Consider the following 56,037-nt stretch of genomic DNA (forward strand, 5'->3'; position numbering starts at 1 on the left):
ACACCGACCGCGCCGCTAGTTGCCGATCGGCAGCCAATTGCCGAACGGTGCGGCGGCGACGGGGTCCTGCTGCCTGGTGACCAGCATGCGCCCGTCCTGACCCAGGGCCAGCAACACGGTGCGACCGGTCGAGTCCGTCGCGGCCAGCGGGGTGTACGGAACGTAGCGACCGTCGTCGTTCCAGCGCAGCGGCAGCGCGTCCCGGTCCGGCGCGGCCACCGCGCTGCTCACCCCGCCGCCGTTGTTGCGCACGACCAGGGCCACCTTGCCGTCGGCGCGCGGTGTCACCGCGACCGTCCCGGTGCCGCCCGGCACACCGAGGTCGCGCGGCTCGGCCGCCCACCCGCCCTCGGGCGCGGTCTGGCGCAGCGCGATCACCGCCCCGTCGGGCGACCTGCGGACGTAGACGCCGATCCGGCCGTCGGCCTCGATCACCGCGGTCGGGGCGGAGGAGACCGCCGGCCCCCGGAACCTCGGGTCGGCCACGAGCGCCGTGTTGGGCTTGGGCTGGGCCCAGCGCGCCATGCCGGCCCTGGTCGACGCGAAGACCTCGATCCGGCCGGCGCGGGTGGTCACGGTGGCCAGGCCGTCCTGGAGGTCGGCGCCGCCCAGGTTGGCCCACGGGCCCCAGGTGCCGTTGGCCAGTTCGGTGCTGCTGCTCAAACCGCGGCCGCCGTTGCGTACGAACACCGACATGCGGCCGTCCTGGTTCACCGCCACGGCGGGCACCCCGACGTTGCGGGCGAGCTGCGGGTCGGCCGCGTCCGGGTTGCCGATCACCGACCACGGGCCGAACTTGCCGCCCGGCTCGGTCTGCGTCGCGGTCACGATCTCGCGCTTCTGGGTCGGCGCGGTGGGGCCGAAGGTGGTCCGCAGACCCACCAGCCGCAGCTTGCCGTCGGGTGTCTTGGCCACGCTCAGCGTGGGCGCCAGCCAGCCGCCGCCGACATAGGCCGGGCTGCCCCAGGTGCCGCTGCCCGCCTTCTTCTCGGTCCACTGGCTGACCTGCCCGTCCAGCACCGCGAACGCGGTCAGCCGGCCGTCCGGCAGGGTGCCCGCCCAGGTCGGCGTGACCGGGTAGCGCGCGTAGGTGGTCTGCGGCCACAGCGACTTCTCGGCGGTCGTGCCCACGTTCCGGTCCCCACACCCGAATTCGAGCGAACAGCGGTCGGGGTTGCCGCCGCCGTAGATGTCCAGGATCGACTTCTTGCGCTTGAACTCGTCGGCGGCCAGGTTGCTCGGCCAGAAGGCGTTGCCGTAGCCGCGGAAGCTGGTGACCACGATGCGGCGCGAGTTGCCCGGGCCCTGATAGTCGGCCAGGGACGCCTGGGCGAAGAGCGCCGCGGCGGTGTGGTCCGGGTGGTCCACGTAACCCTTGCCGGGTTCGGGCGAGTAGACGTGCGGCTCGGGATCCGGGTCCAGGGTGCGGACACTGGTCGGCGCGAACTGGGCGTACAGGTCGGTGAGCGTGCCGACCAGGGCGTCCTTCGTATAGGCGTAGGTGTTCTTGACCGGGCCGCCGGCCGGGATCAAGGTGGGCATGCTCGGGATCGAGCCCTCCCACAGTTGCCGCAGACCGACCTGCTTCTCCTTCGCGACATGCCCGCCGCCGTCGAGCATGTTCAGGAACACCAGGCGCACGCGCGGCTTGGCCACGAGCGTGTCCACCTCGGCGAGGCCGACCCGGGTCTTCAGGGTCGAGCGCTCCCACTTGGCGTTGCGGTTGCCGGCCGCCATCTCCGCGTACGCCTGGCGCAGGCCGTTCTGCCGGGCCGTCGCGTACTGCGAGCGGTCCAACGACTTCTGCTTCGAACCCGACGGCGCCCGCCAGCCGTCGGCCTCGCCGGCGGTCAGATAGATGGTCGTGGACGCGCTGCCGTGGTCTATCGACTTCTCGATCTCCGGGTTGATGAAGTACAGGTCGTCATCGGGATGGGCCACCACCTGCACGTACGCACCCGGGAAGTCCGGCGAGTAGACCTCGGGGAAGGGCGCGGCCGCAGCGTCCTTCGACGGGGTCGACGATCCGGGCGAACGGACCAGGAACACGATGCCGATCAGGACGGCCAGGGCTATCGGGACCAACGTCCATCCGCGGCTCAGACGACGTGGGAGAGACACGTACCGGCGCCTTCCAGTGGAGGTAGAGACCGCAGGCGGATCGGCGTGCGGAGCAGGTATGGAGATCGAGGCATGGTTATATGACCAGATTCGAAATCTGCGTTCGTGGTTCCACAGGGTCCGAAGGTCCAACGCCTGGCGGCGATGGCTAGTCTGGCACGAGCCGAGCCGTGGCCCGCTTCGCCGCAGCCGGCGCAGCGGCCCCCGTCGAATCGGCCGGGCCCCCGGACCGCCCGTATCCTGGGCCCGCTCTCGATCATCGTAGTTCGCCTCGGAAGGGTCGCTGGTGCGCCGTCTCGGTCTATCCCCGTCGGGAACCCACGTCCCAACCGCCACGTTGATTCGGGCCGGGGCTCTGACGGGGGCGGCGGTCGCCGGGATCCTGTTGTCGGTCGGCGCGTTCCTGGGACTCTTCGTGCGGCCCAGCTCGGACGACTGGTGCGTCCTGTGGAAGGCCCGGGACATGGGCACCTGGGGCCTGATGGACGACTTCTGGAACACCCAGAACGGCCGCGTCTCCAACGCCTTCGTCTCCGGCCTGGTCTACGGCGACGGTCTCGCCGGCGTCAAGGTGCTGCCACTGCTGCTGTTGGTGTTCCTGGCAGCGGGTCTGTTCCTGCTCTACCGCACCCTGTGGGCGCGGCTCGGCTGGGAGGCGCCCGCGTCGGTGTACCTGCTGCTCGCGCTGATCACCACGTGCGCGGTCTTCCTGTCCATGCCGATCCCGTACCAGGCCCTGCTGTGGGCGCCGGCCACCATCTCGCACACCCTGCCGTTCGTGATCGGTGTCTGGAGCCTGTTCTGGTGCCTGACCGCCACGACGCCCAAGCGCCGGCAGGTGGCCGTGATCGGGATCGGGGTCGTCGGTCTGTTCATCGGCATGCTCAGTGAGCCGTTCACCGTCGTCTCGCTGGCCATGTGTGGTGTGGCCGCGCTGGTGGCACTGCCCGCCGCGATCCGCCGCAAGGAACGCTTCGCACTGCTGTGGAACGTGTCCGCCCTGGTCGGTCTCGTGGTCGGGCTGGGTCTGCTCTACACCTCCCCCGGGGCCAAGCTGCGCCGGGCCGCGACCGGCACGGGGGAGTCGGCGCTCGACCCGAAGGTGCTCAAGTCCGGGTATCACGAGTGGCTCAAGGTGCTGGACACGATCACCTCGACGTGGACGTATCTGGCCGTGGTCGCGATCGGCGTCCTGCTGGGCCTGGTGACGCGACGGCTGGTCGCGGACGGGCCCCTGCTGCCGGGGCCGACCTGGCTCAAGGCCGTGGTCCTGGTGCTGCCGGCGCCGATGTTCCTGGTGATCAGCTTCGGCGTCACCCTGTCGCTGCGCCTGGGCTACGGCCCCGGCGGGTGGTCCTACAGCCGTACGTGGCTCAACTTCCTCGGCCCCACCCTGGTCGTGCTCGGCCTGTGGGGCGTGTGCCTGGGCGTGGCGCTGCGGGCGTTGGCGGCCCGACGGGGCAACGCCGGACGCGCCGGCCTGGCGGTGATCGCCCTGGCGGCGGCGGTCTTCAGCGCCGTGTCCCTGGTCGAGTGGGTCGGGGTCATGCGGGACCTGACCAGGACCACGGTCACCCGGGCACAACAGTGGGACGCCGAGGACGCGCGCACTCGGGCCCAGGTGCGGGGCGGGGCGACGGTGGTGACCTACGATCCGCATCGGATCGGTGGCCTGGCCGAAGCCTTCATGGTGCCTCGGGCCAAGGACTGGGCCGCGGGATGCGTGGCCCGCTACTACCGGGTGGACGAGGTCGTGCGGCCCCGGAAGTGACTCCGGGACCGCACGAGCGGGCGTCGATCCGTCAGCGGTCGATCTCGTCGAAGAGGTCTTCCCAGCGGTCCAGCACCGCTTCCAGGGCATAGGGCCGCACGTGTTCGCGTGCGGCCTTGCCGTAGGTGCAGCGCAGTTCGGGATCCGCGATCAGCCGTTCGAGCGCCCTGGCCAGCGCCGGCATGTCCCCGGACGGGACGAGCACGCCGGTCACACCGTCGTCGACGAGTTCGCGGACACCGGCCGAGAGGTCGAAGCTGACCACCGGCACCCCGCACGCGGCGGCCTCGGCCAGCGCCATCGGGCGCCCCTCCTTCTCGCTGCTGAGGGCGACGATGTCGACCTCGCGCAGCGCCCGGCTCATGTCCGAGACCCGGCCGCGGAAGATCACCCGATCGGCGATGCCCAGCTCGACGGCGGTTTCCCGCAGGTAGTCCTCCTGCGGCCCGTCGCCCATCAGATGCAGTTCCCAGTCCTGGTGCGCATCACGGGTGGCCTCGGCGAAGGCCCACAGCAGCCGTTCCAGGCGCTTGATGCCCTCCAGCCGGCCGACCGCGGCCACCCGCCGGGTCCCCGCCGGTGCCACCGCGTCCGGGTAGAACGACAGCGGGTTCGGCATCACGCCCGCGTTGGGCAGCCGTAGCCGGGTGAACTCGTCGGCGTCGCCCTGGCTGAGGAACAGTGCCTTGCTCATCAGCGGGTAGTGCCGCAGGATCAGGTCCTTGTTCTCCGAGGTGCGGGCCTGGAGGAAGGACTCGTGGTACTGGCCGATGCCCTTGAGCTGCGGCCAGTGCAGCGGCAGGACCCAGTCCGCGGCCCACGGCGAGCCGAAGACGACGAAGCCCTCGGGCACGGCGTCGAAGCGTGCCTGGAGCTTGGCCCGGGCCTCGGTGCGCGCCGCCTTGTTGCGCCGGGCGCTCAGGTTCCGGGTCGGGCTGAGCCGCTCGGTCAGCGACTTGGCGTGCCAGGCCGCCGCCGGAGTGTCCGGATAGAGCGTGGTGTGCTCGTAGGTGGGCTCGTCGTGATAGCGGAAGGGCTCCGGGGCGGTACGGATGCCGACCACCTCGACGCGATGTCCGCGTCCGCCCAGACCCTGCGCCAGGGTGTGGATGACCCGCTGGGACCCTCCGAGCGAGTCGACGTCGATACCCACGAAGAAGACGTGGCGTGTCCGGGTGGTCCTCACTGCTGTTCCTCACCGAAGAAGGCGTCCACGACGGTCCGACTGGCATGACCGGTCTCATAAGAACAGAACATCGTGTGGAATTTCTCGTAACGCTCCGCGTATTCCTCGACCACAGGGTCGAGATCACGCAATACGTCGACCAGCTCCGACGTCTCGCGGAGCATCGGGCCCGGAGCGATCTCCTCCAGGTCGTAGTACGTGCCCCGCTCGCCGTGCTTGTAGTTCTCGTAGTCGTCGACGAAGAGCAGGATCGGGCGGCGCAGGTTGGCGTAGTCGAACATCAGCGACGAGTAGTCGGTGAGGAGCGCGTCCGAGGCCAGCAGCAGGTCGTTGACATCCGGGAAATTGGAACCGTTGCGCACCACGTGCGCCAGTTCCGCCGGGACGGTGAATCGGTCGTAGTAGTGCGCGCGCACCACGATGATCCAGTCGTCGTCCAGGTTGTCGACCAGTTCGCGCAGGTCGACGCGGATGGAGGAGCCGGTGTTGCGTCCGCCGTCGCGGAAGGTGGGCGCGTACAGCAGCACCCGCGCGCCGTCCGGGACGCCGAGCCGGTTTCGGGCCTCCTGGGCCCGCTCCAACTGCTCCGGTTCCTCCCAGCGCACCAGCACGTCGTTCCGGGGGTATCCGGTGCGCAGCAGGTCGCCGGTGTACTTGTTGGCCGGCACGAAGGTGCGCTCGAACTCCTCGCTGGGCGAGACCAACAGGTCCCAGCGATCCACCATCGCCTGGTGCTTGGACTGCGCGTCGTCCGCCGCGTTGCGCAGCGAGGGGACGTCGAAGCCCATCGTCTTCATGGTCTGGCCGTGCCAGGTCTGCAGGTAGTGCGTCTCGGGCCGCTTGGCGTAGATCGACGGGAGATTGTGGCTGTCGACCCAGAACTGCGCGCGCGCCATCGTGTGCACGTACTGCCAGCTTCCGCGCCGCACGAGCTTGACGCCCTCGGGGAAGGTCGAGGTGTCGCCCGCGTACGACCACACCACGTCGACCGGGCGCCCCTGGCGCACCAGCTCCTCGTGGATGTAGCGCGGGTTGTCCAAGTAGCCCTTGCCCTCGACCGATTCGAAGAGCACGAGCCCCTTGCGCACGGGCAGCCGCGTCAGCGCCCGGTAGATCGTGGCCTTGTTCTCGTGGCTGTTGAGCTTCTTGCGCGCGGCCTTGACCTTGCGCTTGATCCGACGCTGGATCGGACCCAGCCGCTTGACCTCCTTGAAGGCCCCCGTCCGGTCCCAGGTGATCTGGAAGCGCCCCGCGCCGGCCGGCTCGCACTCGATCCGGACCGAATGCCGCTCGATCCGGCGGTAGGTGATCCGGCGGGCGAGCGGCGTGAACCCGAGCTGCCCGAGCAGGATGTTCGTGTTCGTCAGGTCGCCCTGGCGAAGGGTGACGGTGGGGTGGCGCCGGCCCACGAAACCGTTGATGCCCAGCGGCACATCGGCCAGTTCGAGGGTGACCTCGCCGGCGAACTCGCCGGGACCGTCCGGGAGCAACCGGAACGGAGTGCGCATGATGCGCCCGGTGGTCCCGAGATTCACCCGGGCTTCCACCGGTTCATCGCCCAGGAGCAGGCCCGGGTCGTAGGTGCGCAGGCGCAGGACGAGAGCCGTGCCCTCGGTGCGGAACGATTCGACCTCGTGCCGGAGAATCGCGGTCTCGAAGACCTGGTTCTCGTAGTGGCGTTCCGTCACGTCCAGGTTTTCCCGGGCCTCGGCCGTCTCCGGCACGACGCGACCCCAGTACGCGCGGTCGTCCGCCCGGGTCACATAGCGGGGGGCGACCTTGGGGCGACCCAGGATGCGGGCCTGCTCGACGGTCTCCTCCAGGCGCCCGGCCCGCAGCAGGTACAGGCAGATCCGCTCGTCGGGCGGCAGCAGCGCGTACGCCTCGTCGTTGAGCGTGGCCAGGTAGGGCACCGTGGCCTCGGCGAACCCGGCCACCCACTCCTTGGGCCGATGCGGGAGATCGCCCAGGTAGAGCCGGAAATCGTGGCGCAGGAACTTGTGGTCCTTGGCGGTCTTCAGCGCCCGGCTCTGCCCGGCCTGCACGAAGAACTCGTCCACCAGCCGGGCCACCGTCATCCGGTCGACGACGTTCTGCATCTTGTGTCGACTGCTGGAGATCGAGAGCTTCTCGTTCGCCGCGGCCAGGTACCAGCGATAGACGACCCAGGGGACCACGACGAAGCTCTTGGCGAGGGAGAACGCCTGCGCGGAGAAGAGCTGGTCCTCGTAGTGGATTCCCACCGGGAATCGAAGGCCGTGCTCTTCGATGAATTCCCGGCGATACATCTTGTTCGTGGAGAGGTGGTCGAAGAGCATCTCGGGCTTTTCCTGGAGCCCGTGCACCACCTCTTCCTCGAGGAAGAGATCGGGATACCAGAGGGCGGTCCGCCCGGTCGCCTCGAAGTAACGTTCGACATCGCCGGTCGCGAAATCCGCGCCGCTCTTCTCCAGGGTGAGCAGCAGGCTCTTGCACGCGTGCGGAGGCAGTTCGTCGTCGCTGTCCAAAAACATCACGTACGGCGCGCGGGAAACCTCGATGCCCCGGTTGCGCGGCGCGCTGCAGCCACCACTGTTGTGCTCCAGGCGGACGTAGCGCACGCGCGGGTCGGCCGCCTCGAGCTCCCGGGCCACATCCGGTGTCGTGTCCGTGGAGCAGTCGTCCGCAATGATCACCTCCAGGCTGTTCAACGTCTGCGCGAGCACGGAACGCACTGCGCGGGGCAGCCGTTCTGCGTCGTTGTAAACGATGACGACCACGCTCACGTCTGGCGTGGAGGGTGATGACATTGCGGCTGCCTCCGGGTTGTGCGAAAGACTCGAGCTGTGCCTTGAGGGCGCTTCGTCGACCGACCGGTGCGGTGGTCGATCGTGACGAAGTGGGGGGAAGTACCTGAAAAATGTACGCACGAGTTGCCTGGATCCTAGCCAACGGGCGGATCACCGGGCGAATGTCGCCCACCGGCGGGTAGCGCTGCGCCTCGTGGTGGAGACGCGTCGAACTCGCATTCCGGTTCCATCGGCGCGGCCGCTTTTCCCGGGCCCGGCGCCGGGCCCGGCGGGCGAGCCTGCCAGGATGGAGCGGGGCGGATCGGACGGTATCGAGGCTCCCCGTGATCGGCTAGCCTGTCTCGTTGTTTCGACCGGGGCTGCGCCCCGTCGACCTCTTTGACATCAAAGTTGCTCCGGCGACCGCTCGTAAGGAGTGATGGCGCCTGTCCACGGCACTGGTCATCACGGCGTCAACATCGTTGCCCTCCCCGGCCGGAATCGATCCGGCCGCGCTGCTCGCCGAACTCGCCGCGCTGACCCGGGCGGTGCCCGACGTGCAGGTCGTGCCCGCGGCCGGGCTCGACCCGCGGATCGCGGCCGACACCGACCGCATCGCGCTGGTCGATCAGCGCTTCGTCGGGCATCGGCACGCACTGCGACTGGCGATCGCGGACACCCGCTTCCCGGCCACGCACGTGCCCGGCGTGCTCGTCGTCGAGGGCGACGCGCGGGCCGAGGCCGGCCGCGTCCTCGCCGAACTCGGCCGACTGCCCGCCGACATCAGCGTGCCGGACGCGATCGCCGAACGCATGATCGCGGACGGCCGCGTGTCGGTACGGGTCGTGCCGCTGGGCGACCTGGTCGCCGCCGTCCCGCACGGGCCCGTCGAACGCGAGCAGGCCCTGGCCGCGGTGGCGGCCGTGGACGAGGAACGCATCCGGCTGAACTCGGCGGTCAAGGCCCGCGACGGCTTCTTCACCACCTTCGCGGTGAGCACCTGGTCGCGCTACCTCGCGCGTTGGTGCGCCGGCCGGGGGCTGACGCCCAACCAGGTCACCGTCGCCTCGCTGTTCGTCGCGCTGGCCGCCGCGGCCGGTGCCGCCACCGGCACCCGCGCCGGCTACATCGGTGCCGCGCTCGGCTTGTACCTGTCCTTCGTGTTGGACTGCACCGACGGCCAACTCGCCCGCTACGCGGTGAGTTACTCGCGGATCGGCTCCTGGCTGGACGCCACCTTCGACCGGGCCAAGGAGTACGCGGTCTACGCGGGCCTGGCCATGGGCGCGGCCCGGCACGACGACGACGTGTGGACTCTCGCGCTGGTCGCCATGGTCGTGATGACCACCCGACACATCGTCGACTTCGCCTTCAACGAGACCCGGCGCGGCATCGGCGGCGGGGACGACGACAGCGCCGACGGCGGCGCCGGCGCCAAGCTCTCCGGCAAGTTGAACTCGGTCGGCTGGACCGTGTGGGCCCGGCGGATGATCATCCTGCCGATCGGCGAGCGCTGGGCGCTGATCGCCGTGCTCACCGCGACCACCACGCCGCGGATCACCTTCGTCGTGCTGATCGTCGGCTGCGTGCTGGCCGCCTGCTACACCTCGCTGGGCCGGATCCTGCGCTCGCTGCCGCGCCGCGCCGCGTTCGTCCCGCAGGTGGGCGAACACCTCGCCGCGCTCGCCGACAGCGGCCCGCTCGCCGAGGCGGTGGCCCGACTGCGACTGCGCGTGCCCGCCCCCGCCGCCGCGCTGCTGGGCACCGCGGCACTGCTCGCCGTCCTGCTCGCGGGCGGTGCGGGCGAGTGGTGGGGCCTGGCCGGTGCCGGGGTGTACGCCCTGTGCGCCGGGGTGGCGATCGGCCGACCGCTGGTGCGTCGGCTCGACTGGGTGGTGCCGCCGGTGTTCCGCGCCGCGGAGTACGCCGCGATCACCATCCTCGCCGCCAAGGTGGCGCCCACCGCGGTGGGCGCGGCATTCGGCCTGGTCGCGGCCACGGCCTACCATCACTACGACACGGTGTACCGCCTGCGTGGCGGCTACGGGGCCCCGCCCCGGGCACTGGTGTGGCTGGTCCTGGGTCACGAGGGGCGTGTGCTCCTGGTGACCGTGCTGGCCGCGCTGGGCTCGGGGACCCTGCGCACCGGCCTGATCGTGACGGCCGTCGTGCTCGCGGCGATCGTGCTCACCGAGAGCGTCACGTTCTGGGTGCGCGGTGCGCGCCCGGACATCGAGGACGCCACTCCGGTGGGACCGGCTCCCACGGCCCCGACGCCGTCGTACCGCCCCCTGGAGGCCGCCGCCGCGGCTGCCTCCGATCGAACTGGAGACCTCTCATGATCGGCCTCGTTCTCGCCGCCGGCGCCGGCCGCCGGCTGCGCCCGCATACCGACACGCTGCCCAAGGCCCTGGTGCCGGTGGGCGCGCCCGGTGCGCCGGACAGCGAACGGTCGATCCTGGAGGTCACGCTGTCGCACTACGCCACGGTCGGACTGACCGAGGCCGCGATCGTGGTCGGCTACTGCGGCGACGCGATCCGCGACCGGCAGAGCGTGCTGGAGAGCCGATACGGCCTGAAGCTGCACATGGTCGACAACGACAAGGCCGAGGAGTGGAACAACGCCTACTCCCTGTGGTGCGCGCGGGACTACCTCGCGGACGGTGTGCTGCTGGCCAACGGCGACACGCTGCACCCGGTCTCGGTGCAGGAGACGATGCTCGCCGCGCGCGACACCTCCGGGTCCGGCGCCAAGGGCATCATCCTGGCCCTGGACACCGCCAAGCCGCTCGCCGACGAGGAAATGAAGGTCACCCTCGGCGAGGACGGCCGGATGCGCCGGATCACCAAGCTGATGGACCCGGCCGAAGCGGCCGGCGAGTACATCGGCGTCACGCTGATCGAGGGCCACGCGGCGCCCGCGCTGATCGAGTCGCTCCAGGCGACCTTCGAGCGCGACCCGCAGCTCTACTACGAGGACGGCTACCAGGAGCTGGTGAACCGGGGCGGCCGGGTCGACGTGCAGCCGATCAGCGCGCCGGACACCCGGGTGCCGTGGACCGAGATCGACACCACCGAGGACCTCACGGTCGCGCGGGAGATCGCGTGCCGGTACTGACCCGACTGGTTCCCACCCCGCTCACCGTCGACATCCGCGCGGGCGCGGTCGACGACCTGGCGGCCATCCTGGCCGACCGCCGGGTCTCGACCTCCGGCCGGATAGCGGTGGTGGTCAGCGAGGGCTCCGGCACGCGACTGCGCGAACGCTTCGCGCCGCAACTGCCGGGCGCCGAGTGGTACAGCGTCGCCGGCGGCACCCTGACCGCCGCCGTCGACCTGGCCGACCGGATGCGCGGCGGGGCCTACGACGCGGTGGTCGGCCTCGGCGGCGGCCGGGTCCTGGACGCGACCAAGTACGCCGCCGCGCGCGTGGGCCTGCCCATGGTCGCGGTCGCCACCAACCTCGCCCACGACGGCATCGCGTCGCCGGTGAGCATCCTGGACAACGACGCCGGCCGCGGCTCCTACGGCGTGCCCACCCCGATCGCGCTGGTGGTGGACCTGGACCTGGTCCGCGCCGCACCGCAGCGCTTCGTGCGCTCGGGCATCGGCGAGTCGTTGTCCAACCTGTGCGCGGTCGCCGACTGGGAGCTCTCCCAGCGCGAGACCGGCGAGCCGGTGGACGGCCTGGCGGTCGCGCTGGCCCGCACCTCCGGCGACTCGATACTGCACCGCCCGGGCGGGATCGAGGACGACGACTTTCTCGTGGCCCTGGCCGAGGGCCTCGTACTCTCCGGCATCGCGATGTCCGTGGCCGGCACCACGCGTCCCTGCAGTGGGGCCTGCCACGAGATCTCGCACGCGATCGACCTGCTCTACGGCGAGCGCGACGGTCACGACGGGCTGCACGGCGAACAGGTCGGCCTGGGTGCCGCGTTCGCCACGTACCTGCGCGGCGACGTCGAGCTGACCAAGCTCTTGACGAGCACTCTCGATCGGCACAAGCTGCCGGTCGTGCCGGAGCATCTCGGCTTGACCATCGACGAATTCGTGGCGGCGGTGAGTCACGCGCCCCAGACCCGTCCGGGACGCTTCACCATCCTCGAACATCTCGACCTCGACAATGACGCCATCCGGGATTCGGTGACCGAATATGTCCACACCTACGGCGGCTGAGCTTCGCTCGGTCGTACACCCCGAGGGCCTGCTGGACCGGCGCAGTGGCGAACACTGGGCCGGGCGCATCTACATGCGGCAGATCTCCCTCCAGGTCACCCGACGCATCGTCGGGACCCGGGTGACGCCCAACGGGCTCACCTACATGATGATCCTCGCGGGCATCGCCGCGGGCGCCGCGCTGATCCTGCCCGGGATCGCCGGCCCGCTCGCGGCGCTGATCCTGGTGCAGCTCTACCTCCTGCTCGACTGCGTCGACGGCGAGGTGGCCCGCTGGCGCCGGCAGACCTCGGTCACCGGTGTCTACCTCGACCGGGTCGGCCACTACCTCTCCGAGGCGGCGCTGCTCTCCGGCGCCGGCCTGCACGCCGCCGGCGTCCTGGACGGCGGTGGCTTCAACGGCTACGCGACGCTGGGCGTGGTCGCCGCGCTGGGCGCGATCCTGATCAAGTCGGAGACCGACCTGGTCGACGGCGCCCGGGCCAAGAGCGGCCTGCCGCCCGTGCAGGACGCGGCCGCCGTGCCGCGTTCCTCGGGGGCCGCCTCGGCCCGCAAGCTGGTCGCCTCGCTCAAGTTCCACCGCCTGGTCGGCGCCGTCGAGGCGTCGATCTTCCTGCTTCTGGCGGGTCTGCTCGACCTGGTGCTCGACGACGGCGGCCTGCTGTACAGCAGGATCGCGGTCGGCGCGCTCGCCGCCATCGCGCTCCTGCAGACCGTGCTGCACCTGATCAGCGTGCTCATGTCGAGCAGGCTCCGGTGACCGCCGCGGCTGCCCAGGGGCAGCGCACCGGCGACGGCACCGCGGCGGATCGCATCACGCTCGGCGCGGTCGTGCTGACCATGGGCGACCGCCCGGTCGAGCTGGACCGGCTGCTGCGCTCGGTCGCCGACCAGGTCGGCGACCCGATGGCGGTGGTCGTGGTGGCCAACGGCGGCCCGCTGCCGGAGCTGCCCGAGGGCACGGTGGGCATCCCGCTGCCGAAGAACGTCGGCATCCCCGCCGGCCGCAACGTGGGCACCGCGGGGCTGCCGGCCGGCACCGACGTGGTGCTCTTCCTCGACGACGACGGCCGCCTCGGCGGCACCGACGCCGGTCGGTTGTTGCGCGAGGCGTTCGCGGCGAACCCGCGCCTGGGCATCGTCAGCTTCCGGATCGTGGACCCGGAGAGCGGCGAGACCCAGCGCCGGCACGTGCCCCGGATCCGGGTCGGCGATCCGCTGCGCTCGGGGCCGGTGACCACCTTCCTCGGCGGCGCCAGCGCGGTGCGCGCGGCCGTGCTGGAGGAGGTCGGCGGACTGCCCGACGACTTCTTCTACGCACACGAGGAGACCGACCTCGCGTGGCGCGCGCTCGACGCCGACTGGGAGATCGAGTACCGCGCGGACATCGTGCTGGAGCACCCCAAGACCAGCCCGGCGCGGCACGCGGCGTTCTTCCGGATGAACGCGCGCAACCGGGTCTACCTGGCCCGCCGCAACCTGCCGTGGCCGATCGTGCCCGCCTACCTGGGCACCTGGGTCGTGCTCACCGCCGCCCGCCGGCCGTCCAAGGAGAACGCCCAGGCCTGGCTGGCCGGCTTCCGCGAGGGCTGGAAGACCCCGAGCGGCCCGCGCAAGCCGATGGCCTGGCGGACCGTCTGGCGAATGACCAGGCTCGGCCGTCCGCCCGTCATCTGACAGGCTGGAATTCTCGTACCGTTTCGATTTCGATCCGACGCAGACGAAAGTGTCAACGTGGCCAACAGCGCGCAGGCCGACACCCTGAGCCCACAGGGGACATCGGCGCCCCCCGGTTCGTCCGAACCTCTGGCGGATCTCGCCGCCCGCTACAAGCTGACGGTCAGCGGCGCCCGACCGGGGCTGTTCTCGTACACGAAGCAGCTCTGGGCCCGGCGCCACTTCGTGGTCGCCTTCGCCAACGCCAAGACCCGGGCGACCTACAGCACCGCCAAGCTCGGCCAGGTGTGGCAGGTGCTCACCCCGCTGCTGAACGCGGCCGTGTACTACCTGATCTTCGGCTACCTGGTGAAGACCAAGGGCGGCATCGAAAACTACGTCGCCTTCCTGGTGACCGGCGTCTTCGTGTTCACGTTCACGCAGAGCGCGGTCCTCGCCGGCAGCCGGGCGATCAGCGACCAACTCAACCTGATCCGCGCGCTGCACTTCCCGCGTGCGTGCCTGCCGATCTCGTTCACCATCGTGCAGCTCCAGCAGCTCTTGTTCTCCATGGTCGTGCTGTGCGCGATCGTGCTGGGCACCGGTGAGCCGCTCAGCCTGAAGTGGCTGCTGATAGTGCCCGCGTTGCTGCTGCAGTTCGTCTTCAACGTCGGCCTGAGCCTGGTGCTGGCCCGCATCGGCGCCGTGATGGTGGACATCAAGCAGTTGCTGCCGTTCATCCTGCGCACCTGGCTGTACGTCAGCGGCGTCTTCTACAGCCTGGACAACTACACCAAGGACGCACCGTCCTGGGTGGCCCGGGTGCTGGAGGCCAACCCCGGCGCGGTCTACATCGAGCTGGTGCGTGACGCGCTGATCGACAGCCACACCGACATCCCCCTGCACACCTGGGGCTACGCGGTCGGCTGGGCGATCCTGATGGGCTTCGGCGGTTACGTGTACTTCTGGAAGGCGGAAGAGAGGTACGGCCGTGGCTGAGCAGCCGGCAATCATGAGTTGGAGCGAGGTCACCGAACAGTCCGAGGTCGAGGTGCCCGAACAGAGCCAACCGCAGGAACCGAAGCAGGCCCCCAAGCCGGCGGAGATCCCGCCCACCGTCGTGGTCGACGACGTGCACCTGATCTACCGGGTGCACGGGGCCTCCTCGGGCAAGGGCAGCGCGACCTCCGCGCTGTCCCGGCTGGCGCTGCGCAAGAAGGCCACCGGCGTCACCGAGGTGCACGCGGTGCGCGGCGTCAGCTTCGTCGCGTACAAGGGCCAGGCGATCGGCCTGATCGGCCGCAACGGCTCCGGCAAGAGCACGCTGCTCAAGTGCATCGCCGGCCTGCTGCCGCCGACCACGGGCAAGATCTACAGCGACGGCCAGCCGTCGTTGCTCGGCGTCAACGCGGCGATGATGAACGACCTCACCGGTGAGCGGAACATCATCCTGGGTTGCCTGGCGATGGGCATGACCCAGCAGGAGGCCGAGGCCAACTACGACGAGATCGCCACGTTCTCCGGCCTCAACGCCTACAACGGCAAGGACTTCACCAAGCTGCCGATGCGCACCTACTCGTCCGGCATGGCGGCCCGCCTGCGGTTCTCCATCGCCGCCGCGCGGACGCACGACGTGCTGATGATCGACGAGGCGCTGGCCACCGGCGACCGCGAGTTCCAGCTCAAGAGCGAGGCCCGGATCCGCGAGCTGCGCAAGGAGGCCGGCACGGTCTTCCTGGTCAGCCACAGCATGAAGTCGATCCGGGACACCTGCGACCGGGTGATCTGGCTCGACCAGGGCGTGATCAAGATGGACGGGCCGATGGAGCAGGTCGTCAACGCCTACGAGGGCAAGTAGCGACATCGCGCCACCCGCACGTCCGCACCACCAGTACGACCAGCACCACCCGCACCACAATGCACCACGCGAAGGGGTTCACCGGTGTCCTTGCAGGTCCTGGCGGAGAGTACCGACGACAACCTCGACATCGAGATCCTGCGGGACGTCAACGGACTCACCGAACACACCTCATGGGCACACGGGGGCATGGAGTTCATGGGCGAGTACGGCATGTTCGCCGTACTCGCCGTACTCGCCCTGCTCGCGTGGTGGCGGGCCCGCTCCCGCCCCGACCACACCGCGGCCATGGCCGGCCTCGTCTGGGCCCCGCTCGCGGCCCTGGTGGCGGAGCTGGCGAACGCGCCGCTGCGCGAGTGGGTGAACCGGCCGCGTCCGTTCCTGAGCCACGACGGGCTGCACGTGCTCGTCGCAGGCAAGACCGACCCGTCCTTCGCCTCCGACCACGCGCTGACCACGATGGCGTTGGCGGTCGGGATCCTGGTGGTGGACCGCCGGATCGGGATCCTGGCGGTGCTCGCCTCGGTGTTCACCGGTTTCTCCCGGCTGTACGTGGGCGTGCACTATCCGACCGACGTGCTCGCCGGGTTCGCGCTCGGCGCGCTGGTCGCGCTGGTCGGGTCGATGTTCATGGGTCGGGTCCTGGAACCGGTGGTGCGGCTGGTCGAACGCGGGCCGCTGCGTCCGCTGGTGGCGGCCGAGCCGCGCCCGGCCGGATGACGGCGACGCGGCCGAGGGGGCGGACACGATGGGCACGGACACCGAGGACGGCCGCGACGCCGGACGCCTGGGCGAGCGACTGAGCCTGCGCGAACAGGTCGCGCGCGCGATCCGGGCCGCCCTGCTGGCGGGCCGGATGCAGCCCGGAGTGGTCTACTCCGCGCCCGCCCTGGCCACCCGATTCGGGGTGTCCGCGACGCCGGTTCGCGAGGCGCTGCTCGATCTGGCCAAGGACGGCCTGGTCGAGCCGGTACGCAACAAGGGATTTCGGGTTCGCGGCCTGTCCGCCGCCGACCTGGACGACATCCACGACCTGCGCGAGCTCTTGGAGATACCGATCGTCGGGCGGCTCGCCGAGGACGGTTGCGTCGCCGCGCTGCCCGCCCTGCGGGCGTTGGTCGACGAACTCGCCGACGCGGTCGCCCGGGTCGACGCGCCGGCCTACGTGGAGGCCGAGGATCGTTTCCACGCCCACCTGCTCGGCCTGGCGGGCAACGCGCGCCTGGTCCGGATGGCCGCCGAACTACGGGCCCAGGCACGGTTGTACGGCCCACGTCCGTTGGCCGATCCGGCCGACCGGAACCTGATCGCCGCCGAGCATCACCGGTTGCTCGACCTGATCGAGGCCGGCGATCGGGCCGGCGCCGAGGCGTCGACCCGGCGGCACCTGGCCCGCTCGCGCCGCCCGGCCCCCGACCTGCCGCCCGCGGCGGCACCGGCCGACCCGCCGTCCCCCGAACGGCCGTAACCCGGGCTCGCCTCGCTCGTTGTCCCGTCGAGCCGCCGCCGCGTGGCCGGCCGTCACGCGAGGATTCCGAGCATCCGGGAGAACCCCACATGTTGGTCCGCACCGCGCTCACGGGTGCCTGCTGCGCCCTCCTCCTGGCCGGGGCCACCGGTTGTCAGGGTGACGACGTGCAACCTCAGGGAGCGCAGGCCAAGGGCAGTGCCGGGCCCGCGAACGGCCCGTCCGAGGCGGTCCTGGCGGTCCGCAAGGCGGCCGATGTCACGACCGGCGCGAAGAGTTCGCGCACCCGCACCACGATGACGATGCAAAACGCCGACCGGGTGGTCAAACTCACCGGGCAGGGCATGTTCGACTACGTCCGGCACATCGGTTCGCTCACGGTCGACGCGCCCAAGGACTCCGGCATCGTCGGACCGCTCCAGGAGATCCTCACCCCGGACGCGCTCTACATGAAGAACGGGTCGCCGGGTGTGCCCAAGGACAAGTGGGTGCGGTTGGCGATCGACGGGCTGGCCGACGGCAACCTGGTCAGCGGCGGTGCCACCGACCCCGGGACGTCCTTCGAGATACTGCGCGGGGTCAACGACGACGTGGTGCTCGTGGGCAGCGAGAAGCTCGGCGCGGACACGGTACGGCACTATCGGGGCACGCTGGACATCCGCAAGGCGCACGACCTGACCGCGCCGGAGGTGCGCGGCCCGCTGGCCGCCGCGCTCAAGACCTTCGACGGCGCGCCGATCCCGTTCGACGCCTACCTCGACGACGCCGGCCGACTGCGCAGGGTCGAGGAGTCGTTCGCCTTCGTGATGGGCCCGGACCAGGCCAAGACGGCGACCGCGAAGGTGCTCTCGGCGGCGGAACTGTACGACTTCGGCGTCGTGGTCGACGTCAAGCCGCCCGAGGCCAAGGATCTCTACGTCGCGCCGAACCCGTCCGGCACCCCGGCGGGGCGCGGCTGAGTCACTCCCGCGGCGTCGTTCCGGGCGGTCCCCAAATGACCCAGGCGTGCCATGTCGGCGCCGCGGAGCCGCCCCTACGCTGGATGGGCCGAGGCCCGTCCGGGGTGCGCACGAGGAGGTGATGTGGGTGTCACGGTTCTCCGATCGCCGTGTACACGACCACGTCGTCCTCGACGAGATCGAGCTCTACAGCGACCTGATGATCGCGGCGTCGGCCAGCGAGGGCCCGCTCACGCAGGCCCAGATCGACGCCGTGCTCGGACTCGTCGGCGGCTGGGGGACAGGGGCCCACACCCGGGCCGGCCCCCGTCGCCGCGGCCTCAGGAGCGCACCAGGCGTGCGATCGCCTGGGACGCCTCCTTGACCTTTTCCTCCGCTTCCGGGCCACCCTTTTCCACCGCGTTGGCGACACAGTGCCCGAGATGTTCCTCCAGCAGGCTGAGTGCGAACGATTGCAGCGCCTTGGTCGCCGCCGAGACCTGCGTAAGGATGTCGATGCAGTATTCGTCCTCGGAGACCATCCGCTGCAGCCCGCGGATCTGCCCCTCGACCCGGCGCAGCCGCTTCAGGTGCTCGTCCTTGCGCCCGCTGTAGCCGTGTCCGTGCCCCGACGCCTCGTGCGTCGCGGTTGCCGTCGCGTCCGGAGTCTGCGAGTCCTGTTCCACCGTCGTCTCCCGTATCTCTGCGGCCGTTCCCCACGTGTCCATGGCTCGATCGGGCGACCGTCCATTACCCGAATTTACCCCCGGGGGGTATATCCGGCAAGCATTCCGATCATGCGCCGGCGGCGTCGGTCACCCCGATCCGCTCCTTCGCGGACAACCGCCGGCCATCCGCCGGATCCGTCCATGTGATGTGGGCGACATGGATCGAGCGTAGGCCGCACTGTCACCCGAATGCCGCCCTGGCCCATACTCTGGCCGTGTGACGGGCGTCCTAGGCGGCGGAACGGGTGCTTCCGCATGCCCGTTCGTCGCTGTGAGCGCGCGTCTCATTACCGCCGGGTACGGTCGCGGTCCGCGTCGACTCCCCGGTTTGCATGCCGGACCGCCGGAGCGCCTAGCATCGACGCCGACCACTTTCATTATCCCGGAGACCTCCAGTGCGATTGCGTCTGACCCCCAGGGAGACGAGCTTCTACGACATGTTCGCCGCAGCGGCGAGCAACCTGGTCACCGCATCCAAGCTCCTGACGGAGTTGCTCGGCGCAGAGGTCTCCGCTCGTCCGGAGATCGCCGAACGGATGCGCGCGGCCGAGCATGCGGGTGACGACACCACGCATGCGATCATGCGCCAGCTCAACGCCTCGTTCATCACCCCGTTCGACCGCGAGGACATCTACGCCCTCGCGTCGCAACTGGACGATGTCATGGACTACATGGAAGAGGCCGTCGACCTGGTCGTGCTGTATCAGCTCGACGAACTCCCGCCGCAGGTCGCGGACCAGATCGAGGTGCTGGTCCGGGCCTCGGAACTGACCGCCGAGGCGATGCCCCGGCTGCGCACGATGAAGGACCTGACCGAGTACTGGATCGAGATCAACCGACTCGAGAACCAGGCCGACCAGATCCACCGCAAGCTCTTGGCCCACCTGTTCAGTGGTGCCTACGACGCGCTGACCGTGCTCAAGCTCAAGGGCATCGTCGACGTGCTCGAAGAGGCCGCCGACGGGTTCGAGCACGTGGCGAACACGGTCGAGACGATCGCCGTCAAGGAGTCCTGACCCAGTGGAACTCACTGGTCTGATCATCGTCATCGGCGTCGCGCTCTTCTTCACCTACACCAACGGCTTCCACGACTCGGCCAACGCGATCGCGACCTCGGTGTCCACCCGGGCGCTGACCCCGCGGGCGGCGCTGGCCATGGCCGCGGTGATGAACCTCGCGGGCGCCTTCCTCGGCGAAGGTGTCGCGAAGACCGTCAGCGAAGGGCTGATCTCCACCCCCGAAGGCCATCAAGGTCTGGTCATCCTGTTCGCGGCGCTGGTCGGCGCGATCTTCTGGAATCTGCTGACCTGGTACTTCGGACTGCCCTCGTCCTCGTCGCACGCGCTGTTCGGTGGCCTCGTCGGCGCCGCGCTCGCGGGTTCCAGCACCGTCTACTGGGACGGTGTGATCGAAAAAGTCGTCATCCCGATGTTCCTGTCGCCGGTGGTCGGCCTGGTCGCCGGCTACCTGGTGATGGTCGGGATCATCTGGCTGTTCCGTAAGTCCAACCCGCACAAGGCCAAGCGCGGATTCCGCCTGGCGCAGACCGTCTCGGCGGCCGGCATGGCGCTCGGGCACGGCATCCAGGACGCCCAGAAGACCATGGGCATCGTGGTGATGGCGCTGGTGATCAGCGGTCATCACGAGGGCGACGGCATTCCGGTGTGGGTCAAGCTCGCGTGCGCGACGGCCCTGTCGTTGGGCACGTATGCGGGTGGGTGGCGGATCATGCGCACGCTCGGCCGCAAGATCATCGAGTTGGACCCGCCGCAGGGCTTCGCGGCCGAGACCACGGCCGCCTCGATCCTGTACACCACGGCCTACGTCTTCAAGGCGCCGATCTCGACCACGCACATCATCACCTCGGCGATCATGGGCGTGGGCGCGACCAAGCGGGTCAAGGCGGTGCGCTGGGGTGTCGCCAAGAACATCCTGATCGGTTGGTTCACCACGATGCCGGCCGCCGGTCTGGTCGCGGCGGGCACCTACGGGATCACCCATCTGATCGTGGGCTGATCCGCGGACCGCACCCCGCGTACGTAATGCAGGACGTACGGGGCACCCGGTCCGTAACCGACATATCGCACGAGAGGGCCCACACCTGTCCCGGTGTGGGCCCTCTCGTATGTCCATCCCGACCGTCCGTCGACGCTTCGACCGTCAGCCGAACCGGCCGGCGATGTAGTCCGCCGTCGATTCCTCGGTGGGCGCCGAGAAGATCGTCTCGGTGTCGCCGATCTCCACCAGCCGACCGGGCTGGCCCGGACCGGCGAGGTTGAAGAACGCGGTCTTGTCCGAGACGCGCGCGGCCTGCTGCATGTTGTGGGTCACGATGACGATCGTGTACCGCTCCTTGAGCAGCGCGATCAGGTCCTCGATCGCGAGCGTGGAGATCGGGTCGAGCGCCGAGCACGGCTCGTCCATCAGCAGCACCTGCGGCTCGACCGCGATCGCCCGCGCGATGCACAGTCGTTGCTGCTGGCCGCCGGACAGGCCCGCGCCGGGCTTGTTCAGCCGGTCCTTGACCTCGGTCCACAGGTTCGCGCCGCGCAGCGAGCGCTCGACGATCGCGTCCAGGTCGCCCTTGCGCTTGATCCCGGCGAGCTTGAGCCCGGCCGCGACGTTGTCGTAGATCGACATGGTCGGGAACGGGTTGGGCCGCTGGAAGACCATGCCGACCGTGCGGCGGACCGCGACCGGGTCGATCTCGTTGCCGTACAGGTCCTGCCCGTCCAGCGAGACCGAGCCGTCCACCGAGGCGCCCGGGATCAGCTCGTGCATGCGGTTCAGCGTGCGGATGAAGGTGGACTTGCCACAGCCGGAAGGACCGATGAAGGCCGTGACCGAACGCGGCTCCATGGTCATCGAGATGTCCTCGACGGCCTTGTGCGAGCCGTAGTAGGCGTTGAGTCCCGAAACTTCGATGCGCTTGGTCATTCCTGCCTCTGGATCGGTGCGGATGTCGGTGCCGCGGTCGGCCGTTCGGGTCGTCGTCGTGGCCTTCATCAGCCCGCCTTCGGTGCCTTCCAGCGGGCGATCAGCCGCGCCGCCAGGTTGAGGATCATGACGATGACGATCAGCGTGAGCGCCGCGGCCCAGGCCCGCTCCTCGGCGAACTGATTGCCCGCGTGGTTCTGGTCGAACACGTACAGCGGCAACGCCGACTGCCAGCCGGAGAACGGGTCGGTGTTGATCGACTGGGTGAGTCCGACGAGCAGCAGCAGCGGGGCGGTCTCGCCGATCACGCGGGCGATGGAGAGCATCACGCCGGTGACGATGCCGCCGAACGCGGTGGGCAGCACCACCTTGAGCACGGTACGCCACTTCGGGATGCCCAGCGCCAGGCTGGCCTCGCGCAGCTCGTTCGGGACCAGCTTGAGCATCTCCTCGGCGGAGCGCACCACCGTGGGCAACATCAGGATCATCAGCGCGAGCGACCCGGCGAAGCCGGAGGCCTCGAAGCCGAGCATCATGATCCAGAAGGCGTAGATGAACAGACCCGCGACGATCGACGGCAGGCCCGTCATCACGTCGACGAAGAAGGTCACCGTCTTGGCCAGGCGACCGCGGCCGTACTCGACCAGGTAGATCGCGGTGAGCAGACCGATCGGGACCGCGATCAGGGCGGCTAGGCCGACCTGCTCCAGGGTGCCGATGATCGCGTGGTAGACGCCGCCGGTGTCGTCCCGGGCGCCCACGCCGCGCATCGAGTGGGAGAGGAAGTACGGGGTGAGCTTGTCCGCGCCGCGCTGGATCGTGTAGCCGAGCAGCGAGATCAGCGGCAGCACGGCGAGCACGAACGTGGTGGTGATCAGGCTGGTGGCGAACCGGTCCCGGGCCCGGCGGCTGTCCTCGAAACGCCACGAGACGGCGGACAGCGTCAGGATGAAGACCAGCCCGCCGAGGAAGACCGCGAGGGCCCAGTTGTCCAGGGTCAGCTTGAACACGATCGTCAGCAGCACACCGCCGCCGGCGATCGCCCACGGCACCTGACGCGGCAGGGTGCGTCGGGTCAGCGACGCCGCCCGCGGATCCGGCAGACCCGCGCGCCCGGTCTCGACCGCGTCCGTACCGATGCCCGGGCGCTTGTCGCCCGTGTCCAGGACGGTCATGAGTTCGCTCCAGAGAACGCCTTGCGCCGGTTGATGACGACGCGCGCGGCGCCGTTGACGAGCAGCGTCATGATGAACAGGACCAGGCCCGAGGCGATCAGCGCGCCGCGGCCGATCTCGCCGGACTCGCCGAACTGGTTCGCGATGTTCGCCGCGATCGTGTTGTTGCCCGGGTCCAGGATGTGGATCGAGACGTCGAAGCTGGGCGAGAGCACCATCGCGACCGCGATGGTCTCGCCGACCGCGCGGCCCAGGCCGAGCATCGACGCGCTGATCATGCCGGGCTTGCCGTAGGGCAGCACCGCCATCCGGATCATTTCCCAGCGGGTCGCGCCGAGCGCGAGCGCGGCCTCCTCGTGGGCGCGGGGCACCTGGAGGAAGACCTCACGGGTGACCGCCGCGATGATCGGCAGGATCATGATGGCCAGCACGATGCCGACGGTGAACAACGTGCGGGCGGTGACGCCCGCCTGCTCCTTGTCGAACAGCGGGATCCAACCGAGGTAGTCGGACAACCACGAGTGCAGGCCGAGCAGTTTGGGGGCCAGGAAGATGTAGCCCCACAGGCCGTAGACCACGCTGGGCACCGCGGCCAGCAGGTCGACGATGTAGCCGAGTGTCTGGGCGATCCGCCGGGGGGCGTAGTGCGTGATGAACAGCGCCACCCCCACCGCGACCGGCACCGCGATGAGCATCGCGATGGTGGCGCTGACAACCGTGCCGAACACCAGGGTGACGACACCGAAGGCGGGCTTCGCCGCGTTCGGGTCCCAACCCTGGTCGGTCAGGAAGCTGCCCTGGTTCTTCGACAGTGCGTCCGTCGCCTTGACCACGAGGAAGATCGCGATCGCGGCCATGATGGCAAGCAGGCTGATGCCGGCGCCGCGGGCGGCACCGGAGAAGATCCGGTCGCCTGGTCGGACCTTGGTGCGCTTGGCCGCGGGGGCCTTGCGTTCGGGGTCCGCCGGTGCGGTGGGAGTGGTCGTGGACATCTCTCTCCGTACGAGTCGGTCGCTCAGCGGGCTCGGACTAGGACAGACCGGCCACGGCGGCGCGGACCTTGTCCGCGACCGTCGTCGGGAGCGGCGCGTAGCCGATGCCCGCGAGGACCTTCTGGCCTTCGGCGCTGGAGGTGTAGTTGAGGAAGGACTTCAGCAGCGGGAGCTTGTCCGCGGCGGTGCCCTTCTCGCAGACGATCTCGTAGGTGACCAGGATGATCGGGTAGGCACCCTCGGCCTTGGTCGCGTAGTCGACCGACAGCTTCAGGTCGTTGCCGGTGCCGACGATCTTGGCGGCCTCGACGGCCTTGCCCGCGGCCTCGGGGGTGAGCTTGACCGGTGCCGCCGCGCCCGTGTTGATCTGCGCGATGCCCAGGCCGGAGTTCTCCGCGTAGGACTGCTCCATGTAGCTGATGCCGCCCTGCGTCGACTTCACGATGGAGGCGACACCCTCGCTGCCCTTGGCACCCTGACCGCCCGGGGCCTTCCAGTCCTGGGCCGCGTCGAAGGTCCAGTCGGCACCGGCCGCGGCCTTGAGGTACTTGGTGAAGTTCTCGGTGGTGCCCGAGGCCTCGGAGCGGTGCACGGTCTGGATCGCGGTGCCGGGGAGCTGCGCGTTCGGGTTCAGCGCCTTGATCTCGGCGGCGTCCCACTTGGTGATCTTGCCGGCGAAGATGCCCGCGATCGTCTTCGCGTCCAGGACCAGGTCCTTGACGCCGGAGACGTTGTACGCGATCGCGATCGGACCGGTCACCATCGGCAGGTTGATCGCCTGGCCGGGGGCGCACGCGGCGCCGGCCTTGGCGACCTCTTCCGGCTTGAGCGCCGAGTCGGAGCCGGCGAAGGTGACCTGCTTGTCGAAGAACGACTGACGGCCGGTGCCCGAGCCCGAGGACGCGTAGTCGATCGAGGCACCGGAGCACTTGGCCTGGTACGCCTTGATCCACTCGTCCATCGCGTTCTTCTGGGCGCTGGAGCCGGCGGCGGCGAGCTTGCCGGTACCGCAGTCACCCTTGGGCGCCTCGGCGCCGGGGGCGGACGCGGCCTTCGTCGACGACTTCTTGTCGTCACCCGAGCTGTTGTCGTCGGAGCCACACGCGGCCAGCGTGAGCGCGCCGGCGAGTGCCAGGCCGGTGAAGCCGATACCGCGACGGACACTGCGGGGCCGAATGGTCACGGCGCTCCCTTTCGATCGAACTCAACTCGTGGTGCGACGACCCGAACGGTCGCCGTCATGGACGAAGTTAGGCCGTGAGAATGAAGCGATCCGCCGCGCAAAGTGAACCGAGGGTGAACTCGAACGGTCGAGTCAGATAAGCCGACCGCTGGATGAATTGTCCGTTCATGTGGCCATTTACTACCCGTGAACTGGGGCTTTGTCGGGACAGCCGAATCTTGTTCACGCGATGTTCAGACGGGTGCAGTGTGACGTTGGGTAAACCGTGATCACGGCTTGACCAAGTGCTCAGCTTCCCGTCGGGTAGGGAGCGTAACGGCCCATGGCCACGACTCGACCCGCCCACGCGTGCAATACCGCGAACTCCCCGGGCAACAACGGCTCGGCGGCCAGCCGGGTGCCGGCCACCCCGGGGGCGACGCCGGGCAGGTCCGGAACGGGTGCGCAGAGCAGCGTCGGCCGCCCGCCGCGCAGCGCTCGGGCGACCGAGTACGCACCCGCCCGCACCCGCGCCCCCACCGCCGCCACATAGGGCGCGACCGTCGCGGCGGCGGCCGGCTCCGCGCAGCCGTACACCTCCACCGGCCCGAACGCGGCCAGCATCGGCACCAATTGCCGGGCGAACGCGGGGCCCGCGCGCAACACCAGGACCGGCACCGTCGCGGGCGGCGGCCCGGTGCGAAACGCGTCGGTCAGCGACGCGGTGTAGTCCGGCGTCCCGGCCAGCGTCGCGGCCTCCGCCGGCGGACCCCACCACATGCGATCCACCTCGGCATTGGCCACGAAGTCGCCCGCGACCGCCTCGGCGACCCAGTAGCGGTTGATCTTGAGTCGACGGCGCGAGTGCATCGGATAGCTGCGCACGCCCAACTCGCGCCCCAGGATGGCCCGATACCCGGTCTCCTCGGCGATCTCGCGGACCGCGGCCACCACCGAGGGCTCGCCCGGCTCCAGCTTGCCCTTGGGGAAGGACCAGTCGTCGTAGCGCGGCCGATGCACCAACCCGACCTGTACCGCGTCCCCCATCCGACGCCACAACACCGCGCCGGCGGCGAGTACCGGGTCGTGTTCGGCGGGCGCGGCTCCGGGTGGGTCATCCATCGAGCCACGCCCGCACTTCCGGGGAGCCCGCCTTGGGCCACACCCGCGTGAACGCGTACCGCCGTTCCGTGGCCACCCGCCGCTCGTACGCGTGCAACTCGCCCAGCACGAAGGCGGCGGGCCCGCCGATCCGGGGAGCGGCGGCGAGTTCGGCCACCGCGTCGGCGGCGATGGTGGCGTCCTGGTGCACCCCGAGCACCTCGGTCACCGCCTTGAGCCGCCGGGCCAGCCGCGCGGCCGGCGGGCCGAACGCGGGCACGCACATGTCGGCGGCGTAGCGGGCCCGCTTGGCCAGGATCCGCACCCGGTGCCAGGACTCGTCGTCGGTGCCCGCGTACGGGGTGAACCCGACCCGGTCGGCCGGATGGGGCACGCCCGCCGCCGCCAGCGGCAGCGCGTCGGCGGCCCGGTCCAGCTTGCGCAGCGTCCGGCCGACCAGCGCGGGCAGGACCTCGGCGCCCGATGCCCCGGCCCGCTCGGTGAAGGTCAGCCCCAGAGCCGGCTCCACCAGGTCCGCGGAAAGCGTGGTGAACAGCCCCGAACCGAGCGCGGACAGCGCCCGGGCCCGCCCCGTGCCCAGATCGCCACGCAGCCGGCGGGTGACGATCGCCCGGGCCCGGGCCGAGCCGGGACGCTCCGGCAGCGTGTCCAGGTCGGCCAGCAGGCGCTCCAGCAGCACCTCGGCGTCCCGCTCGCCCGCGAGGGCGTCCGCCGCCTCGCGCAACCGGGCGCGCAGGCGGGTAGCCGGCTCCGGCTCCAGGAGCGGACCGCACGTGGCCAACGCGCTGCGGATCCGCCGGGCGGCCACCCGCGCGTTGTGCGCGGCCTCCTCCTCGCCCGCGTCGAGCCGGGGCAGTTCGTCGATGAACGCGCCGGCCTCGCCGACCAGGTGGGCGAGCAGGATCGCGCCCGCCGAGGTGTCCTCGGCCGCCGCGCGCTGCCGAGGAATGGTGGTCGCCTGCTTACTCCGGGCCACGTCTGCGCCTCCGGGTCTCGATGAGGTGCTCCTGCACGTCACGAAGCCGGCTGCCGTCGGCCGCGGTCGCGTGCCTGGTCCAGGTGCCGTCCCGGTCCAGATGCCAGGACGCGGTCTCCGCGCTCATCCCCAGGTCCATGAAGGACGTCATCTCGTCGCGGTGTCGATCGCCGCGCAGTCGCACCGCCGCCTCGACCCTGCGGTCCAGGTTGCGGTGCATCAGGTCGGCACTGCCGATCCACACCTCCGGTTCGCCGGCGCCGGCGAACACCCACACCCTGGAGTGTTCCAAAAATCGCCCGAGAATGCTGCGCACTCGGATGGTTTCGGACAGACCGGGGACGCCCGGGCGCAGCGCGCAGATGCCCCGGATCCACAAATCGATCGGCACGCCGGCCTGCGAGGCGCGGTAGAGCGCGTCGATCACCAGCTCGTCGACCAGCGAGTTCGACTTGAGCCGGACGTATGCCGGCAGCCCCTGCTCGTGGTTGGTCACCTCGCGCTCGATCCGCTCGACCAGCCCGTTGCGCAACGAGTGCGGGGCTACCAGCAGGCGTCGAAACGATTGCGCGCGCGAGTAGCCGGAGAGCCGGTTGAACAGGTTCGACATGTCCTCGCCGACCTGCGGGTCGGCGGTCAGCAGGCCCAGGTCCTCGTAGAGCCGGGCGGTCTTCGGGTTGTAGTTGCCGGTGCCGATGTGGCAGTAGCGGCGCAGCGCGTCCCCCTCCTGGCGGACCACCAGGCTCAGCTTGGAGTGTGTCTTGAGTCCCACCACGCCGTGCACGACATGGCAACCGGCCTGCTCCAGCTTGCGTGCCCAGGTGATGTTGGCGTGTTCGTCGAAGCGGGCCTTGAGCTCGACCAGGACCAGCACCTGCTTGCCGGACTCGGCCGCGTCCACCAGGGCGTCCACGATCGGCGAGTCGCCCGAGGTGCGGTACAGGGTCTGCTTGATCGCGAGCACGTCGGGGTCGGCCGCGGCCTGCTCCAGGAACGCCTGGACCGAGGTGGCGAACGAGTCGTAGGGGTGGTGCACCAGGATGTCGCGCTTGCGCATCGCGGCGAACACGTCGGCGGCCTGCGCGGTCTCCACCTCGGCCAGGTCGCGATGGGTGCCGGCGACGAAGCGGCGGAACTTGAGCTCGGGCTTGTCCAGGTCGGCGATCGCGTGCAGACCGGTCAGGTCGAGCGGACCGGGCAGCGGGTAGACCTCCTTCTCGCCCACGCCCAGCTCGCGCACCAACAGGTCGAGCACGTGCGGGTCGATGGTCTCCTCGACCTCCAGCCGGACCGGCGGGCCGAACCGGCGGCGCATCAGCTCCCGCTCCAGTGCCTGGAGCAGGTTCTCCGCGTCGTCCTCCTCGACCTCCAGGTCCTCGTTGCGGGTGACCCGGAAGGCGTGGTGGCCGAGCACGTCCATGCCCGGGAACAGATCACCGAGGAATTCCGCGATCACCTCCTCCAGCGGCACGAAGCGGGCCGGCGAGGTCTCCACGAAGCGCGGCAGCAGCGGCGGCACCTTGACCCGGGCGAAGTGCTCGTTGCCCGAGCGCGGGTTGCGCACGATCACGGCCAGGTTCAGCGACAGGCCGGAGATGTACGGGAACGGATGTGCCGGGTCCACCGCCAGCGGGGTGAGCACCGGGAAGACCCGCTCGCGAAAGAGCGCGTACAACGACTGCCGCTCGCCGTCGGTCAGGTCGTCGAAGCGCAGCAGTTGGATGTCGGCCTCGCCGAGCGCGGGCAGCACGTCGTGGTGGAAGCACGTGGAGTGCCGGGCCATCAGCGCGCGACTGCGCGACCAGATGTTCTCCAGCACCTCGCGCGGCTGCAACCCGCTGGCCGCGCGCACCGCGAGGCCGGTGGCGATCCGGCGCTTGAGACCGGCCACCCGGACCATGAAGAACTCGTCCAGGTTGGACGCGAAGATGGCCAGGTAGCGGGCCCGCTCCAGCAGCGGGGTGTTCGGGTCCTCGGCGAGTTCGAGCACCCGTTCGTTGAACGCCAGCCAGCTTCCCTCCCGGTCCAGGAACCGGTCCGGCGGCAACTCGACCTCCGCGTGCGGCGAGGTCGCGGCGACCGCGGCCGTGCCGCCGGCCTTCACGGGCGGCACCGCCACGGTCAGGTGGCGGGAGGATCGAGCGGCGGGAGTCTCGGCGTTCATCAGACCATTGTCTTTTCGCGGCGGTCTATGTGCACCTGCGTGGCCCCGACCCGAAACAGATGTTCGCCAGGTTTCACACCGTGTTCAGCGCCGGTACATCACGTCGACAGTGTGTACGCGAAAGCCCAAACGGGTGTACACCTTGACGGCCGCCTCGTTGTCCGCGTCCACATACAGCAGTGTTTCGGCGAGCGGACGGCCCTCGACGGTGCGCTCGGCCAGGTGCCGCAGCCCCACCGCGGTCAGCAGCGCGCCGAGCCCGCGACCCTGCGCGGCCGGGTCGACCCCGACCACGTACACCTCGCCCAGCGGGCCCGAGTCCGCGGTCGCGGGGTGGGTCTTGGTCCAGTGGAAGCCGAGCAACTCGCCGGTGCCGGTGTCCTCGGCGAGGAAGAAACCGGCCGGGTCGAACCACGGTTCGGCGAACCGGCGGCCCAGGTCGTCCGCCGTCCACGCGCCCTGCTCGGGGTGGTGCGCGAAGGCCTTGGCGTTGAGCGCGAGCCAGGCCGCGTCGTCCACGCCCGGGCGGAAGGTGCGCAGCCGCACGCCAGTCGGCAGGTCCGGGGCGGGGACCGGGGTGGCACCCGCGCGGCGCATCTGCCACAACTCGCGGAACGCGGTGAAGCCCAGCGCCGCGGCCAGCCGCTCGGCCGCGGGCAGCTTGCCGTGCGCCCACACCCGCAACCGGCCGTCCGCGTCGATTCGGGCCGCCTCGGCCGCCAGCGCCTCCAGCAGCGCCCGGCCCAGGCCCGCGCCGCGCGCGTGCGGCGCGACGAACAGTTCGGCCGACGGGCCGTCCACCGGGTCCGAGCCGTCCAGGTGCGCGAAGCCGACGATCGTGCCGCCGTCGCGGGCGAGCACCTCGCGCGCGGCCGGCGCGCCGTGCCGCAGCTCCAGCCGGGACTGCTCGGACAGCGGCGAGGCGCCGTCGACGCCGGCCGCGGCCTCCGCGAGGGCCGACACGGCCGAGGCGTCTTCCGCCGAGGCCCGATTCACCGTCTCGATCGACACATCCGCGAGGTCCATGGCCCCACGGTACTGAGCGACGTCGCGGGCCGTCGCGCCGCCGTCAGCCGCAGCCGCAGCTACGGCGGACCACCAGCGTGGAGGGGAAGGTACGCACCCGGGGGTCGCCCGCGGCGGCCGGTTCGCGCTCCAACGCCAGCTCCACCGCGGCGCGGGCCATGCCCGGCCGGTCGGAGGTCACCGTGGTCAGCGGCGGATCGGCGATCGCCGCCTCGGCGATGTCGTCGAAGCCGACCACGGCGAGGTCGTCCGGCACCCGCACACCCGCCTCGCGGGCCGCGTGCAGGACACCCATCGCCTGGTCGTCGGTCGAGCAGAACAGCGCCCGGGGCCGATCCGGGCCGGTCAGCAGCGCCAGCGCGACCTGATAGGCGCCGAACCGGCCGAAGGGGGCCTCGTGCAGCAGACCCTCGGTGGGCAAGCCGCGCTCGGTCATCGCCCGCCGCCAGCCGGTGACGTGGTCGGTCACCGGGTCGCCCGAGTCCGGCGTGCTGGGCGGACCGCCCAGGCAGTCCACCCGGGTGAAGCCGTGGGTGTCGAGCAGGTGGCGGACCGCGGTGTAGGCGCCCTCGACGTCGTCCAGGATGACCGCGTCACCGCCGAGTGCATCGGGCTGACGGTGCATCAGCACCACCCGCACGTCCCGGGTGGCGATCTCGCGCGCGGCGCGCTCCGAGGGGCCCTGGCTGACCAGTACGAGCCCGGACACCTGCATGCCGAGGAACGCGCGCACGTAGTGCAGTTCGCGGTCGTCCTCGTAGTCGGAGTTGCCGATCAACACCAGCCGACCCTGCTCGAACGCCGCCTGTTCGACGGTGTGCGCGAGTTCGGCGAAGAAGGCCTGCCGGGCGTCGGGCAGCACCAGGCCGATCAGGTTGGTGCGCCGGCTGGCCATCGCCTGGGCCACGCTGTCGGGCCGGTAACCCAGCTTGTCTATCGCGGCGAGCACACGCTCGCGCGTGGCCGGCGCGACCGGGCGCGGGCCGTTGTTGACGACGTAGGAGACCACCGCGGTGGAGGTCCCCGCGAGGCGGGCGACGTCGTCGCGGGTCACTTTGGGCACGCGGTCATTGTAGGGACGGGGACCGGCGCCACTCACGGGAGTTCACAACCTGGACGCGGGACGGGATGCTCCTCCGCGTTCTTCCGGATAAGTCTGCTTTGTGCCGTACTGCACCGGAACCGACGCCCCGTCGGCCCCGCCGACCGGGCCGGCGCCGAGCGACGAATCACGTACGTTCGGCGAGCGCGGGCTCGCCGACGCCGCGATCGGGCACCACGAACCGATAGCCGACGTTGCGCACCGTACCGATCAACGACTCGTGCTCGGGCCCGAGTTTCGCCCGCAGTCGGCGCACGTGCACATCGACCGTGCGGGTGCCGCCGAAGTAGTCGTAACCCCATACCTCCTGCAACAACTGGGCCCGGGTGAACACCCGGCCCGGGTGCTGCGCGAGGTACTTGATCAGTTCGAACTCCTTGAAGGTCAGGTCCAGCACCCGCCCGCGCAGCTTCGCGCTGTACGTGGCCTCGTCGATGCTCAGGTCGCCGTTGCGGATCTCGGTGGGTTCGTCCTCGCCCCCCTGCGCCGCCTGGAGCCGGCCGATCGCCAGGCGCAGTCGGGCCTCGACCTCGGCGGGCCCGGCGGTGTCCAGCAGCACGTCGTCCACGCCCCAGTCCGCGGTCAGCGCGGCCAGCCCACCCTCGGTGGCCACCAGTACCAGCGGGGCCCCGACCCCGGTGGTCCGCAACACCCGACACAGACTGCGCACCTGGGGGAGGTCACGCCGACCGTCGACCAGGATGACGTCCGCGGCCGGCGCGTCGACCAGCGCGGACGCCTCGGCCGGGGCCACGCGTACCTGGTGCAGCAGCAGACCGAGCGCGGGCAGCACCTCGGCCGACGGCTGGAGCGCGTTCGTGAGCAGCAGCAGTGCACTCAACGGGACACCTCCCAAAAGCAGGCACAAAACACGAAAGGACCCGGGGCATCGTCGCCCGGATCCTTCATTGGTCGCCGGCTCGTCCGATTCCGTAACCCGTCGGGAACCACTTCTGGGGTCCGTGGGGTGTGCCCGTCATCGGAGGTGAACCTGCGGGGCCAGGATAGCGAACATGTCTCGTAGGAACCGACCTACCCGGGAATCTTCCCGCACTGCGGACACCCGCGACCCCACCTTTCACCGGAATGCCACACCCCACTCGACCCGCGGATCGGCGCGCGACAAGCCCGGGGACCCGATTTCCGGCACTCGCGGGTTCACCGGTTCGTGGCGCGGGCGGAGCGCGGCGTGGGTGTCGTTGCGAAGGCGTCATCATGGATGCTGCACAACTTCGGGGCCGTCGGCGTCGGAGGTTGCGACGCGGACACGGACACACGGGAGGGCGCGCGATGGCGGTCGGCACCATGCGGTACTGGGCCGCGGCGAAGGAAGCCGCAGGCACGGCCGAGGAGCCGTACGACGCGGCCACCCTCGCCGAGGCGCTGCGACGCGCCCGTGAGCGGCACGGCGAGTCGGTCCGCTTCGGCGCGGTCGTCGCGAACTGCTCGTTCGTCGTGGACGGCGACCCGGTCGGGCGGCGCGACCACACGGCGATCACCCTGACCGAGGGCGGCACCGTCGAGGTCCTGCCCCCCTTCGCCGGCGGATGAGCGGCCGGCGCGGGCGCCCGACCGGCGACCGATACGAGGAACCGGGCGGCTACGACCCCGCCGCGCACCCCGGCGAGCCCGCGTTCGACCCGGGCCTGCCGGGCCCGGGCCACGGCGGCGAGCAGGCGTTCGCGGCGCCCGGCGAGTACTATGGCCAGTCGTACGGCACACCCGCCCCCGAGGCGTACGACGGGCAGCTCGGCGGCTACGTCGAGCCCGGGCAGTACGCGCAGCCGGGCGAGCACGGCTCGTACGGCTATCCGGCGGCCTACCCGGCGCAAGGCCCTCCGCACGAGGGCTACCCCCGGGACGGCCACCCACAGGACGGCTACACACAGGACGGTTACGGCGGGCAGTCCTATCCGCACGAGGGCTATCCGCAGGACTCCTACGCGCAGGCCCCGCAGGAGTACGCCGAACCCGTCTCGAGCACGCCCCCCGGCGGGTACGGCTATCCGGACGCCACCGCGATGTCGCCCGCGCTCGTCGAGCCCGGGCCGGACGGTTACGGCTCGGCCTACCCGGACCACGCGGACCAGGGCGGTGCGACGAGTGTGCTGCCGGCCATCGTCGAGCCGATTCCCGGGACCGGGCCGGATTCGTACGGCGGGTATCGAGCCGAGGACGACCACCTGCGCGACGAGGCGGTCGAGCACACCGCGTTCGACCACGAGCGCGACCATCCCGACTTCGATCCCGACCACCCGATCGACGCGCCCGCCGGGTACGACGCTCCCGCCGCCTCCGGGCGCCGCCTCGCGCGGGTGCCGGCCCAGCGCACCGGCGAGGCGCCCGCGCGCTCGGCCCGGACGCCGATCTGGGATCCGCCGGGCCTGTTGCCCGGACTGTGCACGGTCGGCCTGGCCGGCGTCCTGGCGGTGACCGCGATCGCCGGCAAGCCGGCCCTCGCGCTGGGCGTCGTGTTCCTGCAGGTGCTCACCGCCGCCGGGTGGTTCCGGCTCAACGGCATGTGGCCCGCGCGGCAGGGCATCGCGCTGGTGGTACTCGCCGCCCTGGCCACCGACGTCGCGGTCTACGCCAAGGGTGAGCAGGGCCTGGCGAGCGTGCCCGCCGTGCTCGCCGGGACGTTGTTGGTGATGCTCGCGCTCCAGGCGCGCGGCGGCGCCCGGCCGGGCGAGTTGTTGCCCGCGCTCACGGTGACCACGTCCGCCGCGTTGATCACCGCGTTCGACGTCGCCTACCTGGTCGCGGGCGAACTGCACGGCGGGCCGATCGACGCGGGCACGGCCGTGGTGGCCGCGGTGTTCGCCGCCGGTGTCGCCACACTGGTGCGGGCGATGCCACTGCCGCCGGCCGTCGCACCGATCCCGTCCTGGCTGCTCGGCACCGGGGCCGGCGCGATCGTGGCGATCAAGCTCGGCGGCGACACGCAGTACGCCGTACTGCTCGGTGCCGCGGCCGCGGCGCTCGGGCTGCTCGGCCGGCGGGTCGCCGGCTACGACCATCCGTCCAGGTTCGTTCACTTCACCGCCGGAGTGTCCCTGCCCCTCGCACTCGCCGCTCCGGCCGCGTATTTGCTGGGCAGGGTCATGATCGGCTGATTATCCGTACGGCGGCGGCTCCGCCACGGGAGGATGCGGCCATGCCGTGGATACACCGCCGGTCCCGTCCCGGGAGCCGGGATGAACCGCCGGACCCGCCCACCCGTGCAGAGGGTGTGCACCAACGTTCGGAACTGCTCGGCGTCCAGGCCCAGGCGGATCCGGCGGCGGCCCGGGCCTTCCTGGCCCGGCCCCCCGCCGGGGACGAGCGGCCCGCCGCCGATCCACTGCACTCCGCCTCGCGAATATCGACCGCCGACGAAGCGGTCATCCGCACGCTCTACCTCGAGCACGGCGGCCCGCTGCTGGGTTTCGCGTTGCGCCTGACCGGCGGCGACCGGGCCTGGGCCGAGGACGTGGTCCAGGAGACGCTGCTGCGGGCCTGGCGGCACCCCGAGGCGCTGGACCCCACCAGGGGCTCGGTGCGGGGCTGGTTGTGCACCGTGGCCCGCAACGTGGTGATCGACGTCGGCCGCGCCCGACGGGCCCGACCGCCCGAGACCGGCGACGCGGTGCTGGCGACGGTGGCGGACGAGGGCGCCGAGGCCGAGTTCGACCGGGCCGTGCTCGCGTGGGACGTCGCCGACGCGATGGCCGCGCTGAGCCCCGAGCATCGTGCCGTGCTGCTGGAGACCTACTACCGGGGCAGTTCGGTGGCCGACGCGGCCAAGACGCTGGGCGTGCCCGAGGGCACGGTCAAATCGCGGACGTACTACGCGCTGCGAGCGCTGCGCGTGGCTCTGGAGGAAAGGGGGTTGGTCCCGTGACGGACACCGGGGACGAGAACGCGACGGCGAACGGCACCGCTCCCGACGCGCGGCCCGCGGGCCCGCCCGCCCGGCTGGGCTGTGCGGTGGCCCGCCTGGACCTCGGCGCGTTCGTGGTCGGCGCCCTCGCCGAGAACGAGGCCGCCCGGGTCCGCCAACACGTGGCCACCTGCCCGCGCTGCCGGGCCGAATACGAGGAACTCGCGGGCCTGCCCGCCCTGCTCGCCCGACTGACCGAGGCCGAGGCGCAGGCCAGCGGCGTGGCCGCGAACGGCGCCGCACCCGCACACGTGTTGTCCGCCGCGGCCCGGCAGGCGGATCGGCGCCGCCGGTCGCGCCATCTGGTGGCCGCCGCGGCGGCCGTGCTGATGGTGCTCGCCGGGTTCACCGGTTGGGCCCTCGGCGACACCTCGGACACCGGCGACCCGGTGGCCGCACCGCCGACCGCGTCCCCGGGTCGCCCGTCCGGGACGGCCGGCCCGGCCGGCACCGCGACGCCGCCGGGACAACCGCCCGGACAGCCGGGCGGCCGGATCGCCCGCGGCGGCGACCCGCGCTCGGGCATGGGCGCCGAGCTGCGCTACGCCGCGACCGCGTGGGGCAGCAGTGTGGATCTGTCCCTGTCCGGCATCCGGCCGGGGACCCGCTGCCAGTTGGACGTCTACGGCACCCGGGGCCGAGTGGAGACCGCGTCCTCGTGGGTGGTCCCGACCGGCGACTACGGACCCGGCGACCCGATTCGGGGCGCGACCAGCATCCCGGTCGGCGAGATCACCCGGTTCGCCGTCAAAACCGTCGGCGACGGCGAGCAACTGCTGGAGATTCCATCCGCGCAACCCTGACAAATCGGCATTAATTGTCCGCCCATCTCAATGGGCGGACAATTTTGTCTCACATCCTGAGCCATGCATGACACGAGTGGCCTACCGTCCCTACGATCGATGGTGTGAAGCGACAGGCGGACGACCTCACCAAGCGGCGCGCAGTGGACCTGTGCCGCACGCAGACCTGCCTGTGTTGCGCTGACTGACTTGCCGACAGTCGTCGATCGGCGATCCGCCCGAGGCGGATCGCGACCGGCCGTCGGACCCGGGGCCCGAACCGCGTGACGACGCGGTGGAACGGGCACTCGGCCCTCGCGTAGCAACCACGGACACACCCACACCCCCGCCTGCCGCGGCGCCGCGGCACGCCCGGGTGTACCCCGAGACCGCGTACCGCCACATCCGCGGCAATCCCGCGCACTCTGCACCGGAGGTATCCCCATGAGCCGCTCCGACGTTCTGGTAGACGCCGACTGGGTCCAGGCCCGCCTGGACGACCCGAAGGTCGTCCTCGTCGAGGTCGACGAGGACACCAGCGCCTACGTCAAGAACCACATCCGCGGCGCGGTGCGCATCGACTGGCGCGACGACCTGCAGGACCCGGTCAAGCGCGACTTCGTCGACGAGGCCGGCTTCTCCGCGCTGCTGTCCGCCAAGGGCATCTCCAACGACGACACCGTCGTGCTCTACGGCGGCAACAACAACTGGTTCGCGTCCTACGCCTACTGGTACTTCAAGCTCTACGGCCACGGCGACGTCAAGCTGCTCGACGGCGGTCGCAAGAAGTGGGAGCTCGACTCGCGCGAGCTGGTCGTCGAGGTGCCCGAGCGCGCCGCGACGAACTACGTGGCCAAGGAGCAGGACACCTCGATCCGCGCCTGGCGCGACGACGTGCTCGCCGCGATCGGTTCGCTGAACCTGGTCGACGTGCGTTCGCCCGACGAGTTCTCCGGCAAGCTGCTGGCCCCGGCGCACCTGCCGCAGGAGCAGTCGCAGAAGGCCGGCCACGTGCCGACCGCGAAGAACATCCCGTGGTCGAAGGCCGCCAACGACGACGGCACCTTCAAGACCAACGAGGAACTCACCGCGCTGTACGAGGGCGAGGGCGTGGACCTGGCGAAGGACACCATCGCCTACTGCCGGATCGGCGAGCGCTCCGCGCACACCTGGTTCGTCCTGCACGAGCTGCTGGAGCAGGGCAACGTCCGCAACTACGACGGCTCGTGGACCGAGTACGGCGCGCTGGTCGGCGTGCCGATCGAGCTCGGCGACGGCAAGTGAGCGTCGGCTACCCCACCTACCCGACTTCAGGGAGCAAGAACGATGTGCGGTGCGAAGGCCGGCGGCCCGGATCTGGCAGGAGTTGACGTGGCGAAGGAAACCATCATCCAGGGGGCGGTGACCAAGGGCGGGCAGCCGATCAACGGCTACGTGCGCCTGCTCGACGCGGGCGGCGACTTCACCGCCGAGGTGCCCACGTCCGCGACCGGCCAGTTCCGGTTCTTCGCGGCGCCGGGCAACTGGACCGTGCGGGCACTCGTGCCCGGCGCGACCGTGGACCGCAGCGTCGTGGTGTCCGAGAAGGGCACCGTCGCCGAGGTCGAGATCGCGGTCTGACCCCGACCGGGCGGGACTCCTTCGGACGTACACCCATGGATCCCGTGGCCGATCGGCGGAAAAACGGCTCCACCCCTCCCCACGTGCTCGGGGGAGGGGTGGAGTCCGTTCGGGGTGTGTGCCCGGGGTCGCAAGGGCAGAAAGGTTTCCGTATCTTCGGTGGATCTGCCGGGGGGCAGAACCTTCGGAGTGCGGGGACACCGACGGCAACGCGCGACGCCGGGAGGCAACACGTGGCATGGGTGATCGTGATCATCGCGGGAGTCCTGGAGACCGGCTTCGCCATCATGCTCAAACAAAGCCACGGATTCACCCGGTTGTGGCCCACGATCGGCTTCGCGGTCTGTGCGCTGGGCAGCTTCGGGCTGCTCACCTACGCGCTCAAGTCGCTGGAGGTCGGCCCCGCGTACGCGGTGTGGACCGGAATCGGCGCGGCGGGCACCGCGCTCGTGGGCATCTGGCTCCTGAACGAGGGCTCCTCGCCGCTCAAGCTGATCTCGATCGGCCTGGTCCTGCTCGGCGTGATCGGCCTGAACATCTCCGGGATCAGCCACTGACCCCCGGTCCGCCCCGGCGAACGCTCAGTAGACCAGCGCCTGGGCGCCGTCCGCGAGCGCTTCCTGGACGAACACCTGGGCACCGGCGATCCGGATCCCGGGCAGTACGTCGTCGCCGGTGATTTCCCGGCGTGCCGCGCACTGCGTGCACAGAGTCACCCGCCCGCCCGCGATCAGCGCGTCGAGCAGATCCGGCAGCGGCGCGGCATGCGGCAGTTCGAACTCGGCGGCGCGCCCGGGCAGCGCGAACCAGGACGACTCGCCGGTGAGCCACAGCGATACGTCCACGCCCGACGCGAGCGCCACCGACGCCACCGTGAACGCCTGGGAGCAACGCTCCGGCGCGTCCTGACCTGCGGTGACCTTGACCACGAGAGATCGCTTCACGGCCCGCAGCCTATACACTGAGGCCGTTTGGCACCCGGCCAGGTCGACCTGGCCCACCGCGTACGAAGCATGAGGAGCACCCGGGCGATGCACATCTTCTTCATTGCCATGATGGCCTTGGTCGGCGTCCTCGTCGCGTGGTTCGCCGCGCTGACCGTGTCCAAGCTGTACAAGGGCCAGAACTGAGCGCGGGCCCGGTAGGCTGATCCGCCGTACCCGACCCCGGAAGCGGCTGCCCCACCATGATCGAAATCCCGGACGACCTGCACTTCGACGCCGTCCCGCTCGCGTTCCTGCTCGGCACCTGGGAAGGCGCCGGTGTCGGCGACTACCCGACCATCGAGGCGTTCCGCTTCGGCCAGCAGGTCACCTTCGGCTACATCGCGAACAAGCCGTTCCTCACCTACACGTCGCGCACCTGGCTGCTCGACGACGCGGGTGAGCGGGTGCGTCCGCTGGCCACCGAGACCGGCTTCTGGCGCTCGAAGCTGGACGGCTCGATCGACGTGACGCTCGCCCACCCCACCGGGATCGTGGAGATCTGGCTCGGCAAGGTGGACGGCCCGCGGCTGGAGATGCGCACCGACGTGGTCGCGCGCACCGCGGACGCGAAGGAGTACACCGCCGGACACCGGCTGTACGGCCTGGTCAAGGGCGAGTTGATGTACGCGTACGACATGGCCGCCATGGGCCGGCCGCTCCAGGCCCACGTCTCCGCCCAGCTCAAGCGCGTCGACGCGGACCTCGCGGCCGAATAGCGCACGAGCGCGCCGAACCGGACGCGACCGCGCGCGGTCGCCCGGAGGCCGGTCCACACTCGTAAACTTCCGTGCGTGAGCACTGACTGGAAGCACGAACTTCGGGAGAAGGGCTACCGGCTCACGCCGCAGCGCCAACTCGTCCTCGAAGCGGTGAACACCCTGGGCCACGCGACGCCGGACGAGATCCTGGTCGAGGTGCACAAGACCGCCGGCGGGATCAACATCTCGACGGTCTACCGCACCCTCGAACTGCTCGAACAGCTCGACCTCGTCACCCACACCCACCTGGGCCACGGCGCGCCGACCTACCATCCGGCGGACGTCGGCGGCCATCTGCACCTGGTCTGTCGGGACTGTCGGCGGGTGATCGAGGTGGGCACCGAGGTCGCCGCCGCGATGGGCGAGCGGCTGCGCGCCGAGCACGGGTTCGACATCGACCTCGCGCACTTCGCGATCTTCGGCCGCTGTGCCGAGTGCACCGCCGCCCGGGTTCCCTGAGGCTGCGGCAACCGCGCCGGCCGGCCGGTCTCGTACTGTGGGGGTATGCCCACGAGTCCTTTGTTGTCCCTGCCCGGCGCGGTCGCCGCGGAAGCCCCCGACGCCGGCGTCGCCGCGCACTACGGCGACCCCCTGCGCGAACAACGTCGGCTGGAGGCCGGCGAGGGTTTCGTCGACCTCTCGCACCGTGACGTGATCAGGGTGAGCGGTCCGGACCGGCTGAGCTGGTTGCACTCGCTGACCACGCAGCACCTGACCGGGCTGAAGCCGCACGAGGCGACGCTGACGCTCGTGCTGAGCCCGCACGGACACATCGAGCACGCGCTGTACGGCGTGGACGACGGCGAGGCGTTCCTGGCCCACCTGGAGCCCGGCGAGGCACCGGCCCTGGTCGAGTTCCTGGACCGGATGCGCTTCATGTTGCGGGTCGAGGTCGCGGACGTGTCCGCCGATTTCGCGATCGTGCACGAGGCGGGCGACGGCGGCGACCCGCCCAAGGACGTGCCGGTGCGCGACACCGGGTACGGGCGCGAGCTGTTCCTGCCGCGCGAGCGACTGGAGCGGTACGGGCGCGAGCACCCGAACCCGGCCGGCATGTGGGCCTACGAGGCGCTGCGGATCGCCGCGCACCGGCCTCGGCTGGGCCTGGAGACCGACCACCGCACGATCGTGCACGAGCTGGGCCTGATCGACACCGCGGTGCACCTGGACAAGGGCTGCTACCGCGGCCAGGAAACGGTCGCGCGGGTGCACAACCTGGGTCGACCGCCGCGCCGGCTGGTCTTCCTGCACCTGGACGGCACCCCGGAGAAGCTGCCCGAGCACGGCGCACCGGTCGAACTGGCGGGCCGGCAGGTCGGCTTCGTCACCAGCGCGGTGCGCCATCACGAACTCGGCCCGATCGCGCTGGCGCTGATCAAGCGCAACACCGCGGTGGACGCCGAACTCCTGGCCGGCGGGGTGCCGGCGACCCAGGAGATCGTGGTCCCCGCGTGACCCCGGGGCTCGCGGGTCGGTTCGTCCCGGCCCCGGGCCGAATCCCGGACCCGCTCTAGCGGATCTCGCGGCGGCGGACGCGGTGCAGGCGCCGCCGCTGCGAGCGGTCCAGGGTGAAGTAGGCGACGACCGGCAGGCCGATCGCGACCGCCACGATGGTCCAGGCGATCCACGAAGGCAGCACGATCAGCGCGATGATGGCGACGACGATCCCGGCCGCGATGTACGGCCCGCGGTGCGACATGGTCCAACCCCTTCGGTCGGTGTACCCGACGCCCATTCTCCTTCCCCGTTCGCCCGGGGAACATGGGGAGAACCCCCGGAACCGGTGAATCCCGGCGTGTCGGGGCGTGTTCTCGAACCCACGCGTCACATGTCCACGACGAGGGTCATCGGGCCGTCGTTGACGAGGGCGACCTTCATGTCGGCGCCGAACACGCCGGTGGCCACGTCGGCACCGAGCGCGCGCAGCGCGGCGACCACCTCGGCCACCAGGGGTTCGGCGACCGGCCCCGGCGCGGCCTCGTTCCAGGTGGGTCGGCGACCCTTGCGGGCGTCGCCGTACAGGGTGAACTGGCTGATCACCAGCAGCGGCGCGGACAGGTCCGAGCAGGACTTCTCGCCGTCCAGGACGCGCAGGCTCCACAACTTGGCGGCCAGCCGGCGGGCGATCTCGGGGGTGTCGGTGTGCGTGACGCCGACCAGGACACACAGCCCGGGGCCCACGATCGAGCCGACCACCTCCCCCTCGACGGTCACGGATGCTTCGGTCACGACCTGCAGGACGGCACGCATGGCCCCATTCTGCACACCCGTCCGGACCCCCTTCCCCCGCATTGGCACGCGGTGGTCTGTCCGACATGACACGATGCGTCTCATGGTGGATCTTCCCGACGGAGTGGCCCCGGAGGCCATCCGCGCACTCACGCTGAGTCGGGTTCGCGAACTCATGCGGGACGCCCAGCGCGAGGAGAACGATCTGTCCTATCTGCGGAGACTGCTCCAGGGCCGGATCGACATCCTGCGTGCGGAGCTGGCCCGTCGGTCCGGCCGGGACGGCGCCGAGCCGACCTCGCCGGTGGTGGGCAGGCTGCCCGAGATCCTGTCCGAGTCCAGACCGCCCACCCGCGGCGCGCGACACGTCAACGTCCAGCCGCCGCGCACCGATCGCTACCGGAGCTGGATCGAGCAACTGCTCGCCGACGTGGGCCTGTCCGACCTGGCCGCGCACACCGACGCGGAGCTGGGCGAGGCGTTGGACAAGCTCGGCACCCACGAGCAGGAGGTGTCCTCGCGTCGGCATCGCCTGCAGCGCACCGCCGACGACTGCGCCGCCGAGATCACCCGTCGCTACCGCGAGGGCGAGGCGAAGGTGGAAGACCTGCTGTCGGGCCGATGAGCCCTTCGGCGCGGGACACGCCTCCGTGAGGCATACGACTGCAAGCAGGGTGCTTGCAATAGCAAGCATGGTGTGTGCATGCTGGGGCCATGGCTGGTCTGAACGTCGGCTCGCTGGGTGAGTACATCCGGGAGCAACGCCGCAACGCGCAATATTCGCTTCGGCAACTCGCCGAGGCGGCCGGGGTTTCGAACCCCTATCTGAGTCAGATCGAGCGTGGTTTGCGGCGGCCGAGCGCGGAGATTCTGCAACAGATCGCCAAGGCGCTTCGGATCTCGGCCGAGACGCTCTACGTACAGGCGGGCATCCTCGACGAACGCGAGGAGGGTGACCGTGAGGTGCGCACCGCGATCATGGCGGACCCGGCGATCAACGACCGGCAGAAGCGGGTCCTCATCGAGATCTACGAGGCATTCCGCAAGGAGAACGCACAGGACGGCGCCGTGCGGGACGAACCGGGCGCCGCCGACGAAACCGAGAACGGCAGGGCCGGCCGGGCCACCACCGACACCTCGATCTCCAGCAGTTAGGAACCGAACACCATGGCAATCGCCACGGATCTGAAGAAGACCTTGACCGACAGCACCCCGCTGTACGCCGTCGCCGGTGCCGGCGACCTGATGGTGGAGAAGCTGCGGGAGCTGCCCGACCGCTTCCGAGCCGAGGTCACCACCGACCCCAAGGTGCTGCGCGAGCGCCTCCAGACGCTGCCCGACCGCACCCAGACCTTCGCCAAGTCCCAGGTGGACCGGGCCAAGGAGCTCTACGGCGACCTGGCGGCCCGCGGCGAGAAACTGGTCAAGCGGGTCGACCGGCAGGAGAGCACCAAGCAGGCCAAGGCGGCCGTGCGCACCACCGAGGGCAAGGCCAAGGGCACCACGACCGCGGCCAAGCGCGGCGTCGCCAACGCCCGGACCCAGGCGAAGTCCGCCGCCACCGCCGCCGGCAAGGCCGCGGGCGCCGCGGCGGACGCCGTCGAGCAGGCCGCCCGCAAGGTCGGCGACTCCGCCGGCAAGCCGGCCGCCGGCGCGAACGCCTGACCCCGGGCACACCGATCCACCGGGTGCCGCCTCGGCAACCCCCGAGGTGGCACCCGACGTGCCAGACTGGAATCCCGCACGACGTGGCGGCACCCGGCGGCCGCGCAGAGGAGGACCGATGGAACTGGCCATGGCCGATGGTCTGCTGACGGCCAAGTTCGACCAGGTGCTCACCTGGCTCTTCCTCGGCATCCTGCTGCTCAAGGTGTTCTGCCTGTTCGACGCCGCCTTCCGGCGCGAGGACGCGTACCGCGCCGCGGACAAGAAGAAGAAGTCCTTCTGGCTGATCGTGCTCGGCATCGCGGTCGTGGTCGACGTGCTGCCCATCGGTCTGGGGCTGATCCTGATGCTCGCCGGCCTGGTCGCGGCGATCGTCTACCTCGTCGACGTGCGGCCCGCGCTCAAGGACGTCGCCGGCCGTCGCGGTGGCGGGCGCAACATGGGACCGTACGGCCCCTGGTGACCCGCCCCGGCGCGCTCAGCGGGTCGGCAGCTTGACCACCGAGACGAAGAACTCGTCGATGTGCCGCACCACGTTGATGAACTGCTCGAAGTCCACCGGCTTGGTGACATAGGCGTTCGCGTGCAGGTGGTAGCTGCGCAGCACGTCCTCCTCGGCCTCGGACGTGGTCAACACGACCACCGGGATCCGGCGCAGGTCCTCGTCCGCCTTGATCTCCTCCAGCACCTCCCGGCCGTCCTTGCGCGGCAGGTTGAGGTCCAACAGGATCAGGTCCGGGCGCGGCGCGTCGGCGTACTCGCCCTCGCGTCGCAGGAACGCCACCGCCTCGACCCCGTCGCTGACCACGTGCAGCGAATTGCGGACCTTGTTGTCCTCGAACGCCTCGCGCGTCATCAGCACGTCGCCCGGGTCGTCCTCGACCAACAAGACCTCGATGGCTCCCGCGACGGGGTGGGTCATGCGTTGCTCCCTCGTACCGCTTCTTCTTCCGCCGGTCCCTGGGACTGCGGTTCGGACGTGTTCGGTTGCGAATCCCGGCTGCGCTCCGGTACCTCCGGGGCCGGGGCCAATACGCGCGGCCCCGGGGGTGCATCGGGCGGCGGGCCGGGCAGGGTCCAGCGGATCGTGGTGCCGTCGGTGCCCTCGGCGTCCAGCCAGATCCGGCCACCGTGATACTCGACGATCTTCTTGCACATCGCCAGGCCGATGCCGGTGCCACCGTAGGCGTCCTTGGGGTGCAACCGCTGGAAGATCACGAAGATGCGCTCGGCGTACTGCGGTTCGATCCCGATGCCGTTGTCGACGCAGGAGAACTCCCACTGCTCGCCGTCCCAACGGGCGCCCAGATGTACGCGCGGCGCGTCCTCGGCGTGGAACTTGATCGCGTTGCCGACCAGGTTCTGGACCAACTGGCCCAGCAGCAGGCCGTCGCCCGGCACCGTGGGCAGCGGGTCCGCGGTGATCCGCGCGTCGCTCTCCTCGCGTGCGACGGCCAGCGCCTGCAACGCGTGCTCCAGGCACTCCCGCAGGTCGACGTCGCCCTGCTCGGTGTCCAACCGGCCCACCCGGGAGAACGCGAGCAGGTCGTTGATCAGCGTCTGCATGCGCTTGGCGCCGTCCACCGCGAAGGCGATGTACTGGTCGGCGCGCTCGTCCAGTTGGCCTCGGTAGCGCTTCTCCAGGAGCTGGCAGAAGCTGGCCACCTTGCGCAGCGGCTCCTGCAGGTCGTGCGAGGCGACATAGGCGAACTGTTCCAACTCCGCGTTGGAGCGGCGCAGATCCTCCGCCTGCTCGTCGATCAGCACCCGGGCCGCCTCGGTGCTGTGCAACTCCTCCACGATGCGTTCGCGCATCGAGTTCACGTCGTGGGCCAGGTCGATGATCTCGGCCGGGCCCCGGCCGGTCAGCGCCTGGCCGTACCGACCCTCGGTGACCTGGCGGACCTGCTCGCCCAGATGTTCCAGCGGCCGGGTGACCATGCGCCGGAACAGCAGCGCTATCAGCACCACCAGCCCGGCGAACAGCGTCGCCACGGTGATCAGCGTCGCGGTCAACATGGTCGCGTCGTCGGAGAGTTCGTCCCGGGCCTGGGCCCGCTCGCGGCCCAGGTCGGCCTGCTGGGCGGCGGTCGCCTCACGCACCGCGTCGAACAGGGCCTTGCCCTGATCCGGCGACGAGCCCGCGGCGGTGGCGGTGCGGTTGGCGATGACCGGTTCCGCGTAGGCCGCGCGCCAGGCCCCGGCCCGGGCCTTGACCTCGGCCAGGTCGGCGCGCAACCGCTCTCCCTCGGCCGAGTTCGGCAGCAGCCGCTCCAGGCTCGCGTACGCCCGGTCCTCCTCGACCCGGGCCTGCGTGTACGGCTCGCGGAAGCTCGGGTCGCCGCTGATGATCCAGCCCCGGACGCCGGTCTCCTGGTCGATCAGCGCGTTCTCCAGCCGCAGCGCGGCGTTGGCGGCCGGTTCCAGGCGGTCGAGCACGGTGTGCCGCGAGTCGTTCAACCGGGATATCGCCAGCGCGCCGACCACCGCGGAGATCACGATCACCAGCGCGAGCAGGCCCAGGCCCAGGCCGACGACCTGGCGCATGCGTGGTCCGCCCTGGCGCCCCCGCGTCCGGTGCTCGCTCACGCCGTACCGTCCTCACCCGTCGTCTGGCCCGGCAACACCGGCTGTCCACCCGGCACGCCGCACAGCGGGCGATCCGGGTCGTGCCGCAGCAGCAACACCGCCACGTCGTCGTTGAGACTGCCCCCGTGCAGGTCTTCCACCGCGGCGACCGCCGAATCGATCAGGTCGTAGCCGAAACGACCGGCCGCCAGCAGCCGGCCGATCAGCGGCAACAGGCCGTCGGTGCCCAGCCGCTCCGGGCCCGGGCCGATCCGGCCCTCGATCAACCCGTCGGTGTACAGGAGCAGCGACCAGTCCGTGCCCAGCTCTATCGACTCGTAGCTCCACCGGCCGTCCGGGAACAGGCCCAGCGCGGGGCCGGTGGCGCTCTCCGACAGCGGCGCGATGCCCTTGGGCGTGAGCAGGAGCGGGGCCGGATGGCCCGCGAGGTAGACCTGGCCGCGCCGCCGGTCGGGCTCGATGATGGTCATGCACAACGTGGCGAACATCTCGTCCGAACGTCGCTCGTGCTCGAAGATCCGCTCCAGCGTGGTGAGCAGCTCGCCGCCGGTGAGGCCGGCGAAGATCAGCGAGCGCCAGGCGATCCGCAGGTTGACCCCCAGGGCGGCCTCGTCCGGGCCGTGGCCGCAGACGTCGCCGATCATCACGTGCACGCGCCCGTCGGCGGTCTGCACCGCGTCGTAGAGGTCTCCGCCGAGCAGCGCGCGTTGTCGCCCGGGGCGATAGCGCGCCCGGAAGTCCAGCGAGGGGTCGCGCAGGATCGGGGCGGGCAGCAGCCCGCGCTCCAGGCGCGCGTTCTCCTGCGCGCGCAGCTCCGACTCGACCAGCCGGCGCTGTGACTCGTCGGCTCGCTTGCGCTCCAGGGCGTAGCGGATCGCCCGGGACAACAACGAGCCGTCGATCTCCTGCTTGACCAGGTAGTCCTGGGCGCCGGCGGCCACCGCGGCCGAGCCGCGATGGGCGTCGGACAGGCCGGTGAGCACGATCACCGCGGTGCGCGGCGCGAACAGCAGCAGCCGGTGCAGCCCGTTGAGGCCCTCGGCGTCGGGCAGGCCCAGATCCAGCAGGACACAGCCGATGTCCTCGCCGAGCTTGACCATGGCCTCGGCCATCGACCGGGCCCAGACGATCTCCATCGGATCCGGCGAGTCGGCGAGCAGTTCCTCGACCAGGAAGGCGTCCCCCGCGTCGTCCTCGATGAGCAGGACACGCAGCGGATGCGCGGCGGCCTGGTCCGGTACCGGGGCGGCGGGCATCGGTACCGCGCGGTAGCCGGTCCGTTCGACCGCTCCGCCCTCGCCGTACGCGGGGCGCACGCCACCACCTCCGGGATTGATGTCGCCGCACGAATCGTTGTCGTTAGGCAATCGAAAAAGGACGATAGCGTGGCCGGGCGCGAGCGGGTAACCGTACGCCGCGCGTCCCCACCCCGATCCGCCGAACAGGGCCTAGTCCCGGCCGCGGGCTCGGTGCGCCGCGTCGCGCAGTACGGCCAGGGATCGCACGAGCGAGTCCAACTCGTCCGCCTCCAGATGTATCAGGACTTTGGCCAGGGCCTGTCGTCGAGCCGAGCGCAGCTCCGCCACGAACTCGACCCCGTCGGGCGCCAGCCGCAGCACCACCTCGCGGCGGTCGGTCGCGCTCAGTTCGCGCACCAGCAGTCCGGCCCCCTCCAAGCGGTCGCACAACCGGCTCGCCGAGGACGGGATGGCCCGCAGTCGGGCGGCCAACATGTTCAGGTTGATGCCGTCGTGGCCGGCGATCACGAGCAGGGCCCGCAGTTGGGACGGGGACACTCGGCCGATCAGTTCGCCGTGTGCGTGGGTGCGTACCGCGGCCATCCACTCGCACAGTGCGTCCACACGATCGAGCAGCTCCGCGGATAGGTCCCCTTCTCCTCGGGCCACGGACATCCGGCCACTGTGCCGGCAAATGCGGTGGGCGCGCCACGTCCGGACCGGCAGGCTGCCGTCCATGACACGCATGACGTTGGTCCGCGGCGACATCACCGAACAGCACGTGGACGCGATCGTGAACGCGGCGAATTCGTCCCTGATGGGCGGTGGCGGGGTCGACGGCGCGATCCACCGCAAGGGTGGTCCGGAGATCCTGGCCGAGTGTCGGGCGCTGCGCGCGGCCGAACTGGGCCGCGGCCTGAAGACGGGCGCCGCGGTGGCCACCACCGCGGGCCGGCTCCCGGCACGGTGGGTCGTGCACACGGTGGGTCCGGTGTACAGCCACACCGAGGACCGGTCGGCGCTGTTGGCGTCCTGCTACCGCGAGGCGCTGCGGGTGGCGGACGACCTCGGCGCGACCTCGGTGGCGTTTCCGGCGATCTCGGCGGGTGCCTACGGCTGGCCGCTGGAGGACGCGGCGCGGATCGCGGTCGAGACCGTGCGGGCGACGCCGTCCGGGGCGGCGGAGGTGCGGTTCGTGTTGTTCGAGGCGCGGGCATACGTCGCGTTCGAGCAGGCGGTCGCGGCGCCGTAGGTCCCGGGCGTACGGGTGGGCCGGACCCGAAGGCCCGGCCCACCCGTGCGTCCGGATCTCGTCAGGTGCCGGTCGAGCTCGCCTTGGCACTGCCCGAGGGGGAGCCCGACGTCGAGTTGTTCGGCGTGCCGGTCGACGGCGGCGTCGAGGTGGGCGGCTTCGAACTCGGCGGCGGCGTGCTGGGCGGCTCGGTGGTCGGCGCCGTGGTCACCGGCGGGGTCGTCACGGGCGGCGTGGTCACCGGTGGCGTGGTGACCGGGGGCTTGGTCACCGGCGGCTTGGGAGTCACCGGCGGGGTCGGGACGTTGGGGATCGCCGGGGCGTTCACCGTGCCCGCTCCCGCGTCGGGACGCACCACGCCCAGGATCGGCATCGAGCCGGCGTTGGCCACGGTGATCGTGCGGCCCGGCCGCGGCGCGTGCACGATCTTGCCGTTGCCCAGGTACATGCCGATGTGGCTGGCGTCGGAGTAGTAGACGATCAGGTCGCCCGGGCGCATGTCGGCGACCGCCACGCGCGGCAGTGAGGCCCACTGCTCCTGGGAGGTGCGGCGGATCGGCACGCCCGCGAACGCCCACGCCTTCGAGGTCAGACCGGAGCAGTCGTAGCCCACGGGCCCCACGCCGCCCCAGATGTAGGGCTTGCCGATCTTGTCGATCGCGAACGCGATGGCCAACGCGGCCTTGGCGGTGGTCTGTTGGTCCGGCTTGCCGATCAGGGTGTTGAGTTGGGCCTGGCCGGCCTCCGCGGACAGCGCCTCCATCCGGGCCAGTTCGGCGAGTTGCTCGGGGGTCAGGCCCGCCAGGATCTTCTCGGCCTCGGTGATCCGGTTCTGGATGTCGGTCCGGGTGGCGGCGGCCTCCTGCTCCAGCCGACGGCTCTCGGCGAGCTGGGTGTCCGCGCTCTTTTGCATCGCGGTGAGCTGGAGTTCGGCCTGCTTGGCCCGGGTGATGGTGTCCAACTGCGTCTGCGAGATGTGCTCGTACGCGGGCGCGTCGCGCAGGAAGTTCTGCGGGTCCGCGGACAACATCAGGGTGAGCAGCGGGTCCATGCCGCGGGTGGTGTACTGCAGCCGGGCCAGCCGGCCCAGGTCGTCCTTGGCCTTCTCGACGTTCTGCCGGGCCCACACCACGCCCGCGTTCACGTCGTTGACCTTGACCTGGGTGCGACCGAGTTGTTCGGTGGTGGCGTTGAAGCGCTCGGTGGCCTGCTCGGCCTGGCGGTACAACTCCTGCACCCGGGCCTGGGCGGCCAACAGGTCCTGCACGGACGTGATCGCGGTGTTGGCGGCCGGCGGCACGGGCGGTGCGGGCGGGACGCCCGGGTCCGCCCACGCGTTGCCGGCGAACAGGGCCGCACACAACAGGGCCACGCCGCAGGCGGTCACAGCCCGGGTTCGCAGACCGATTCGGCCCCCGAGTTTCACCATGCTTTCGCCCTTTCGGAACTCGATGCTCGCCTGCGACGTATGGGCCGATTCCATCCGACGACGTCGATTCGAACCGGAACCGGTGTTCTCGGGACGGCAGTTCCCAAGGACCGACTCAGCGTCGGATCCTTGCATGTTCCGGCGACGATGGGCAGGGGAGAATTCGTGATCGTCCGGTTATCGGAACGGACGAATCAAGCTATTAACGGACGACACGCCGAGCCGAACCGCGGTCAAGTGAACGCGGTGTGCTCAAGATTTCATGTGCCGTTCCGGATCGGACACGAGTCACCGGAATGTATCAACAGCGCCGATTGATATGTCGGCCCGCCGCGGAGCCACCGCGGACCACGCCACGGTCACCTCGCCCTGCCGCCGCCGCCCCGGCCGGTCGCACACCGGCCAGTCCCGGGCCAGGGTCTCGATCGCCGCGAGCCAGCGCTGCCGGGCGCCGAACGCGGCCAGCGGCGCGTGCAGATCCCAGGCCCGGTCGAACGCGGCCAGGAACGCGTGCACCGGCTCGCCCGGCACGTTGCGGTGGATCAACGCCTTGGGCAGCCGCTCGGCCAGCTCGGACGGCCGTTCGAAGCCGGCCAGCCGGGTGGCGAAGGTGACCGTGCGCGGGCGCGCGTCCGACCCGATGCCCAGCCACACCGCGCGCCGACCCAACTCGTCACAGGTGCCCTCGACGAGCACCCCCGCCGGGGCCAGCCGCGCACACATCCGGGCCCAGGCCGCCGGCACCGCGTCCTCGTCGTACTGCCGGAGCACGTTGAACGCCCGGATCGCGGTCGCCGAACGGCCGGCCGGCAGCGGCACCTCGAAGCCGCCGCGAGCGAAGCGCAACCCGTCCTCGGCATGCGGCAGCGCCGCGGCCACCCGCTCCGGATCGATCTCGAACCCCACCACCGCGACGTCGGCGCGCACCGTGCGCAACCGGCGGAACATTTCGAGCGTGGTCACCGGCGACGCGCCGTAGCCGACGTCGACCACCAGCGGATCGGCCGCGTCGCGCAACAACCCCCCGTGCACCCCGGTCAACCACCGATCCACCCGGCGCAGCCGATTCGCGTTGGTGGTGCCTCGGGTGATCACCCCGCTGGGCCGCGTCCGGGATGCGGCTCGGACGCCCGCACCCGGGGTGCCCGATTCCGACGTACCGCGCGTACCCATGCCCGCAGGGTAGAGGAAGGCCCCCGCGCGCCCCCGCGAGCGGTCCGGATCACACTTTGCCGGGGAATCCCCTCCGACCCCGATGGGTTGGTTCTTGAGTTGGGCCGCGAGGAAGGCGACGGGCGGTCCACGATCGGTAATAGCTCTGCACGACTAGTAGCTCTGTGTACACGTGGTAGCTCTGTACACCGGACGACAACACGACACGGGGCCGGCCTGGGAGGTCAACGAGTGAGCCACCACGTCCAGCGCGCGATCACATTGGGAGCGCGCCGGGGGGCACCTCGTCGAATCGCGACGCTGAGCGTTCACACCTCCCCGCTGCACCAACCCGGCACCGGCGACGCCGGTGGCATGAACGTCTACATCGTCGAACTGAGCAAGCGGCTGGCCGCGCTCGGCATCGAGGTGGAGATATTCACCCGAGCCACCGGCAGCGACCTGCCGCCGGTGGTCGAGATGGCACCGGGAGTCCTGGTCCGACACGTGACCGCCGGGCCGTACGAGGGTCTGTCCAAGGAGGACCTGCCGGCCCAGCTCTGCGCGTTCACCTCCGGGGTGCTGCGCACCGAGGCGATGCGCGACCCGGGGCACTACGACCTGGTGCACTCGCACTACTGGCTTTCCGGCCAGGTCGGCTGGCTGGCCAAGGAACGCTGGGGCGTGCCGCTCGTGCACACCATGCACACGATGGCCAAGGTCAAGAACGCCTCGCTGGCCGGCGGCGACGCCCCCGAGCCGCGGGCTCGGGTGATCGGCGAGTCCCAGGTGGTCGAGGCGGCCGACCGGCTGGTGGCCAACACGATCGAGGAGGCCGATCAACTGATCGACCTCTACGACGCGGCCCCCGAACAGGTCGCGGTGGTCAACCCCGGCGTGGACCTGGAGACCTTCCGTCCCGGTGACATGGCCGACGCGCGCCGCCGGCTGGGCGTGCCGGTGGACGCCACGGTGATCCTGTTCGCCGGACGCATCCAGCCGCTCAAGGCCCCCGACGTGCTGCTGTACGCGATCGCCCACCTGTTGCAGGCCGACCCCACGCTGCGCGACTCGCTCGTGGTCGCGGTGGTCGGCGGGCCCAGCGGCAACGGCATGGCGGCGCCGGAGCACCTGCACAAGCTGGCCGCGACGCTGGGCATCCACGACGTGGTCCGATTCCAGCGGCCGGTCCGCCAGGACGTGCTGGCGGACTGGTACCGCGCGGCCACCGTCGCGGTGGTGCCCTCCTACAACGAATCCTTCGGTCTGGTGGCCATCGAGGCCCAGGCCTGCGGCACCCCCGTGGTCGCGGCGGCGGTCGGCGGCCTGCCCACCGCCGTACGCGACGGTGTCTCCGGCACCCTGGTGCGCGGGCACAACCCGGTGGACTACGGCCTGGCCCTGCGCGACCTGATCCGTGCCCCCCGGTTGCGCGAGGACTACTCCGACGGCGCGGTCCGGCACGCGGCGGCGTTCGGCTGGTCCTCGGCGGCGGCCTCGATGGCCGAGGTCTACGCCGACACGCTGGCTCGCGCCGCGGCCCCGCGTGGACGGGTCGTGGGCGGGCAGTAGCGTCGAGGCGTGTCCGGTTCGCCGGACCGGGTCCGGGTGTCGAGACGAATGGGTGGATCGTGGGAGCCGAACAGGATCGGGCCGCGGAAACCGTCCGCGCGGCCCTGCGGGACGCCGGCATCGAATGGGAGCAGTCCGCGCCGAACACGTTCGTCGCGGTGCTGCCCGGGACCCGCAAGCTCAAGACGGCGCTCGCCCTCACCGTGGGCGCGCACACCCTGGCGCTGAGCGCGTTCGTGGTCCGGCACGCGGACGAGAACCACGCGGCCTTCTACCGCTGGCTCCTGGAGCGCAACGTGCGGATGTACGGCGTGGCCTTCGCCGTCGACAAGCTCGGCGACGTCTACCTGAACGGCCGGCTGCCGCTGGCCGCGGTCGGCGCCGACGAGGTCGACCGGCTCCTGGGCGTCGTGCTCCAGGCCGCCGACGACAGCTTCAACACCCTCCTGGAGATCGGCTTCGCCACCTCGATCCGCCGCGAATGGGACTGGCGCGTCGAACGCGGTGAATCGTTGCGCAATCTGGAGGCGTTCGCCCGCTTCGCGGCCCCGGAGAACCGCGGGCAATAGCCTGCCGCACCGGTGGATTACGCTCCTTGCCATGGCTGATGCTCCGTACAAATTGGTACTTCTGCGCCACGGCGAAAGCGAATGGAACGCCAAGAACCTCTTCACCGGCTGGGTCGACGTCGACCTGACCGAGAAGGGTGAGAAGGAGGCCGCGCGCGGCGGGCAGTTGCTGCTCGACGCGGGCGTGCTGCCGGACGTTCTGCACACCTCGCTCCAGCGCCGCGCGATCCGCACCGCCCAGCTCGCGCTGGACGTGGCCGACCTGAACTGGCTGCCCGTGCGTCGCTCGTGGCGGCTCAACGAGCGTCACTACGGCGCCCTCCAGGGCAAGGACAAGAAGCAGACCCTGGCGGAATTCGGCGAGGAGCAGTTCATGCTCTGGCGCCGCTCCTACGACACCCCGCCGCCGCCGCTCGCCGACGACGACGAGTACTCGCAGTTCGCCGACCGCCGGTACGCGTCGCTGCCGGAGGAGATCCGGCCGCGCACCGAGTGCCTCAAGGACGTCGTCGAGCGCATGCTCCCGTACTGGTACGACGCGATCGTGCCGGATCTGCTCGGTGGCGACACCGTGCTGGTCGCCGCGCACGGCAACTCGCTGCGCGCGCTGGTCAAGCACCTGGACAAGATCTCGGACGCGGACATCGCGGGCCTGAACATCCCCACCGGCATCCCGCTGCTGTACGAGCTGGACGCGCACCTGCGCCCGCTCACCCCGGGCGGGCGCTACCTCGACCCGGAGGCCGCGGCGGCCGCGATCGAGGCGGTCAAGAACCAGGGCCGCAAGTAGACCCGAACATCGGGTGAACAACCCGTCGGCTTCGTACGGGGCGCCCACCTGTCACGGAAGGGGTCGGGCGCCCCGCACGCGCCGGGCTGTGGGCCCGAGCGCCGGTTCAGCGACCGCAACTGCCCCCGCAATTGCACGCGGAACCGGACTTACAGCCGCAGCCGCAGCTGGACGGGCAGTTGCAGCCCGGTGTGGGGGCCTGCGGCTGGGGCGGGGTCTGCGGGTCGGGCATGACGGCCTCCGAACGATCACCGGTGACAGGCGTGGCGCACGGATGAACGACACATGAAGATCTGCACGATGGACCCTCTGGACGGTTTCACCCGTTCGGAGCAGCTCTACCCTGGAACATGTGGACGTGAACGTTGCTGCTGCCGCTTTGGCCGCTGTATCCGGATTGGCCGTGGGTGTGGCCGGCACCCTGGCCTTCCGCTGGAGTGAGCGCGCCCAGGGCAGAGGCACGGCCGCGGCACCCGCCGCGGCCCCGTCGTTGCCGCCCGGCGTGGCCACCGTGTTGTCGGTGCTGCGCTCCTCGGCGGTGGTCCTGGACGAGTTCGACACCGTGGTGAAGGCGAGCTCGGCCGCCTACAAATTCGGCCTGGTCCGCGGTGACCAACTGGTGCCCGACGATCTGCTCGCGATGGCGAAGGAGACCAGACGCGACGGCGAGATAAGACAACGGGACCTGTTGTTGGCCCGTGCCGACGGCGAGGCGCACGAATTCGAGGTGTCCGCCCGGGTCGCCCCGCTGGGATCGCGGCTGGTGCTGCTGCTGGTCGAGGACCGGACCGAGGCCCGGCGGGTGGACGCGGTGCGGCGCGACTTCGTGGCCAACGTGAGCCACGAGCTCAAGACCCCGGTCGGTGCGCTGTCGCTGTTGGCCGAGGCGGTCATGGACGCCAGCGACGACCCGGAGGCGATCATCCGCTTCGCGGGCCGCATGCAGATCGAGTCGGCCCGGCTGACCAATCTGGTGCAGGAGCTGATCGACCTGTCCCGGGTGCAGAACGATCATCCGCTGCACCACGTGGGTCCGGTGCCGCTCGACGAGCTGGCGGCCGAGGCGGCCGACCGCTGCCGACAGGCCGCCGAATCCAAGCAGATCACCTTGGCGATCGGCGGCGATCGTGATCTGATCGTGCCGGGAGACCACAATCAACTGGTGATGGCACTGGGCAACCTGGTCGAGAACGCGGTCAACTATTCGCCCGCGCGGACCAGGGTCGACATCGAGGTCAGAGCCGAGGCGCGGATGGCCGTCATCACCGTTTCCGACCAGGGGCTGGGCATTCCCCAGCGCGACCTGGATCGTATTTTCGAGCGGTTCTACCGCGTCGATCCGGCCCGTTCGCGGGCCACCGGCGGTACCGGCTTGGGCCTGTCCATCGTCAAGCACATCGCGGCGGGCCACGGGGGAGAGGTAACCGTGCGCAGCCTGGAGGGTGTGGGATCCACCTTCACCCTGGTGCTGCCCTTCAAGTCCAGTACCTCTCAATCGATGTCGATCACATCGACCACCCCATCCATGGAGGCTTCCCGATGACCCGTGTGCTCGTCGTCGAAGATGAAGAGTCCTTCAGCGACGCGCTGTCGTACATGCTTCGCAAGGAAGGCTTCGAGGTGGCCGTCGCCGCCACCGGACCCGAGGCCCTGGAGCTGTTCGACCAAGGCGGCGCCGATCTGGTGCTGCTCGACCTGATGTTGCCCGGCCTGCCCGGCACCGAGGTGTTCCGCGGGCTCAGGGCCAAGTCCAATGTGCCGGTCATCATGGTGACGGCCAAGGACAGCGAGGTGGACAAGGTCGTCGGCCTGGAGATCGGTGCCGACGACTACGTCACCAAGCCGTATTCCACCCGCGAGTTGATCGCCCGGATCCGCGCCGTGCTGCGGCGCCAGGGCGGCGAACCCACCGACGAGCCCCGGGCGATCGAGGCCGGGCCGGTGCGACTCGACGTGGAGGCGCATCGGGTCACCGTGGAGGGTCGGCGGATCGATCTCCCGCTCAAGGAGTTCGACCTGCTCGAAGTGTTGCTGCGCAACGCGGGCCGGGTGCTCACCCGGATGCAACTGATCGACCGGGTGTGGGGTGTCGGCTACGTCGGCGACACCAAGACGCTGGACGTGCACGTGAAGCGGCTGCGCGCCAAGATCGAGCCGGACC

Annotated in this window: 57 protein-coding genes (1 of these 57 only partly in view); 34 read left to right on the forward strand and 23 right to left on the reverse strand. The window is 70.7% G+C overall.

Going from position 1 to position 56,037, the window contains the following annotated elements; translation table 11 throughout:
* Positions 1-15 precede the first annotated feature (15 nt).
* Positions 16-2,121: a PIG-L family deacetylase gene (locus ACFXMF_RS20795; protein ID WP_360319246.1), complete on the reverse strand. Its 2,106-nt coding sequence runs from the start codon at positions 2,119-2,121 to the stop codon at positions 16-18.
* Between the two features lie 337 nt (positions 2,122-2,458).
* Here ACFXMF_RS20795 and ACFXMF_RS20800 point away from each other — a divergent pair, with 337 nt between their 5' ends.
* Positions 2,459-3,892 (forward strand): DUF6056 family protein, encoded by a 1,434-nt coding sequence (locus tag ACFXMF_RS20800; RefSeq protein ID WP_379988292.1) that lies wholly within the window; start codon positions 2,459-2,461, stop codon positions 3,890-3,892.
* Positions 3,893-3,923: 31 nt separating this feature from the next.
* Here the strand turns inward: ACFXMF_RS20800 and ACFXMF_RS20805 are convergent, their stop codons facing one another.
* Together ACFXMF_RS20805 and ACFXMF_RS20810 are read right to left on the reverse strand one after the other, a co-directional pair.
* Positions 3,924-5,078 carry a glycosyltransferase gene (locus ACFXMF_RS20805; RefSeq protein WP_360319250.1) on the reverse strand — a complete coding sequence of 385 codons (1,155 nt, stop codon included), beginning with the start codon at positions 5,076-5,078 and terminating at the stop codon, positions 3,924-3,926.
* Positions 5,075-7,843 (reverse strand): CDP-glycerol glycerophosphotransferase family protein, encoded by a 2,769-nt coding sequence (locus tag ACFXMF_RS20810; protein WP_360319252.1) that lies wholly within the window; start codon positions 7,841-7,843, stop codon positions 5,075-5,077. The genes ACFXMF_RS20805 and ACFXMF_RS20810 overlap by 4 nt, the downstream gene beginning before the upstream one ends.
* Positions 7,844-8,346: 503 nt before the next feature.
* On the opposite strand from ACFXMF_RS20810, the gene ACFXMF_RS20815 reads away from it, so the two are divergent.
* The 10 genes from ACFXMF_RS20815 to ACFXMF_RS20860 all read left to right on the forward strand — a co-directional run bounded on the left by ACFXMF_RS20815 (position 8,347) and on the right by ACFXMF_RS20860 (position 17,963).
* A complete protein-coding gene (locus tag ACFXMF_RS20815) occupies positions 8,347-10,188 on the forward strand; it encodes a DUF5941 domain-containing protein (protein WP_379988307.1) in 1,842 nt (613 codons plus the stop codon).
* Positions 10,185-10,964, forward strand: coding sequence for a sugar phosphate nucleotidyltransferase (locus ACFXMF_RS20820; protein ID WP_379988293.1), 780 nt, complete (start codon positions 10,185-10,187; stop codon positions 10,962-10,964). The genes ACFXMF_RS20815 and ACFXMF_RS20820 overlap by 4 nt, the downstream gene beginning before the upstream one ends.
* Positions 10,952-12,022, forward strand: coding sequence for an iron-containing alcohol dehydrogenase family protein (locus ACFXMF_RS20825; RefSeq protein ID WP_360319256.1), 1,071 nt, complete (start codon positions 10,952-10,954; stop codon positions 12,020-12,022). Before ACFXMF_RS20820 ends, ACFXMF_RS20825 begins: the two co-directional genes overlap by 13 nt.
* Positions 12,000-12,782, forward strand: a complete 783-nt coding sequence (locus ACFXMF_RS20830) for a CDP-alcohol phosphatidyltransferase family protein (RefSeq protein ID WP_360319258.1) — start codon at positions 12,000-12,002, stop codon at positions 12,780-12,782. The genes ACFXMF_RS20825 and ACFXMF_RS20830 overlap by 23 nt, the downstream gene beginning before the upstream one ends.
* Positions 12,783-12,862: 80 nt before the next feature.
* Positions 12,863-13,699, forward strand: coding sequence for a glycosyltransferase family 2 protein (locus ACFXMF_RS20835; RefSeq protein ID WP_360319354.1), 837 nt, complete (start codon positions 12,863-12,865; stop codon positions 13,697-13,699).
* Positions 13,700-13,756: 57 nt separating this feature from the next.
* The gene (locus ACFXMF_RS20840) at positions 13,757-14,677 is read left to right on the forward strand and encodes an ABC transporter permease (RefSeq protein WP_360319260.1); all 921 of its coding nucleotides are present in this window, start codon (positions 13,757-13,759) and stop codon (positions 14,675-14,677) included.
* A gap of 13 nt (positions 14,678-14,690) precedes the next feature.
* On the forward strand, positions 14,691-15,536 hold the full coding sequence (locus tag ACFXMF_RS20845) for an ABC transporter ATP-binding protein (protein ID WP_379988308.1): 846 nt from the start codon (positions 14,691-14,693) through the stop codon (positions 15,534-15,536).
* Positions 15,537-15,620: 84 nt separating this feature from the next.
* Positions 15,621-16,256: a phosphatase PAP2 family protein gene (locus tag ACFXMF_RS20850; protein ID WP_360319262.1), complete on the forward strand. Its 636-nt coding sequence runs from the start codon at positions 15,621-15,623 to the stop codon at positions 16,254-16,256.
* Between the two features lie 28 nt (positions 16,257-16,284).
* Positions 16,285-17,004, forward strand: a complete 720-nt coding sequence (locus ACFXMF_RS20855) for a GntR family transcriptional regulator (RefSeq protein ID WP_360319264.1) — start codon at positions 16,285-16,287, stop codon at positions 17,002-17,004.
* Between the two features lie 89 nt (positions 17,005-17,093).
* Positions 17,094-17,963: a hypothetical protein gene (locus tag ACFXMF_RS20860; protein ID WP_360319266.1), complete on the forward strand. Its 870-nt coding sequence runs from the start codon at positions 17,094-17,096 to the stop codon at positions 17,961-17,963.
* A 320-nt stretch (positions 17,964-18,283) separates the two neighbouring features.
* Here the strand turns inward: ACFXMF_RS20860 and ACFXMF_RS20865 are convergent, their stop codons facing one another.
* Positions 18,284-18,670: a metal-sensitive transcriptional regulator gene (locus ACFXMF_RS20865; RefSeq protein ID WP_360319268.1), complete on the reverse strand. Its 387-nt coding sequence runs from the start codon at positions 18,668-18,670 to the stop codon at positions 18,284-18,286.
* Positions 18,671-19,065: 395 nt separating this feature from the next.
* Here ACFXMF_RS20865 and ACFXMF_RS20870 point away from each other — a divergent pair, with 395 nt between their 5' ends.
* Positions 19,066-19,686 (forward strand): DUF47 domain-containing protein, encoded by a 621-nt coding sequence (locus ACFXMF_RS20870; RefSeq protein WP_020552276.1) that lies wholly within the window; start codon positions 19,066-19,068, stop codon positions 19,684-19,686.
* A 4-nt stretch (positions 19,687-19,690) separates the two neighbouring features.
* Positions 19,691-20,686 carry an inorganic phosphate transporter gene (locus ACFXMF_RS20875; protein WP_360319270.1) on the forward strand — a complete coding sequence of 332 codons (996 nt, stop codon included), beginning with the start codon at positions 19,691-19,693 and terminating at the stop codon, positions 20,684-20,686.
* Positions 20,687-20,830: 144 nt separating this feature from the next.
* Here ACFXMF_RS20875 and pstB read toward each other — a convergent pair whose 3' ends face one another.
* The 10 genes from pstB to ACFXMF_RS20925 form a co-directional block, all read right to left on the reverse strand.
* Positions 20,831-21,607 (reverse strand): phosphate ABC transporter ATP-binding protein PstB, encoded by a 777-nt coding sequence (pstB, locus tag ACFXMF_RS20880; RefSeq protein ID WP_360319358.1) that lies wholly within the window; start codon positions 21,605-21,607, stop codon positions 20,831-20,833.
* Positions 21,608-21,675: 68 nt separating this feature from the next.
* Positions 21,676-22,782 carry a phosphate ABC transporter permease PstA gene (gene pstA, locus ACFXMF_RS20885; protein WP_360319272.1) on the reverse strand — a complete coding sequence of 369 codons (1,107 nt, stop codon included), beginning with the start codon at positions 22,780-22,782 and terminating at the stop codon, positions 21,676-21,678.
* Positions 22,779-23,774, reverse strand: a complete 996-nt coding sequence (pstC, locus tag ACFXMF_RS20890; protein ID WP_360319274.1) for a phosphate ABC transporter permease subunit PstC — start codon at positions 23,772-23,774, stop codon at positions 22,779-22,781. The genes pstA and pstC overlap by 4 nt, the downstream gene beginning before the upstream one ends.
* A 37-nt stretch (positions 23,775-23,811) precedes the next feature.
* Positions 23,812-24,957, reverse strand: coding sequence for a phosphate ABC transporter substrate-binding protein PstS (gene pstS / locus ACFXMF_RS20895; protein WP_360319276.1), 1,146 nt, complete (start codon positions 24,955-24,957; stop codon positions 23,812-23,814).
* Positions 24,958-25,245: 288 nt separating this feature from the next.
* Complete coding sequence (locus ACFXMF_RS20900) at positions 25,246-26,058, reverse strand: NUDIX hydrolase (RefSeq protein ID WP_379988295.1); 813 nt, start codon at positions 26,056-26,058, stop codon at positions 25,246-25,248.
* Positions 26,051-27,034, reverse strand: a complete 984-nt coding sequence (locus ACFXMF_RS20905) for a CHAD domain-containing protein (protein ID WP_360319280.1) — start codon at positions 27,032-27,034, stop codon at positions 26,051-26,053. Before ACFXMF_RS20905 ends, ACFXMF_RS20900 begins: the two co-directional genes overlap by 8 nt.
* Complete coding sequence (locus ACFXMF_RS20910) at positions 27,021-29,198, reverse strand: RNA degradosome polyphosphate kinase (protein ID WP_360319282.1); 2,178 nt, start codon at positions 29,196-29,198, stop codon at positions 27,021-27,023. The genes ACFXMF_RS20905 and ACFXMF_RS20910 overlap by 14 nt, the downstream gene beginning before the upstream one ends.
* An 84-nt stretch (positions 29,199-29,282) precedes the next feature.
* On the reverse strand, positions 29,283-30,224 hold the full coding sequence (mshD, locus tag ACFXMF_RS20915; protein ID WP_379988296.1) for a mycothiol synthase: 942 nt from the start codon (positions 30,222-30,224) through the stop codon (positions 29,283-29,285).
* Between the two features lie 43 nt (positions 30,225-30,267).
* On the reverse strand, positions 30,268-31,287 hold the full coding sequence (locus ACFXMF_RS20920; RefSeq protein ID WP_360319286.1) for a LacI family DNA-binding transcriptional regulator: 1,020 nt from the start codon (positions 31,285-31,287) through the stop codon (positions 30,268-30,270).
* 166 nt (positions 31,288-31,453) lie between these two features.
* Entirely contained in the window at positions 31,454-32,167 is a 714-nt protein-coding gene (locus tag ACFXMF_RS20925) for a winged helix-turn-helix domain-containing protein (RefSeq protein WP_379988297.1), read from the reverse strand.
* 449 nt (positions 32,168-32,616) lie between these two features.
* On the opposite strand from ACFXMF_RS20925, the gene ACFXMF_RS20930 reads away from it, so the two are divergent.
* The 8 genes from ACFXMF_RS20930 (at position 32,617) to ACFXMF_RS20965 (ending at position 38,204) form a co-directional block, all read left to right on the forward strand.
* Positions 32,617-32,877, forward strand: coding sequence for a MoaD/ThiS family protein (locus ACFXMF_RS20930; RefSeq protein WP_360319288.1), 261 nt, complete (start codon positions 32,617-32,619; stop codon positions 32,875-32,877).
* Complete coding sequence (locus tag ACFXMF_RS20935; protein WP_379988298.1) at positions 32,874-34,439, forward strand: hypothetical protein; 1,566 nt, start codon at positions 32,874-32,876, stop codon at positions 34,437-34,439. The genes ACFXMF_RS20930 and ACFXMF_RS20935 overlap by 4 nt, the downstream gene beginning before the upstream one ends.
* Before the next feature lie 116 nt (positions 34,440-34,555).
* Entirely contained in the window at positions 34,556-35,206 is a 651-nt protein-coding gene (locus ACFXMF_RS20940; protein ID WP_379988299.1) for a sigma-70 family RNA polymerase sigma factor, read from the forward strand.
* Positions 35,203-36,048 (forward strand): anti-sigma factor family protein, encoded by an 846-nt coding sequence (locus ACFXMF_RS20945; RefSeq protein ID WP_379988300.1) that lies wholly within the window; start codon positions 35,203-35,205, stop codon positions 36,046-36,048. Before ACFXMF_RS20940 ends, ACFXMF_RS20945 begins: the two co-directional genes overlap by 4 nt.
* A 104-nt stretch (positions 36,049-36,152) precedes the next feature.
* Positions 36,153-36,236, forward strand: a complete 84-nt coding sequence (locus ACFXMF_RS20950) for a putative leader peptide (RefSeq protein ID WP_360319360.1) — start codon at positions 36,153-36,155, stop codon at positions 36,234-36,236.
* 235 nt (positions 36,237-36,471) lie between these two features.
* Entirely contained in the window at positions 36,472-37,311 is an 840-nt protein-coding gene (locus tag ACFXMF_RS20955) for a sulfurtransferase (protein ID WP_360319296.1), read from the forward strand.
* A 42-nt stretch (positions 37,312-37,353) separates the two neighbouring features.
* Positions 37,354-37,647 (forward strand): DUF1416 domain-containing protein, encoded by a 294-nt coding sequence (locus ACFXMF_RS20960; RefSeq protein WP_020552259.1) that lies wholly within the window; start codon positions 37,354-37,356, stop codon positions 37,645-37,647.
* A gap of 233 nt (positions 37,648-37,880) precedes the next feature.
* Entirely contained in the window at positions 37,881-38,204 is a 324-nt protein-coding gene (locus ACFXMF_RS20965; RefSeq protein WP_360319298.1) for a multidrug efflux SMR transporter, read from the forward strand.
* A gap of 24 nt (positions 38,205-38,228) precedes the next feature.
* Here the strand turns inward: ACFXMF_RS20965 and ACFXMF_RS20970 are convergent, their stop codons facing one another.
* The gene (locus ACFXMF_RS20970) at positions 38,229-38,591 is read right to left on the reverse strand and encodes a DsrE family protein (protein ID WP_360319300.1); all 363 of its coding nucleotides are present in this window, start codon (positions 38,589-38,591) and stop codon (positions 38,229-38,231) included.
* Between the two features lie 242 nt (positions 38,592-38,833).
* Here ACFXMF_RS20970 and ACFXMF_RS20975 point away from each other — a divergent pair, with 242 nt between their 5' ends.
* From ACFXMF_RS20975 to ACFXMF_RS20985, 3 genes are all read left to right on the forward strand, one after another.
* The gene (locus tag ACFXMF_RS20975; RefSeq protein WP_360319302.1) at positions 38,834-39,349 is read left to right on the forward strand and encodes an FABP family protein; all 516 of its coding nucleotides are present in this window, start codon (positions 38,834-38,836) and stop codon (positions 39,347-39,349) included.
* A gap of 75 nt (positions 39,350-39,424) precedes the next feature.
* Positions 39,425-39,850 carry a Fur family transcriptional regulator gene (locus tag ACFXMF_RS20980; protein WP_360319304.1) on the forward strand — a complete coding sequence of 142 codons (426 nt, stop codon included), beginning with the start codon at positions 39,425-39,427 and terminating at the stop codon, positions 39,848-39,850.
* 45 nt (positions 39,851-39,895) lie between these two features.
* Complete coding sequence (locus tag ACFXMF_RS20985) at positions 39,896-40,846, forward strand: glycine cleavage T C-terminal barrel domain-containing protein (protein WP_360319306.1); 951 nt, start codon at positions 39,896-39,898, stop codon at positions 40,844-40,846.
* 55 nt (positions 40,847-40,901) lie between these two features.
* Here ACFXMF_RS20985 and ACFXMF_RS20990 read toward each other — a convergent pair whose 3' ends face one another.
* Both ACFXMF_RS20990 and dtd read right to left on the reverse strand, forming a co-directional pair.
* Entirely contained in the window at positions 40,902-41,090 is a 189-nt protein-coding gene (locus ACFXMF_RS20990) for a hypothetical protein (protein ID WP_360319308.1), read from the reverse strand.
* Positions 41,091-41,215: 125 nt separating this feature from the next.
* Positions 41,216-41,641: a D-aminoacyl-tRNA deacylase gene (dtd, locus tag ACFXMF_RS20995; protein ID WP_360319310.1), complete on the reverse strand. Its 426-nt coding sequence runs from the start codon at positions 41,639-41,641 to the stop codon at positions 41,216-41,218.
* A gap of 82 nt (positions 41,642-41,723) precedes the next feature.
* Here dtd and ACFXMF_RS21000 point away from each other — a divergent pair, with 82 nt between their 5' ends.
* The 4 genes from ACFXMF_RS21000 (at position 41,724) to ACFXMF_RS21015 (ending at position 43,748) form a co-directional block, all read left to right on the forward strand.
* Entirely contained in the window at positions 41,724-42,245 is a 522-nt protein-coding gene (locus ACFXMF_RS21000; RefSeq protein ID WP_360319312.1) for an ABC transporter substrate-binding protein, read from the forward strand.
* Positions 42,246-42,334: 89 nt separating this feature from the next.
* Positions 42,335-42,775, forward strand: coding sequence for a helix-turn-helix transcriptional regulator (locus tag ACFXMF_RS21005; protein WP_360319314.1), 441 nt, complete (start codon positions 42,335-42,337; stop codon positions 42,773-42,775).
* Positions 42,776-42,787: 12 nt separating this feature from the next.
* Entirely contained in the window at positions 42,788-43,285 is a 498-nt protein-coding gene (locus ACFXMF_RS21010; protein ID WP_379988303.1) for a hypothetical protein, read from the forward strand.
* A gap of 142 nt (positions 43,286-43,427) precedes the next feature.
* Positions 43,428-43,748 (forward strand): DUF2516 family protein, encoded by a 321-nt coding sequence (locus ACFXMF_RS21015; RefSeq protein ID WP_360319362.1) that lies wholly within the window; start codon positions 43,428-43,430, stop codon positions 43,746-43,748.
* Between the two features lie 15 nt (positions 43,749-43,763).
* Here ACFXMF_RS21015 and ACFXMF_RS21020 read toward each other — a convergent pair whose 3' ends face one another.
* The 4 genes from ACFXMF_RS21020 to ACFXMF_RS21035 all read right to left on the reverse strand — a co-directional run bounded on the left by ACFXMF_RS21020 (position 43,764) and on the right by ACFXMF_RS21035 (position 47,787).
* Complete coding sequence (locus ACFXMF_RS21020) at positions 43,764-44,207, reverse strand: response regulator (RefSeq protein WP_360319318.1); 444 nt, start codon at positions 44,205-44,207, stop codon at positions 43,764-43,766.
* Positions 44,204-45,832 carry an ATP-binding protein gene (locus ACFXMF_RS21025; RefSeq protein ID WP_380020712.1) on the reverse strand — a complete coding sequence of 543 codons (1,629 nt, stop codon included), beginning with the start codon at positions 45,830-45,832 and terminating at the stop codon, positions 44,204-44,206. Before ACFXMF_RS21025 ends, ACFXMF_RS21020 begins: the two co-directional genes overlap by 4 nt.
* A 38-nt stretch (positions 45,833-45,870) precedes the next feature.
* Positions 45,871-47,130, reverse strand: a complete 1,260-nt coding sequence (locus ACFXMF_RS21030; RefSeq protein ID WP_380020714.1) for a PP2C family protein-serine/threonine phosphatase — start codon at positions 47,128-47,130, stop codon at positions 45,871-45,873.
* Between the two features lie 192 nt (positions 47,131-47,322).
* Positions 47,323-47,787 carry a MarR family transcriptional regulator gene (locus ACFXMF_RS21035; protein WP_360319324.1) on the reverse strand — a complete coding sequence of 155 codons (465 nt, stop codon included), beginning with the start codon at positions 47,785-47,787 and terminating at the stop codon, positions 47,323-47,325.
* Positions 47,788-47,848: 61 nt separating this feature from the next.
* Between ACFXMF_RS21035 and ACFXMF_RS21040 the strand changes: the two genes are divergently transcribed.
* The gene (locus ACFXMF_RS21040) at positions 47,849-48,364 is read left to right on the forward strand and encodes an O-acetyl-ADP-ribose deacetylase (protein WP_379988306.1); all 516 of its coding nucleotides are present in this window, start codon (positions 47,849-47,851) and stop codon (positions 48,362-48,364) included.
* A 61-nt stretch (positions 48,365-48,425) separates the two neighbouring features.
* Here ACFXMF_RS21040 and ACFXMF_RS21045 read toward each other — a convergent pair whose 3' ends face one another.
* Together ACFXMF_RS21045 and ACFXMF_RS21050 are read right to left on the reverse strand one after the other, a co-directional pair.
* Positions 48,426-49,793 (reverse strand): NlpC/P60 family protein, encoded by a 1,368-nt coding sequence (locus ACFXMF_RS21045; RefSeq protein WP_379992264.1) that lies wholly within the window; start codon positions 49,791-49,793, stop codon positions 48,426-48,428.
* 288 nt (positions 49,794-50,081) lie between these two features.
* Positions 50,082-50,966, reverse strand: a complete 885-nt coding sequence (locus ACFXMF_RS21050; protein WP_360319330.1) for a class I SAM-dependent methyltransferase — start codon at positions 50,964-50,966, stop codon at positions 50,082-50,084.
* Positions 50,967-51,197: 231 nt separating this feature from the next.
* Between ACFXMF_RS21050 and mshA the strand changes: the two genes are divergently transcribed.
* The 5 genes from mshA to ACFXMF_RS21075 form a co-directional block, all read left to right on the forward strand.
* Positions 51,198-52,517, forward strand: a complete 1,320-nt coding sequence (mshA, locus tag ACFXMF_RS21055) for a D-inositol-3-phosphate glycosyltransferase (RefSeq protein ID WP_360319332.1) — start codon at positions 51,198-51,200, stop codon at positions 52,515-52,517.
* Positions 52,518-52,576: 59 nt separating this feature from the next.
* Positions 52,577-53,086 (forward strand): YbjN domain-containing protein, encoded by a 510-nt coding sequence (locus tag ACFXMF_RS21060; RefSeq protein WP_379992262.1) that lies wholly within the window; start codon positions 52,577-52,579, stop codon positions 53,084-53,086.
* A 31-nt stretch (positions 53,087-53,117) separates the two neighbouring features.
* Complete coding sequence (locus ACFXMF_RS21065) at positions 53,118-53,876, forward strand: phosphoglyceromutase (protein ID WP_360319334.1); 759 nt, start codon at positions 53,118-53,120, stop codon at positions 53,874-53,876.
* A gap of 352 nt (positions 53,877-54,228) precedes the next feature.
* A complete protein-coding gene (locus ACFXMF_RS21070) occupies positions 54,229-55,419 on the forward strand; it encodes an ATP-binding protein (protein ID WP_360319336.1) in 1,191 nt (396 codons plus the stop codon).
* Positions 55,416-56,037 carry the 5' portion of a response regulator transcription factor gene (locus tag ACFXMF_RS21075; protein ID WP_020552235.1) on the forward strand. 59 nt of this gene lie beyond the right edge of the window, so 622 of the gene's 681 nt are visible here — the first part of the coding sequence; it begins with the start codon at positions 55,416-55,418; its stop codon lies off the right edge, out of view. Before ACFXMF_RS21070 ends, ACFXMF_RS21075 begins: the two co-directional genes overlap by 4 nt.

The organism is Embleya sp. NPDC059213 (assembly GCF_042754445.1).
In the GTDB taxonomy this organism is placed as follows: Bacteria; Actinomycetota; Actinomycetes; order Streptomycetales; family Streptomycetaceae; genus Embleya.

Excerpts from the sequence above, each read along its gene's own strand:
- ACFXMF_RS20820 (WP_379988293.1), top strand. The coding sequence starts at position 10,185 with ATGATCGGCCTCGTTCTCGCCGCCGGCGCCGGCCGCCGGCTGCGCCCG.
- ACFXMF_RS21000 (WP_360319312.1), top strand. The coding sequence starts at position 41,724 with ATGGTGGATCTTCCCGACGGAGTGGCCCCGGAGGCCATCCGCGCACTC.
- ACFXMF_RS20860 (WP_360319266.1), top strand. The coding sequence starts at position 17,094 with ATGTTGGTCCGCACCGCGCTCACGGGTGCCTGCTGCGCCCTCCTCCTG.
- ACFXMF_RS20990 (WP_360319308.1), bottom strand. The coding sequence starts at position 41,090 with ATGTCGCACCGCGGGCCGTACATCGCGGCCGGGATCGTCGTCGCCATC.
- ACFXMF_RS21030 (WP_380020714.1), bottom strand. The coding sequence starts at position 47,130 with ATGCCCGCCGCCCCGGTACCGGACCAGGCCGCCGCGCATCCGCTGCGT.
- ACFXMF_RS21025 (WP_380020712.1), bottom strand. The coding sequence starts at position 45,832 with ATGCGCCAGGTCGTCGGCCTGGGCCTGGGCCTGCTCGCGCTGGTGATC.
- ACFXMF_RS21010 (WP_379988303.1), top strand. The coding sequence starts at position 42,788 with ATGGCAATCGCCACGGATCTGAAGAAGACCTTGACCGACAGCACCCCG.
- pstB (WP_360319358.1), bottom strand. The coding sequence starts at position 21,607 with ATGACCAAGCGCATCGAAGTTTCGGGACTCAACGCCTACTACGGCTCG.
- ACFXMF_RS21020 (WP_360319318.1), bottom strand. The coding sequence starts at position 44,207 with ATGACCCACCCCGTCGCGGGAGCCATCGAGGTCTTGTTGGTCGAGGAC.
- ACFXMF_RS20975 (WP_360319302.1), top strand. The coding sequence starts at position 38,834 with ATGATCGAAATCCCGGACGACCTGCACTTCGACGCCGTCCCGCTCGCG.
- dtd (WP_360319310.1), bottom strand. The coding sequence starts at position 41,641 with ATGCGTGCCGTCCTGCAGGTCGTGACCGAAGCATCCGTGACCGTCGAG.
- ACFXMF_RS21050 (WP_360319330.1), bottom strand. The coding sequence starts at position 50,966 with ATGGGTACGCGCGGTACGTCGGAATCGGGCACCCCGGGTGCGGGCGTC.
- ACFXMF_RS20865 (WP_360319268.1), bottom strand. The coding sequence starts at position 18,670 with ATGGACACGTGGGGAACGGCCGCAGAGATACGGGAGACGACGGTGGAA.
- ACFXMF_RS20855 (WP_360319264.1), top strand. The coding sequence starts at position 16,285 with ATGGGCACGGACACCGAGGACGGCCGCGACGCCGGACGCCTGGGCGAG.
- pstC (WP_360319274.1), bottom strand. The coding sequence starts at position 23,774 with ATGTCCACGACCACTCCCACCGCACCGGCGGACCCCGAACGCAAGGCC.
- ACFXMF_RS21065 (WP_360319334.1), top strand. The coding sequence starts at position 53,118 with ATGGCTGATGCTCCGTACAAATTGGTACTTCTGCGCCACGGCGAAAGC.
- ACFXMF_RS20930 (WP_360319288.1), top strand. The coding sequence starts at position 32,617 with ATGGCGGTCGGCACCATGCGGTACTGGGCCGCGGCGAAGGAAGCCGCA.
- ACFXMF_RS21005 (WP_360319314.1), top strand. The coding sequence starts at position 42,335 with ATGGCTGGTCTGAACGTCGGCTCGCTGGGTGAGTACATCCGGGAGCAA.
- mshD (WP_379988296.1), bottom strand. The coding sequence starts at position 30,224 with ATGGACCTCGCGGATGTGTCGATCGAGACGGTGAATCGGGCCTCGGCG.
- ACFXMF_RS21035 (WP_360319324.1), bottom strand. The coding sequence starts at position 47,787 with ATGTCCGTGGCCCGAGGAGAAGGGGACCTATCCGCGGAGCTGCTCGAT.
- ACFXMF_RS20900 (WP_379988295.1), bottom strand. The coding sequence starts at position 26,058 with ATGGATGACCCACCCGGAGCCGCGCCCGCCGAACACGACCCGGTACTC.
- ACFXMF_RS20985 (WP_360319306.1), top strand. The coding sequence starts at position 39,896 with ATGCCCACGAGTCCTTTGTTGTCCCTGCCCGGCGCGGTCGCCGCGGAA.
- ACFXMF_RS20910 (WP_360319282.1), bottom strand. The coding sequence starts at position 29,198 with ATGAACGCCGAGACTCCCGCCGCTCGATCCTCCCGCCACCTGACCGTG.
- ACFXMF_RS20955 (WP_360319296.1), top strand. The coding sequence starts at position 36,472 with ATGAGCCGCTCCGACGTTCTGGTAGACGCCGACTGGGTCCAGGCCCGC.
- ACFXMF_RS20830 (WP_360319258.1), top strand. The coding sequence starts at position 12,000 with ATGTCCACACCTACGGCGGCTGAGCTTCGCTCGGTCGTACACCCCGAG.
- pstA (WP_360319272.1), bottom strand. The coding sequence starts at position 22,782 with ATGACCGTCCTGGACACGGGCGACAAGCGCCCGGGCATCGGTACGGAC.
- ACFXMF_RS21040 (WP_379988306.1), top strand. The coding sequence starts at position 47,849 with ATGACACGCATGACGTTGGTCCGCGGCGACATCACCGAACAGCACGTG.
- ACFXMF_RS20935 (WP_379988298.1), top strand. The coding sequence starts at position 32,874 with ATGAGCGGCCGGCGCGGGCGCCCGACCGGCGACCGATACGAGGAACCG.
- ACFXMF_RS20845 (WP_379988308.1), top strand. The coding sequence starts at position 14,691 with ATGAGTTGGAGCGAGGTCACCGAACAGTCCGAGGTCGAGGTGCCCGAA.
- ACFXMF_RS20835 (WP_360319354.1), top strand. The coding sequence starts at position 12,863 with ATGGGCGACCGCCCGGTCGAGCTGGACCGGCTGCTGCGCTCGGTCGCC.
- ACFXMF_RS21045 (WP_379992264.1), bottom strand. The coding sequence starts at position 49,793 with ATGGTGAAACTCGGGGGCCGAATCGGTCTGCGAACCCGGGCTGTGACC.
- ACFXMF_RS20960 (WP_020552259.1), top strand. The coding sequence starts at position 37,354 with ATGTGCGGTGCGAAGGCCGGCGGCCCGGATCTGGCAGGAGTTGACGTG.